This window comes from Chryseobacterium sp. WX (assembly GCF_029542485.1).
GTDB classification, from domain to species: Bacteria; Bacteroidota; Bacteroidia; order Flavobacteriales; family Weeksellaceae; genus Chryseobacterium; species Chryseobacterium cucumeris.
The window spans coordinates 5246352-5304022 of the sequence record NZ_CP120710.1; the positions used below are offsets into that span (position 1 = coordinate 5246352).

General features: G+C 36.3%; 59 protein-coding genes and 1 riboswitch (2 of these 60 cut by a window edge). Of the genes, 26 read left to right on the forward strand and 33 right to left on the reverse strand.

The annotated features are described in order from the left end of the window. The 12 genes from lipB to PZ898_RS24085 all read right to left on the reverse strand — a co-directional run. Window positions 1-645, reverse strand: partial view of a lipoyl(octanoyl) transferase LipB gene (gene lipB / locus PZ898_RS24030; RefSeq protein ID WP_277694437.1) — the 5' portion only. Its footprint begins 84 nt before the window's first position; only the first 645 of its 729 coding nucleotides appear in the window; the start codon lies at window positions 643-645; the stop codon falls past the left edge of the window. 31 nt (window positions 646-676) lie between these two features. Next, the gene (trpA, locus tag PZ898_RS24035; RefSeq protein WP_277694438.1) at window positions 677-1411 is read right to left on the reverse strand and encodes a tryptophan synthase subunit alpha; all 735 of its coding nucleotides are present in this window, start codon (window positions 1409-1411) and stop codon (window positions 677-679) included. Window positions 1412-1507: 96 nt separating this feature from the next. Beyond that, window positions 1508-2686, reverse strand: a complete 1179-nt coding sequence (gene trpB, locus PZ898_RS24040) for a tryptophan synthase subunit beta (RefSeq protein ID WP_216445000.1) — start codon at window positions 2684-2686, stop codon at window positions 1508-1510. 3 nt (window positions 2687-2689) lie between these two features. Continuing rightward, window positions 2690-3235, reverse strand: coding sequence for a GNAT family N-acetyltransferase (locus PZ898_RS24045; RefSeq protein ID WP_277694439.1), 546 nt, complete (start codon window positions 3233-3235; stop codon window positions 2690-2692). After that, entirely contained in the window at window positions 3232-3741 is a 510-nt protein-coding gene (locus PZ898_RS24050; protein ID WP_062670941.1) for a hypothetical protein, read from the reverse strand. The genes PZ898_RS24045 and PZ898_RS24050 overlap by 4 nt, the downstream gene beginning before the upstream one ends. A gap of 19 nt (window positions 3742-3760) precedes the next feature. Further along, entirely contained in the window at window positions 3761-4438 is a 678-nt protein-coding gene (locus PZ898_RS24055; RefSeq protein WP_277694440.1) for a phosphoribosylanthranilate isomerase, read from the reverse strand. Window positions 4439-4447: 9 nt separating this feature from the next. Beyond that, the gene (gene trpC / locus PZ898_RS24060) at window positions 4448-5230 is read right to left on the reverse strand and encodes an indole-3-glycerol phosphate synthase TrpC (protein ID WP_277694441.1); all 783 of its coding nucleotides are present in this window, start codon (window positions 5228-5230) and stop codon (window positions 4448-4450) included. Between the two features lie 55 nt (window positions 5231-5285). Beyond that, window positions 5286-6272 (reverse strand): anthranilate phosphoribosyltransferase, encoded by a 987-nt coding sequence (gene trpD / locus PZ898_RS24065; RefSeq protein WP_123278223.1) that lies wholly within the window; start codon window positions 6270-6272, stop codon window positions 5286-5288. A gap of 41 nt (window positions 6273-6313) precedes the next feature. Next, window positions 6314-6916 carry an aminodeoxychorismate/anthranilate synthase component II gene (locus PZ898_RS24070; protein ID WP_062670937.1) on the reverse strand — a complete coding sequence of 201 codons (603 nt, stop codon included), beginning with the start codon at window positions 6914-6916 and terminating at the stop codon, window positions 6314-6316. Between the two features lie 55 nt (window positions 6917-6971). Beyond that, window positions 6972-8396, reverse strand: a complete 1425-nt coding sequence (locus tag PZ898_RS24075; protein ID WP_277694442.1) for an anthranilate synthase component I family protein — start codon at window positions 8394-8396, stop codon at window positions 6972-6974. 246 nt (window positions 8397-8642) lie between these two features. Next, window positions 8643-9284 (reverse strand): hypothetical protein, encoded by a 642-nt coding sequence (locus PZ898_RS24080; RefSeq protein WP_123278008.1) that lies wholly within the window; start codon window positions 9282-9284, stop codon window positions 8643-8645. Window positions 9285-9475: 191 nt separating this feature from the next. Beyond that, window positions 9476-9928, reverse strand: coding sequence for a cupin domain-containing protein (locus tag PZ898_RS24085; protein WP_216444999.1), 453 nt, complete (start codon window positions 9926-9928; stop codon window positions 9476-9478). 201 nt (window positions 9929-10129) lie between these two features. On the opposite strand from PZ898_RS24085, the gene PZ898_RS24090 reads away from it, so the two are divergent. The 4 genes from PZ898_RS24090 (at window position 10130) to lysS (ending at window position 13524) form a co-directional block, all read left to right on the forward strand. Then, on the forward strand, window positions 10130-10345 hold the full coding sequence (locus tag PZ898_RS24090; RefSeq protein WP_034696013.1) for a hypothetical protein: 216 nt from the start codon (window positions 10130-10132) through the stop codon (window positions 10343-10345). Further along, window positions 10345-10719, forward strand: coding sequence for a c-type cytochrome (locus tag PZ898_RS24095; protein ID WP_120230523.1), 375 nt, complete (start codon window positions 10345-10347; stop codon window positions 10717-10719). Before PZ898_RS24090 ends, PZ898_RS24095 begins: the two co-directional genes overlap by 1 nt. A 3-nt stretch (window positions 10720-10722) precedes the next feature. After that, window positions 10723-11652 carry a 23S rRNA (adenine(1618)-N(6))-methyltransferase RlmF gene (gene rlmF / locus PZ898_RS24100; RefSeq protein ID WP_277694443.1) on the forward strand — a complete coding sequence of 310 codons (930 nt, stop codon included), beginning with the start codon at window positions 10723-10725 and terminating at the stop codon, window positions 11650-11652. A gap of 174 nt (window positions 11653-11826) precedes the next feature. Beyond that, the gene (gene lysS, locus PZ898_RS24105) at window positions 11827-13524 is read left to right on the forward strand and encodes a lysine--tRNA ligase (RefSeq protein ID WP_277694444.1); all 1698 of its coding nucleotides are present in this window, start codon (window positions 11827-11829) and stop codon (window positions 13522-13524) included. Window positions 13525-13560: 36 nt separating this feature from the next. On the opposite strand, the gene PZ898_RS24110 is transcribed toward lysS, so the two are convergent. The 3 genes from PZ898_RS24110 to PZ898_RS24120 are packed head-to-tail and all read right to left on the reverse strand — an operon-like array spanning window position 13561 to window position 16426. Beyond that, the gene (locus tag PZ898_RS24110) at window positions 13561-14076 is read right to left on the reverse strand and encodes a ClbS/DfsB family four-helix bundle protein (protein ID WP_277694445.1); all 516 of its coding nucleotides are present in this window, start codon (window positions 14074-14076) and stop codon (window positions 13561-13563) included. A gap of 5 nt (window positions 14077-14081) precedes the next feature. Beyond that, complete coding sequence (locus PZ898_RS24115) at window positions 14082-15086, reverse strand: cytochrome d ubiquinol oxidase subunit II (protein ID WP_277694446.1); 1005 nt, start codon at window positions 15084-15086, stop codon at window positions 14082-14084. Then, on the reverse strand, window positions 15083-16426 hold the full coding sequence (locus PZ898_RS24120) for a cytochrome ubiquinol oxidase subunit I (protein WP_062670923.1): 1344 nt from the start codon (window positions 16424-16426) through the stop codon (window positions 15083-15085). The genes PZ898_RS24115 and PZ898_RS24120 overlap by 4 nt, the downstream gene beginning before the upstream one ends. A 234-nt stretch (window positions 16427-16660) precedes the next feature. Here PZ898_RS24120 and gyrB point away from each other — a divergent pair, with 234 nt between their 5' ends. From gyrB to PZ898_RS24150, 6 genes are all read left to right on the forward strand, one after another. Continuing rightward, entirely contained in the window at window positions 16661-18595 is a 1935-nt protein-coding gene (gyrB, locus tag PZ898_RS24125; RefSeq protein WP_062670921.1) for a DNA topoisomerase (ATP-hydrolyzing) subunit B, read from the forward strand. Between the two features lie 82 nt (window positions 18596-18677). Next, window positions 18678-19100, forward strand: coding sequence for a DUF5684 domain-containing protein (locus tag PZ898_RS24130; protein WP_277694447.1), 423 nt, complete (start codon window positions 18678-18680; stop codon window positions 19098-19100). A gap of 399 nt (window positions 19101-19499) precedes the next feature. After that, window positions 19500-21392: a DUF3857 domain-containing protein gene (locus tag PZ898_RS24135; protein WP_277694448.1), complete on the forward strand. Its 1893-nt coding sequence runs from the start codon at window positions 19500-19502 to the stop codon at window positions 21390-21392. Window positions 21393-21394: 2 nt separating this feature from the next. Further along, complete coding sequence (locus tag PZ898_RS24140; RefSeq protein WP_062670917.1) at window positions 21395-23329, forward strand: transglutaminase-like domain-containing protein; 1935 nt, start codon at window positions 21395-21397, stop codon at window positions 23327-23329. Window positions 23330-23422: 93 nt separating this feature from the next. Continuing rightward, complete coding sequence (locus PZ898_RS24145) at window positions 23423-24247, forward strand: RsiV family protein (protein ID WP_123278004.1); 825 nt, start codon at window positions 23423-23425, stop codon at window positions 24245-24247. A gap of 43 nt (window positions 24248-24290) precedes the next feature. Beyond that, window positions 24291-25142, forward strand: coding sequence for a YegS/Rv2252/BmrU family lipid kinase (locus PZ898_RS24150; protein WP_062671591.1), 852 nt, complete (start codon window positions 24291-24293; stop codon window positions 25140-25142). 152 nt (window positions 25143-25294) lie between these two features. Here the strand turns inward: PZ898_RS24150 and PZ898_RS24155 are convergent, their stop codons facing one another. Both PZ898_RS24155 and ggt read right to left on the reverse strand, forming a co-directional pair. Next, window positions 25295-26575, reverse strand: coding sequence for a dicarboxylate/amino acid:cation symporter (locus tag PZ898_RS24155; RefSeq protein ID WP_277694449.1), 1281 nt, complete (start codon window positions 26573-26575; stop codon window positions 25295-25297). Between the two features lie 170 nt (window positions 26576-26745). After that, on the reverse strand, window positions 26746-28434 hold the full coding sequence (ggt, locus tag PZ898_RS24160; RefSeq protein ID WP_277694450.1) for a gamma-glutamyltransferase: 1689 nt from the start codon (window positions 28432-28434) through the stop codon (window positions 26746-26748). A 204-nt stretch (window positions 28435-28638) separates the two neighbouring features. Here ggt and PZ898_RS24165 point away from each other — a divergent pair, with 204 nt between their 5' ends. Together PZ898_RS24165 and PZ898_RS24170 are read left to right on the forward strand one after the other, a co-directional pair. Further along, a complete protein-coding gene (locus tag PZ898_RS24165; protein WP_062670908.1) occupies window positions 28639-29604 on the forward strand; it encodes an NAD-dependent epimerase/dehydratase family protein in 966 nt (321 codons plus the stop codon). 84 nt (window positions 29605-29688) lie between these two features. Further along, complete coding sequence (locus PZ898_RS24170) at window positions 29689-30441, forward strand: polysaccharide deacetylase (RefSeq protein WP_277694451.1); 753 nt, start codon at window positions 29689-29691, stop codon at window positions 30439-30441. 136 nt (window positions 30442-30577) lie between these two features. Here the strand turns inward: PZ898_RS24170 and PZ898_RS24175 are convergent, their stop codons facing one another. Continuing rightward, entirely contained in the window at window positions 30578-31783 is a 1206-nt protein-coding gene (locus PZ898_RS24175) for a metallophosphoesterase (protein WP_277694452.1), read from the reverse strand. A gap of 64 nt (window positions 31784-31847) precedes the next feature. Further along, a complete protein-coding gene (locus tag PZ898_RS24180; protein WP_062670902.1) occupies window positions 31848-32921 on the reverse strand; it encodes a ketoacyl-ACP synthase III in 1074 nt (357 codons plus the stop codon). Window positions 32922-33022: 101 nt separating this feature from the next. On the opposite strand from PZ898_RS24180, the gene PZ898_RS24185 reads away from it, so the two are divergent. The 8 genes from PZ898_RS24185 to PZ898_RS24220 all read left to right on the forward strand — a co-directional run bounded on the left by PZ898_RS24185 (window position 33023) and on the right by PZ898_RS24220 (window position 39306). Then, a complete protein-coding gene (locus PZ898_RS24185; RefSeq protein WP_062670900.1) occupies window positions 33023-33592 on the forward strand; it encodes a hypothetical protein in 570 nt (189 codons plus the stop codon). A 72-nt stretch (window positions 33593-33664) separates the two neighbouring features. After that, on the forward strand, window positions 33665-34327 hold the full coding sequence (gene ubiE / locus PZ898_RS24190; RefSeq protein ID WP_238590583.1) for a bifunctional demethylmenaquinone methyltransferase/2-methoxy-6-polyprenyl-1,4-benzoquinol methylase UbiE: 663 nt from the start codon (window positions 33665-33667) through the stop codon (window positions 34325-34327). Window positions 34328-34330: 3 nt separating this feature from the next. Next, the gene (locus PZ898_RS24195) at window positions 34331-35113 is read left to right on the forward strand and encodes a porin family protein (RefSeq protein ID WP_034695972.1); all 783 of its coding nucleotides are present in this window, start codon (window positions 34331-34333) and stop codon (window positions 35111-35113) included. A 138-nt stretch (window positions 35114-35251) separates the two neighbouring features. Further along, window positions 35252-35554, forward strand: a complete 303-nt coding sequence (locus PZ898_RS24200) for a hypothetical protein (protein WP_034695970.1) — start codon at window positions 35252-35254, stop codon at window positions 35552-35554. After that, window positions 35554-35841, forward strand: coding sequence for a cell division protein ZapA (locus PZ898_RS24205; protein WP_034695967.1), 288 nt, complete (start codon window positions 35554-35556; stop codon window positions 35839-35841). The genes PZ898_RS24200 and PZ898_RS24205 overlap by 1 nt, the downstream gene beginning before the upstream one ends. 233 nt (window positions 35842-36074) lie before the next feature. Then, window positions 36075-37640 (forward strand): ribonuclease Y, encoded by a 1566-nt coding sequence (gene rny, locus PZ898_RS24210; protein ID WP_062670898.1) that lies wholly within the window; start codon window positions 36075-36077, stop codon window positions 37638-37640. 73 nt (window positions 37641-37713) lie between these two features. After that, complete coding sequence (locus PZ898_RS24215; RefSeq protein WP_123278000.1) at window positions 37714-38955, forward strand: MFS transporter; 1242 nt, start codon at window positions 37714-37716, stop codon at window positions 38953-38955. A 168-nt stretch (window positions 38956-39123) separates the two neighbouring features. Beyond that, window positions 39124-39306 carry a hypothetical protein gene (locus tag PZ898_RS24220; protein ID WP_062670895.1) on the forward strand — a complete coding sequence of 61 codons (183 nt, stop codon included), beginning with the start codon at window positions 39124-39126 and terminating at the stop codon, window positions 39304-39306. A 79-nt stretch (window positions 39307-39385) separates the two neighbouring features. Here the strand turns inward: PZ898_RS24220 and PZ898_RS24225 are convergent, their stop codons facing one another. The 5 genes from PZ898_RS24225 to PZ898_RS24245 all read right to left on the reverse strand — a co-directional run bounded on the left by PZ898_RS24225 (window position 39386) and on the right by PZ898_RS24245 (window position 44654). Next, window positions 39386-40321, reverse strand: a complete 936-nt coding sequence (locus PZ898_RS24225; RefSeq protein ID WP_277694453.1) for a putative sulfate exporter family transporter — start codon at window positions 40319-40321, stop codon at window positions 39386-39388. Window positions 40322-40468: 147 nt separating this feature from the next. Next, entirely contained in the window at window positions 40469-41344 is an 876-nt protein-coding gene (locus tag PZ898_RS24230; protein WP_062670891.1) for a LysR family transcriptional regulator, read from the reverse strand. 311 nt (window positions 41345-41655) lie between these two features. Next, complete coding sequence (locus PZ898_RS24235) at window positions 41656-42963, reverse strand: voltage-gated chloride channel family protein (RefSeq protein ID WP_277694454.1); 1308 nt, start codon at window positions 42961-42963, stop codon at window positions 41656-41658. Between the two features lie 31 nt (window positions 42964-42994). After that, window positions 42995-43062: riboswitch (Fluoride riboswitch) on the reverse strand. A 200-nt stretch (window positions 43063-43262) separates the two neighbouring features. Further along, window positions 43263-44102 carry a GLPGLI family protein gene (locus tag PZ898_RS24240; RefSeq protein WP_277694455.1) on the reverse strand — a complete coding sequence of 280 codons (840 nt, stop codon included), beginning with the start codon at window positions 44100-44102 and terminating at the stop codon, window positions 43263-43265. Between the two features lie 84 nt (window positions 44103-44186). Continuing rightward, window positions 44187-44654, reverse strand: coding sequence for an acyl-CoA thioesterase (locus PZ898_RS24245; RefSeq protein WP_002980508.1), 468 nt, complete (start codon window positions 44652-44654; stop codon window positions 44187-44189). A gap of 121 nt (window positions 44655-44775) precedes the next feature. Between PZ898_RS24245 and PZ898_RS24250 the strand changes: the two genes are divergently transcribed. Both PZ898_RS24250 and PZ898_RS24255 read left to right on the forward strand, forming a co-directional pair. Beyond that, window positions 44776-45129, forward strand: coding sequence for an ArsC/Spx/MgsR family protein (locus tag PZ898_RS24250; RefSeq protein WP_062670889.1), 354 nt, complete (start codon window positions 44776-44778; stop codon window positions 45127-45129). A gap of 5 nt (window positions 45130-45134) precedes the next feature. After that, complete coding sequence (locus tag PZ898_RS24255) at window positions 45135-45584, forward strand: hypothetical protein (RefSeq protein ID WP_062670887.1); 450 nt, start codon at window positions 45135-45137, stop codon at window positions 45582-45584. 68 nt (window positions 45585-45652) lie between these two features. On the opposite strand, the gene gcvT is transcribed toward PZ898_RS24255, so the two are convergent. Genes gcvT through idi form a run of 3 tightly spaced genes read right to left on the reverse strand, consistent with a single transcriptional unit; the run spans window position 45653 to window position 47721 of the window. Next, entirely contained in the window at window positions 45653-46729 is a 1077-nt protein-coding gene (gcvT, locus tag PZ898_RS24260; protein WP_277694456.1) for a glycine cleavage system aminomethyltransferase GcvT, read from the reverse strand. Between the two features lie 9 nt (window positions 46730-46738). Beyond that, entirely contained in the window at window positions 46739-47212 is a 474-nt protein-coding gene (locus PZ898_RS24265) for a hypothetical protein (RefSeq protein ID WP_062670883.1), read from the reverse strand. After that, window positions 47212-47721, reverse strand: a complete 510-nt coding sequence (idi, locus tag PZ898_RS24270; RefSeq protein ID WP_062670881.1) for an isopentenyl-diphosphate Delta-isomerase — start codon at window positions 47719-47721, stop codon at window positions 47212-47214. Before idi ends, PZ898_RS24265 begins: the two co-directional genes overlap by 1 nt. Window positions 47722-48039: 318 nt before the next feature. On the opposite strand from idi, the gene PZ898_RS24275 reads away from it, so the two are divergent. Together PZ898_RS24275 and PZ898_RS24280 are read left to right on the forward strand one after the other, a co-directional pair. Further along, window positions 48040-48450 (forward strand): phosphoheptose isomerase, encoded by a 411-nt coding sequence (locus tag PZ898_RS24275; protein ID WP_277694457.1) that lies wholly within the window; start codon window positions 48040-48042, stop codon window positions 48448-48450. An 86-nt stretch (window positions 48451-48536) separates the two neighbouring features. Next, on the forward strand, window positions 48537-49496 hold the full coding sequence (locus tag PZ898_RS24280) for a D-2-hydroxyacid dehydrogenase (RefSeq protein ID WP_062670879.1): 960 nt from the start codon (window positions 48537-48539) through the stop codon (window positions 49494-49496). A 74-nt stretch (window positions 49497-49570) separates the two neighbouring features. Here PZ898_RS24280 and mscL read toward each other — a convergent pair whose 3' ends face one another. Continuing rightward, window positions 49571-49948: a large conductance mechanosensitive channel protein MscL gene (gene mscL / locus PZ898_RS24285; protein ID WP_034695945.1), complete on the reverse strand. Its 378-nt coding sequence runs from the start codon at window positions 49946-49948 to the stop codon at window positions 49571-49573. 245 nt (window positions 49949-50193) lie between these two features. Between mscL and PZ898_RS24290 the strand changes: the two genes are divergently transcribed. Beyond that, window positions 50194-51711 carry an NAD(P)H-hydrate dehydratase gene (locus PZ898_RS24290; protein WP_277694458.1) on the forward strand — a complete coding sequence of 506 codons (1518 nt, stop codon included), beginning with the start codon at window positions 50194-50196 and terminating at the stop codon, window positions 51709-51711. 72 nt (window positions 51712-51783) lie between these two features. Here the strand turns inward: PZ898_RS24290 and lgt are convergent, their stop codons facing one another. Together lgt and yidD are read right to left on the reverse strand one after the other, a co-directional pair. After that, window positions 51784-52572, reverse strand: coding sequence for a prolipoprotein diacylglyceryl transferase (gene lgt / locus PZ898_RS24295; protein WP_277695619.1), 789 nt, complete (start codon window positions 52570-52572; stop codon window positions 51784-51786). A 513-nt stretch (window positions 52573-53085) separates the two neighbouring features. Further along, window positions 53086-53334, reverse strand: a complete 249-nt coding sequence (gene yidD, locus PZ898_RS24300) for a membrane protein insertion efficiency factor YidD (RefSeq protein WP_062670874.1) — start codon at window positions 53332-53334, stop codon at window positions 53086-53088. Between the two features lie 100 nt (window positions 53335-53434). On the opposite strand from yidD, the gene PZ898_RS24305 reads away from it, so the two are divergent. After that, entirely contained in the window at window positions 53435-54712 is a 1278-nt protein-coding gene (locus PZ898_RS24305) for a replication-associated recombination protein A (RefSeq protein WP_277694459.1), read from the forward strand. 45 nt (window positions 54713-54757) lie between these two features. Here the strand turns inward: PZ898_RS24305 and PZ898_RS24310 are convergent, their stop codons facing one another. From PZ898_RS24310 to PZ898_RS24320, 3 genes are all read right to left on the reverse strand, one after another. Further along, a complete protein-coding gene (locus tag PZ898_RS24310; protein WP_062670870.1) occupies window positions 54758-55195 on the reverse strand; it encodes a hypothetical protein in 438 nt (145 codons plus the stop codon). 116 nt (window positions 55196-55311) lie between these two features. After that, a complete protein-coding gene (locus PZ898_RS24315) occupies window positions 55312-57546 on the reverse strand; it encodes a DUF2339 domain-containing protein (RefSeq protein ID WP_277694460.1) in 2235 nt (744 codons plus the stop codon). Window positions 57547-57658: 112 nt separating this feature from the next. Continuing rightward, window positions 57659-57671: the 3' portion of a hypothetical protein gene (locus PZ898_RS24320; RefSeq protein WP_120230552.1), read on the reverse strand. Its footprint extends 698 nt past the window's final position; 13 of the gene's 711 nt are visible here — the last part of the coding sequence; its start codon lies beyond the right edge, outside the window; its stop codon occupies window positions 57659-57661.

A 57671-nucleotide genomic window follows, 5' to 3' on the forward strand; every position in this document is an offset into this window, starting at 1 on the left:
CAGTTCTCTTTCAAGCTCTCTTTTTAAAGAAGTAACCTGCTTATCTTTGATCCCACATGGAATAATGTATTCAAAATAACGCATATCCGTATTCACATTCAGTGCAAAGCCGTGAAGAGTTACCCAACGGGAAGCTTTCACTCCCATGGCACACATTTTTCTGGCGTATGGTTTCCCCACATCCAGCCATACTCCGGTTTCTCCTGGTGAGCGTTCTCCTTTAATACCATATTCGGCAATGGTTCTGATGATCACTTCTTCCAGATTCCTCATATATAAATGAATATCTGTGAAAAAGTTTTCAAGATCCAGAATAGGGTAGCCCACAACCTGTCCGTAACCGTGATACGTAATATCTCCACCGCGGTTTACTTTCACGAAGGTAGCCTCAATTTCTTTCAGCTTATCAATACCGGCAAGCATATTTTCTTCATGTCCGCTTTTTCCTAACGTGTACACGTGAGGATGCTCTACGAAAAGAAGGTGGTTGGGAGTAATATTATGCTGTTCTGCAGGAAGATCTCTGTTTTTTATTTTGGTATCAATGATGTTTTTCATCAGCTGTTCCTGATAATCCCAGGCTGGCTGATATTCTTTGATTCCTAAATCTTCAAATTCTACTGCTTTATTTTGATTTGTATTCATTTCAATTTTTGATATACAAATTTAGTGAATTTTACCCTTTTATGGAATGGATAAAATCTATGGCATTCTTCTTCCAGTCTCTATCCTGAAGTAAAATATTTACGAAAGCAGTTCCGATGATACCGCCATCTGCTTTTTCCGTTACATTTTCGAAGTCTTCTTTCGATTTAATTCCAAACCCAATCATCACCGGATTTTTAAGTGGAAGAGCAGCGAGCCTGGAAAGATAGTCCTCATTCTTTAAAACCGCATTTTCATTTCCGGTAGTGGAAGAAGAGCTTACTGCGTACAGAAATCCTGAACTTAATGAATCCAGATAGATCATTCTTTCATCGGAGGTTTCCGGTGTTACAAGGAAAGTGAAATTAAGATTAAATTGTTTTAAGATATGCTGATAGTTTTTCTCAAACTCAATAGGAGGAAGATCAGGAAGGATCAGCCCTGAAACACCACTTTCCGAACATGCTGCACAGAGTTTCTCAAATCCGAAACTCAATACCGGATTGATATATCCCATCAGAATAATTGGAATGTTGATTTTGTCTTTGATGGCTTTTAGCTGAGATAACAGTTTTTCGATCGTCATTCCGTTTTGTAAAGCCAGTTCGTGAGCTTTCTGAATGACAGGGCCGTCTGCTACAGGATCAGAATAAGGCATTCCGATTTCAATCATATCTGCTCCGGAATCCTGAATCAGTTGTATAATATCAGCGGTATCTTCCAGTTGTGGAATTCCTGCTGTGAAGTATATATTTAGTTTTTTCATTTTTTATTGTATTAAAGTATAACGTACAAAGTACAATGTAGAAAATAGTATTAAACTCAGGTGAGAAAGTACATTGTACATTTTACATCCGACATTTTACAAATTCTTCAGATACGTTTCCATATCCTTATCTCCACGTCCGCTCAGGCAAATAACGACAACATCATCTTCATTAAATTTTTTCTTGTCTAAAACTGCCAGCGCATGAGAACTTTCCAATGCAGGAATAATTCCTTCAAGTTTGGTAAGTTCAAAAGCACATTGTAAAGCTTCGTCATCATTAATACTAAAGAATTCTGCTCTTTTTTCTTTAAATAAATGCGCATGGAAAGGGCCTATTCCAGGATAATCCAGCCCTGCAGAAATAGAGTGGGGTTCAATAACCTGTCCGTCTTCCGTCTGCATCACAAGGCTTTTGCTTCCGTGAAGGACTCCAAGGGTTCCTAAAAATGTAGTCGCAGCCGATTTTCCTGAATCTACACCCATCCCTCCGGCTTCAGCAGCAATGATTTTTACTTCTTTTTCCTCTACAAAATGATAGAAAGTTCCCGCAGCATTACTTCCTCCGCCCACACAGGCAATCACATAATCAGGATTTTCCCTTCCGATTTTCTCTTTCAGCTGTTCTTTAATTTCTTTTGAAATAATACTTTGAAATCTTGCCACAAGATCCGGAAAAGGATGAGGTCCTACCACACTTCCAATCACATAATGAGTCGTCACAGGATTGTTGATCCAGTCTCTTAACGCTTCATTTACGGCATCTTTAAGGGTTTTTGATCCTGAAGTTGCTGCTACAACTTCCGCCCCAAGCATTTTCATTCTTGCGACGTTTGGGGCTTGTCTCTGGATATCAATTTCTCCCATATAAACAATGCACTCAAGACCAAGCAAAGCACACGCTGTAGCTGTGGCAACACCATGTTGTCCTGCTCCGGTTTCAGCAATGATTCTGGTTTTTCCAAGACGTTTTGCCAACAGAACCTGCCCCAGAGCATTATTGATCTTGTGAGCTCCCGTATGGTTGAGGTCTTCCCGTTTCAAATAAATCTGTGTCTGGTATTTTTGACTTAAGTTTTTAGCAAAATAGAGGGGCGTAGCTCTTCCTACATAATTTTTCAGTAAATCCTGATATTCTGTCTGAAAATCTTCAGATTCTATGATTTCAAGATAGTTTTTTTGCAGTTCTTCTACATTAGGATAGAGCATTTCGGGGATAAAAGCACCTCCAAACTCTCCATAATATCCGTTTTCATCGGGGTTTTTATAATTCATTTTTTATTCTTTATTCATTAAATAAGCGTTGTTTTGTACACTCAGCTGGTTGAGCAGCTCTTTTCTTTTCTGTGAGGTATGAAAAATCAAGATATCATCATCTTCAGAATTTACCCACTCCGAGCCGATACTTTCTTTGATCATTTTGGCCTTGTCATGGAGGATTTCTATGTCACATTTTTCATAAAAGGAACGAAGATCAGCGTGGCAGAAACCAATTGTCTCAAGATTTCTCTGAGTAACATTTTCTTTGAAATGTTTCACCAAAGCGGTTCCATACCCTTTCTTTTTATGAGCAGAAACAAGCCCTACGGCTTCCGCAAAGGAATAACCGGTGTCTGCTATTTGTAAGGTGAAATCAAAATTCACTCTCATAATGGCCAATATGCTTTCATCCATATCCATCAGAAAATGAAATTCCGAGTCTTTAAAAAAAGAGCGGAAGTAGGATGATTTCATGGTGTTCCATGCAGAAATATCCCAAAGTTCCAGGATGTGTTTTATTTCGGCTTCTGTTAAATATTTTGTTTCTTTTACCTGATATTTCATGGGTTTAAACTATTAATAAATGTGAGATGGTAATCATTTTGCTGTTTGGTAATCAGTTTTTTATAGTACAGTAATTCTATTTTATGCATTAAATCAATTAAGGTTGCTTTATCTATTTTGGACTGATACATGGTAATGGCAATTTCCAGATTATCAATCATAAAATAAGGATCGGAATCCTCATATAACAGGAATATTTTGGCATAAATTAATCCTAAGTCATATTTTATACTTGATCTGACATGAGTTTCCAGAAATTTATCTGAAATAATCACCAGATAATAGCTGTTCCATAAGCTGATTCTTTCAAAAAAATACTGAATATCTGTTTCTTCAAAATCTTTAATAATACAAATGAAATCAGACAATAATCCACCCACTTCCCAATGTTCTGTATTACTGTCGTTCTGTGAAACAAAGTGATACAGATTCTGGATTTTTTCATTCCCGAATTTAGGGGGAAATAAGGTTTTGTAAAATGTCTTTTTGAGCAAATGTATATTCATCCTTGTGTGTTTTTATGTGTTATTTATTTTGCTGATATAAAGTTTTAAACTTTTTTATGCTGTCAATATTTTTATTTCCGGGCTCTGTTTCAAATTTCGAATTGATATCCAAAGCAAAAGGTTGTTGTTTCAATGTATCAATATTCCCTATATTTTCCTCAGAAATACCGCCGCTTAAAAAGTAGGGCAGAGGAATCTCAAATTCATTCAGAATATTCCAGTCGAATTGTTTTCCCGTTCCGCCAAATGCTTTGCTGTCAGTATCGAATAGGTAGTAGGTGATAGGTTTCAGATCAGGAATTTGTGTTATTTTATTTTGATTTTCTGCCGTATTACTCCCTATTCTGATTACTTTAATGATTCCAACCTCAGGATTTAGTTTTTGTCTTAGTTCAGCAATGAAATCATTACTTTCATCACCGTGAAGCTGTACAAAATTCAAATCTGCATGTTGAACGATCTTTACAATGATCTCTACTTTTTCATTGACAAAAACACCTACTTTTCCCTGATGATTAATAGTTGAGATCTCTTCCAGACTCAGATGGTTCAACACATATCTCGGTGATTTTTCGTAGAAGATAAAACCGAGAAAATCTGTTTTCATAGCAATCAATTCCTGAATCTGATCCGGTTTTGTAAGACCACAGACTTTCAGGCGAGATGGCAGGTTTGAGGTTGTAGGTTGCAGGTTCATTGTTGATTATTATTGAGTTAAAATTTGAGAAGCGAATTCTTCAAAAGCTTTGGCCGGATCTGTATTTTTCATGAAATATTCACCCATCAGGAAACCATCAAATCCTTTTTCTTTTAAAAACTGAAAATCTTTAAGATTGTAAATACCGCTTTCAGCAACAGATAAAACTTCTTTTGGAAGCTGGTTTTTCAGCTGAACGGAATGCTGAAGATTAACTTTAAAATCTTTAAGGTTTCTGTTATTAATTCCTACCAAATCAATTTCTGAATTGAAATGCTTCAGTTCATCTTCTGTATGAATTTCCAGTAAAACCTCCAATTTCAGTTGGTGAGCTAATTCGGTAAATTCCTGTACCTGAGCTGGTGAAAGACATGAAGCGATCAGTAATACTACATCAGCTCCAATACTTTTGGCTTCATAAAACTGATATTCATCAATCATAAAATCTTTTCGCAGAATCGGAATGGTAATCTCATTTCTTACATCCAGAACATCATTTAAATTTCCTCCGAAAAAATCATGATCAGTCAGGATTGAAATTCCGCTGGCTCCAAAATTTTCGTAAGCAGAAACTACCTCCAAAGGCTGTACACTATTGTTTATAATTCCTTTTGAAGGAGATTGTCTTTTAAACTCAGCGATAATTCCGCTTTTATTTTTGATGGATTCCTTCAGTGAATAGGTTGGTCTTCCAAAAAAGGCTGTATTTTTTAATCGGTCAAGAGAAATGCGCAATTTTGCAGCAGCAACTTCCTCTTTTTTTCGTTTAATAATTTGATCCAGTATAGTCATTTTTGTGTTTAAGTTTGGTCAATGGTGAATTTTGCTTCGCAAGTGAATAATGAATTTAATTAATCAGGAGATTAAAACTGTTTAATGCTTTTCCGCTTTGCAGGCTTTCCTGAGCAAGCAGAAGACAGTCATCGTACGTTCCGAATTTATGGGTGTTGTGCAGCGCTACTGAAGCATTGGCAAGAATTACTGAGTTCTGCTGCTCCGTACCGTTTCCTTCCAGAATATTCATAAATATTTTTGCGGTTTCCTGAATAGAACTTCCTGCTTTAATATCTTCCAGTGTTACCGGATTGAAACCCAAATCTTCTGCCGAATAGATTTCTTCACCATTTTTTGTAATGATTTTACTATCGTCAGTAAGGCTTATTTCATCATATCCGTCAAGACCATGGACCAGAGTAAAGTCACGTTCCTCCTTCTGAAGAAGATACTGATAAATTCTTGCAATTTCCAGATTATAAACTCCAATCATGGAAAATTTTGGTTTTGCCGGATTTACCAATGGACCCAAAAGGTTAAAGAATGTCCTCAATCCCAAAGATTTTCTCAGTAATCCAACTGATTGCAGAGCAGGATGAAAATAAGGAGCATGTAAAAAGCAAATGTTGGCTCTTTCAAGATCTTCATTCAATTGTTCTGAACTGTTTTTAAACTGATATCCCAGTTCTTCCAGTACATTCGATGAACCAGTAGTGGTGGAAGCTCCGTAATTTCCATGCTTTGTTACCTTTTGTCCGGCTCCGGCTACTACAAAGCTGGCCAGGGTTGAGATATTGATGGTGTCTTTTCCGTCACCTCCGGTTCCTACAATATCAATGGCATCATTGGTGTCGATCTTTACAGGAACAGCCATGTGTAATAGTGCTTCTCTGAAGCCTTCCAACTCTTTCAAGGTGATATTCCGCATCAGGAAGACACTTATAAAAGCAGTAATTTCTGCGGCATTAAACTTATTCTGTGCAATCTCAATCATCATCGCTTTTGCTTCTGATTTTGAGAGTGTGTTATGATTGAACAGATATTGCAGTATTTCTTTCATTTGTGGCGTTTTTATGTTTGTTGAAGGGATTTCTAAGATTTTCATGACAACAGAAAGTTTTTAATGATTACTTCTCCTTCCGGTGTTAAAATACTTTCAGGGTGAAACTGTACTCCGTGTACATCATATGTTTTGTGCTGCAAAGCCATGATCATTCCGTCTTTATCTACAGCTGTGATTTCCAGTTCTTCCGGAAAACCTTCCGGATTGACTGCCCAGCTGTGGTATCTTCCTACTTCCAATCCTGATTGCAGATCTTTGAAAACTTTAGTATTTTCTTTTACTATTTCAGTAGTGGTGGCTACTCCATGGAAAATTTCAGAAAGGTTAATAAGACTTCCTCCGAAAGCTTCAGCGATAGCCTGCTGACCCAGGCACACTCCAAGGATACTTTTTGTAGGAGCGTATTCTTTAATAAGGTCTAATAAAATACCGGCTTCTTCAGGAATTCCGGGACCTGGAGAAAGGATGATTTTGTCATATTTTCCAATCTCTTCAAGGGTAATTTTATCATTTCTTACCACATCCACTCTTTGATTCAGAATTCTTTCGATAATCTGGACAAGGTTATAGGTAAAGCTGTCATAGTTGTCGAAAACGAGAACTTTAAGCTGTGGTTGTTGAGTGTTTATATTGTTGTTCATTGCTTTTTTGTTAGAGAGTTGCTATTTTTTTGTTGCTGTTTGCTGGTTGACGGATTTATTTTTCAACTATTTTTTCAGCTTTTTCTACGGCTTTTTTAAGAGCATTCAGTTTGTTGTTGACTTCCTGCAGTTCACTTTCAGGAACAGATTTTGCCACAAGGCCGGCACCAGCCTGATAAAATAACGTGTTATTTTTGCTTAAGAAGGTTCTGATCATGATGGCCTGATTGCAGGTTCCGTTCAACCCGATAATTCCGATACAGCCGCCATAATATCCACGGGAATCTTTTTCGTATTGGTTGATCAGCTGAAGCGCTTTATGTTTTGGAGCACCGCTTAATGTTCCCTGAGGGAAAGTAGCGGAAACCATTTCCAGAGGATTGATGTCATCAGCAACATCTGCAGTCACCTCACTTACCATATGAATAACGTGAGAGAAAAGCTGGATTTCTTTAAGCTTAGTAACCGTTACATTTTTCCCAAGCTTTCCAAGATCATTTCTAGCGAGATCTACCAGCATGGTATGTTCTGCATTTTCTTTGGGATCAGCTTTTAGCACTTCTATAGCCTCAAGATCCGCTTCAAAGTTTCCGGTTCTTTTCGAAGTTCCGGCAATCGGGTGAATAATGGCTTTATTATTTTTAATGATTAACTGACTTTCAGGACTTGATCCAAATAGTTTGTAATTTCCGTAATCAAAATAGAATAGGTAAGGAGAAGGGTTGATATTTCTCAAAGCACGGTATACATTGAACTCATCTCCCTTGAATTTTTGTTCAAACCTTCTGCTTAAAACCAGTTGGAAAACATCTCCACGCATACAGTGTTTCTGTGCTGTTTTTACGAGTTCAAGATAATCTTCATCTGTAATATTAGAGGTTTCCTCACTGGTTTTCTCGAAAGGATAAACCGGAGTATTCTGATTTTTAATAAGATTTTCCAACAGATGAAGTTCAGATTTTACTCCATCGATAAAGTTTTCAATAATATGCATTTCATCATTGAAATGATTGATAGCAATTACATATTGGTACAATCTGTATCTCATCACAGGGATTTCTACTTCCTTGCTCTGTGGTTTAAGATTGATGTTTTCAAAGAACTGTACCGCTTCAAAACTTGTATATCCAAAAAGACTCTGAGCAGTTTGTTCAATCGGATCATTGGTCTCTTTGCAGTTAAAAATTTTTCGGAACTCTTCAAATATATCTGTGATATTTCGTTCCATAATAAATTGTTTTACGGGAGCAGAGGCAGGAAGTTTGATTTCATATTCGTTGAGGTTTTTCACTTCAATTCCGGCGATGGCATTCACTGCAATGAAGGAAAAATTATTATCAATACTTTTTGAGTCCGAACTTTCCAGAAGAATGGTGTCACGGAATTTATCCCTGATCTTAAGGTAAATATTCATGGGGGTATGAAGGTCTCCCAGTGTTTTTTTCGAAACAGTTTTTATTGTAATTGCGTTGGTCAACATCTTATTGTTTTTTGTGAGATTAAGGAATAAAAAAAGGCTTTAACGGTATCCGTCAAAGCCTATATATTGTTTTTTGATTATTTCTGCTGTAGTTAACAACATGACAATACCTCCAGACCCGACGAAGAGTTTGAAAGCCACCACCAAATATTGTTGTTCATTTTTAACATGGGACAAATGTAGAAATTTTTTTAATAAAAAAACTAAAAAATATCAGAAAATACTAAAATTTAATATAAAAATCCTTTATTTAAGCTGCTTGAGCTCTTGTTTTAATTCCTTGATTTTTTCTTTATAAGCTTCATCATTGTAGTATTTTACGTAGTTTTCCAATGTAGCAATATACTCCTCAATGAATTCCTTATTCGTTTTGTCTGCTTCATACTTGGTTTTTGCAGAATTCACAGGAGCCAGTTTTTCATTTTGTAATACAATTTTTCCTTCCCTGGATTGGTCATAAAGGATAACAATGTTTTTTTCATATCCCGGGATGTATTTTACGGGTATATCCTTGTCACCAGGTATTCTGATTGAATTTCGGATGGGATAAATCGCTGCAGTAGTAGTGGAGAAAAAAGTAGTGGTATATTTTCCGTCCTGTTTCTTCACAATAGCCTCATAATCGTGGATGTACATATCATTCAGGGTAGAATTGGTTTCTACATCAGACGTGATGATAGCTGTGCTTTCCACTCCATATTTATTTAAAAACCATGCGTTTAAAAACTGTCCGCCAAAACCATTTAATATAGCCAGTGGAATGATAGGTATTAAAAGCCAGGTTTTTTTGGTCATATACGAAAGCCCTACAAAGAATACCAGCAACAGAACCACAGTATAAAAACCATGATGACTGGTGAAAAACAGAATTTTTGAAATTAAAACCATGGATTAAAGATAACTATAATAATCTTTTATTTAAACGCTATGTTCGCAAAGATGTTATTAAAATAACTATAAAATGTTCGCAACTACCTTACAATTAGTAAAATACAATATCATTAGTTAAATGAAGTGCCCTTGTGAACCCAAAATAGAGTTTGATGATAATTACTTTGCGAACATAGCGTTTGAACTATTTATTGTACCGGTTCAGATAAAGGAATGTCAGGAGTTCCGCTGTAAAAAACAATCAGCGTTGCTCCGAGGTCTCCAGTTTTACCTCTGTGGCCGGTATTAACCATTTCAGGAAGCACCTGACCTTTTCTTATCCATTGCGTTTTTCCATCCTCTTTTCTTTCAATCTGAATTTCACCTTTTTCTACATAAGCTGCATTGATCACAGGATGTTTATGCCAACTCAATGCAGAATTGGGAGGTACGGCAATTTTAAGAACCGTGATTTCCGGCTGTGTGGTAGGATAGGCCGGATATACCGTTCCATCCCATGATTTGGTTGTTTTTAAAAGTGTCACCGATTCAATTTTATCAGAATATTCTGATTGTGGTTCGTTAGATGAATTGTCACACGAAAGGAAGAGGGATGAGGATACAACAAAGAAAGTTGTAGCCAACAATTTTTTTTTAGCCATAAGCTTCATATTTATATTTTGGTCTTGGCTCGGATTATCCGATATACAAAAATAATAACCTATTTTAAATATCCCTATGTATTGAATTATTTTTTTTATTGTTAAATTAAAACTCCGATCCCAAAAATATTTCTCAAAGAAAACATTTGTCATAAGTTTAAAAGGTTATTTTTTATATTTTTGCTTCCAAATTAGAAAAAAATGAAAAAAGTATTAGCAATCGCATTTATCGGAGGTTTATTATTAGCAAGCTGTTCTAAAAAAGTAGATCACTCTTTACAGGACACAAACACAATGCTTCCAGAGCCAGAAGTAGCTACTGTTGATTCTACGGCTAAAACTGCTGCTCCAGCTGCTGCAACTCCAGCTGCTCCTGCACCTGAAGCTGCTAAAACAGATTCTACAGCTAAGAAATAATGAAAAAAATACTTTTAGCAGGAACTTTAGGTCTTATGATCATTTCCTGTTCTAAAAAAGAAAATACAGCAGAAGCGGCATCTTCTTCTGAAACGGCAGTTGTTTCAGAACCAGTTCAATCTAAACTTTCAGGTGATCAGATCATCGAAACCTTGGACTGTTCAGGATGTCACTCTGTTAATGAGAGAATGATAGGACCTTCTTATAAGGAAATTGCAGGAAAGTATACTGAAAAGGATACGGAATTGCTGGCTTCCAAAATTATAGAGGGCGGAAGTGGAGTATGGGGAAGTGTGCCTATGGCTGCCCATCCACAGGTATCTAAAGAAGATGCAAAAAAAATGGTGGAATATATTTTAAGTCAGAAGAAATAAAATATGTCCGCTGAAAAATCCAGTCTGCACACAAGAAATCTGCATCGTAATCCCTATGATTTTGATCAGCTTATTTCTTGTGTGCCGGAACTGAAACACTATGTTTTCTTGAATGCTTATCAGACGGTAACCATTAATTTCAGCATTCCTCAAGCAGTTAAACTGCTCAATAAAGCCTTACTCTTACATTTCTACAACATTAAAGGTTGGGATATTCCCGATACCAATCTTTGTCCACCCATCCCGGGAAGAGCAGATTACGTCCATTATATTGCTGATTTATTAAGTGAACAACTTAATAAAATCCCGACAGGAAATTCTGTAAAAGGTCTGGATATAGGAGCAGGAGCTAATCTTGTGTATCCTTTAATCAGCCACAGATCTTACGGCTGGACAATGCTGGGAACGGATATCAATCAGGATTCTTTGAAAAATGCTCAACACATTCTGGATCAAAATGAGGATTTGTCCACTGTCATTCAGTTAAAAAGACAGCCTGATGCTGATCACATCTTTACCAATATCATTAGTCCTGACGACAGATTCACTTTTACCATGTGTAATCCTCCTTTTCATGATTCTGAAGAATCTGCCATGAAAGGGAATATCAGAAAAACAAAAAATCTTAGTAAATCAAAGAAAACGAAACCTCTTTTTAACTTCAGCGGACAGCAGTCTGAACTTTGGTGTGAAGGTGGTGAACTTGCTTTTATTACTAAAATGATCAATGAAAGCACATTGTTTTCATCACAGGTTCTTTGGTTCACGTGTCTGGTTTCCAAAAAAGACAATCTCAATAAACTCAACAATCTTTTAAAGAAAGTAAATGCTGTAGAGGTGAAAACCATCGATATGGCTCAGGGACAAAAAGTAAGCAGAATGCTGGCGTGGACGTTTATTCCTCGAAAAGACAGAAAAAGCTGGTTGATTTAAAATTCAAAGTTCAAAGTTTAATGTTATAGCACAATCATTCAAATCTTTGATCTCTAAACACGTATCCCGAACCCCAATACCCCGCATCTTTACCACTTTTTAAAATTTCTTAAAAAAGCCATTGACGGTCATGTCAAAAATGCCTAAATTTGTACGCTTTTAGAAAAATAAGAAATGCAATTATCAGAACAAGAAATCATTAGAAGAGAAAAGCTGAATAAGCTTACTGAAATGGGGATTAATGCGTTCCCTGCGGATGAGTATATAATTACAGATACTACAGAATCTATAAAACAGGACTTTTCTGAAAGTAAACAGGTGAAGATCGCTGGTAGATTGATGTCCCGCAGAATTCAAGGAAAAGCTTCTTTTGCAGAATTGCAGGATTCTAAAGGAAAAATCCAGGTTTATTTCAACAGAGACGAGATCTGTCCGGGTGAAGATAAAGAACTTTATAATGAAGTATACAAACACCTTCTGGATATCGGTGATATTATCGGTATTGAGGGTGAATTGTTTACCACTCAGGTAGGAGAGAAGACGGTTTTAGTGAAAAACTTTACGCTTCTTACAAAAGCTTTACGTCCGCTGCCTCAGGCTAAAACTGATGAAAACGGAGTAGTACACGATGGTTTTACAGATCCTGAATTAAGATACAGACAGCGTTATGTAGATTTAACGGTAAACCCACAGGTAAAAGAAATTTTCGTGAAGAGAACAAAATTGTTCAATGCCATGAGAACATTCTTTAATGATGCAGGATATTTTGAAGTGGAAACACCAATTCTACAGTCAATTCCTGGTGGAGCAGCAGCAAAACCGTTTATCACGCATCACAATGCATTAGATATTCCATTATATTTAAGAATTGCCAACGAATTATATCTGAAAAGACTGATCGTAGGTGGTTTTGACGGAGTATACGAGTTCTCTAAAAACTTCAGAAATGAAGGAATGGACAGAACTCACAACCCTGAGTTTACCGCTATGGAAATCTATGTAGCTTACAAAGATTACAACTGGATGATGGATTTCACTGAGAAATTACTGGAATTCTGTGCTATCCAGGTAAACGGAACTACAAAAGCTACCTTTGGGGAACATGAAGTAGATTTCAAAGCTCCTTATCCAAGAGTTTCCATGACAGAAGCAATCCTGAAATTTACAGGGTTCGATATCACTGGAAAAACTGAGAAGGAATTATACGATTTTGCCAAGTCTATCGGTATCGAAGTAAATGAGACGATGGGTAAAGGAAAATTAATCGATGAGATCTTTGGTGAGAAATGTGAAGGAAACTTCATTCAGCCGACTTTCATTACGGATTATCCGATCGAAATGTCTCCACTGACAAAGAAACACAGAAGCAAAGAAGGCTTAACAGAGCGTTTTGAATTAATGGTATGCGGTAAAGAAATCGCTAACGCTTACTCAGAGCTTAATGATCCGATCGATCAGAGAGAGCGTTTTGAAGCTCAGATGGCGTTATCTGAAAGAGGAGATGATGAAGCGATGTTTATCGATCAGGACTTCTTAAGAGCGCTGGAATACGGTATGCCGCCAACTTCAGGATTAGGAATCGGTATGGACAGATTAATCATGTTCTTAACGAATAATGCCTCTATCCAGGAAGTATTATTCTTCCCTCAGATGAGACCTGAAAAAGCAACACCGCAAATTGAACTGGGCGAGGATGAAAAAGTAATCCTTGAAATCCTTAATTCTCAGGAAGAGCCAATGGCTTTGGCTGAAGTAAAAGAAAGAAGCCAGTTATCCGGTAAAAAATGGGATAAAGCTTCCAAGACTTTGACAAAAAACAATATTGTGAAAGTAGAGAAAATTGACGAAAATCTTTTGATGAAATTGGCTTAAGATTTCTCAGAAAACATAAATAAAAAAGGTACAGTGCTATGCTGTACCTTTTTCTTTTTTCCATTTCCGGAGCTGTGCCCTGAAGTTTTTAAAGGGAGCTACGGTATTGATATGAATCCACTTCCAAACCGGCCACTGGGCGGGAGTAGTTGCCCATTTTCTCTGTTCCGGAGTGAATAGTGTTTCATCGTCAAGATTTTCTATCCAAGTGATAATTTTATCAACTTGATTTCTCAGCAAGTCTCTTTGCTGTTGTAAACTATAAGAACCGTATTCATGATAAAAAGACTGGTACAATCCTCCCAGGTTATTCCATTTATATTCAGGAGTGGGAGTTTTCACTTCAATTCCTTTGCTTTCATCAGATTCCCATTGTAAAAGGAGGTGAGTCCAACCCAATTGATAGGAAATATTTTGTGATGGAGTTTTATCAACTTCTGGCTGCAAAAGATCTTTGTCCTCTTCTTTGATATCATTAAATTCCTTATCATAGAGCAGATATCTTTTCTTTAGCTCTTCAATGAATTCTGTTTTATCTTTATAACCCTGCATACTTACTATTTTCTCAACTTACTGAAAGAAGCCATCAGATAAAATAAGAAAGGAAGAATAAACAATGAGCCCAGCATCAATGCCCATCCCAATGCGGCGATAGTTTTTTCAGGAGCCATATGTTCCAGTAATGAAAGATGCTGTCCGTTTCCTAATAAAATAATATCCGGATTATGCTGATACGTTGCCGCTACTAAAATCATCACCATCTGGAATCCTGCCAAAGCACGTACAGGAAGCAGCTTCTGACGGTTCATCGCTCTTAGAATAAGCAACAAGGCAATGGTGGCAAAAGCAATCGCCATAATCCCCAAAGGCTTTGAAAATACCCACGTCAAAAGGGGAATATCTGAAATATAAGCAGTTACGAATACCAATATTCCTGTAACCACAACAAAGATCATCGTCTGCTTGGATTTTCTGATCATTAACAAAAGATCGGCCTTATCACGTGTTTCTCTTAATGAAAATATAGAAGCAAGATAAGCACAAAGGGCTACAGTAAATAAGCCCACAGAAACCCCAAACCAGTTCAGCCAGCTGAATACATACAAATCCAGAAAACCTACAGCATCAGGATTGATAGAATGTGAAACCGTAGCAGCAGCAATTAATCCCAAAAAGAAAGGAGTTAAAAGACTCGCATAATAGAAAATCTGGGTATATAAAACCTGCCAGTTATCCTTTACAGCATCATAATGCCTGAACGTAAAAGCTGTTCCTCTTGCAATAATTCCTAAAAGCATTAAGACTAAAGGAATGTGAAGATAAGTAGACATAGTGGTATAAATCTCCGGAAAACCAACAAAAAGGATAACGATGGCAATAATCAGCCACATGTGATTGGCTTCCCAAACAGGAGCAATAGATTCATACATAATCTCATGGGTTTTATGACGGGCTTTTTTATTAGTGAACATTTCTACAATACCTGCTCCAAAGTCAGCTCCGCCCAGAATAATATAAAGACAGATGGATAGCCAGAGAAAACCTATTACAATGTAAATCATGATTTTTTGTTTTTATCGTTAAACTGAGCATCGGTAGGATCGTAAAGCTTCGGTACCATTTGAATCTGTCTCTTTAAAAGGAAAACAAGGATCAATGATAATGATACGAAAATAGCCGTGAAAAAATAGAATGAATACTGTATTCCCGGCATAGGAGTTACAGCGTCAACTGTTCTCATAATTCCATAAATAATCCAGGGCTGTCTTCCTACTTCCGTTACTGTCCATCCGGCTTCCAACGCAATATATCCAAAAGGTGTTGCTATTAAAAATGTTTTCAATAGCCAGTGTTTATTCAGCCATTCTTTTTTGAAGAAGAAAGCATATAAATAAATAGCTCCAATAACAATCATGATCACTCCGAAGAAAATCATGATTTGAAAAGCATAATGAACCACAGCAATCGGAGGCCATTCATCTCTAGGGAAATCCTTAAGACCTTTTACTTCAGAATTGAAGTCATTGCTCACCAGAAAACTTAAAACTTTCGGAATTTTCACTGCATATTTCACTTCTTCTTTTTCCTCATCAGGAATTCCTCCAATCACAAATGAAGCCCCTTTTTCCGTTTCAAAATGAGCTTCCATAGCTGCCAGTTTGATAGGTTGTCTTTCTGCCACCGACTTTGCAGCAACATCACCGCTTAGAGGTGCTCCGAATGCCCCAATCAAAGCAAATCCTACGGCAATTCTAAAAGCTTTGGTATGAAATTCAACATTTCTTTTTCGCATAATCATAAAGGCATGTACTCCAGCTACGGCAAATCCTGTTGCACAAAATGCCGCAACCGTCATGTGAAGAGCCTGCGGAAACCACGCATCATTGAACATTGCTTTTATAGGATCTATATTAAGGTACTGTCCGTTAATATAATCAAAACCGGTGGGAGAATTCATCCATGAGTTGGCTGCTACCACCAGAATTCCGGAAGCCAGCCCGCTTACTCCTACAAGAAATCCGCAGAACCAGTGAAACCATTTATTGAATCTTTCCCATCCATATAAAAAGAAACCGATAGCAATAGCCTCAATGAAAAAGGCTGTTCCTTCCAGAGAAAACGGCATCCCGAAAATCGGACCTGCATGTTTCATAAATCCAGGCCATAGAAGTCCAAGTTCAAAGGAAAGCATGGTTCCTGAAACTGCTCCGGTAGCAAAAAGGATAGCTACCCCTTTGCTCCATGCTTTTGTCAGTCCTTTATATACTTCATTATTGGTCTTTAGATATTTCCAATGGGCAAAAGCCATCAAAAAAGGCATCACCATACCCACACAAGAGAATATGATATGAAAGCCCAGAGAGAGTGCCATCTGAGCGCGTGCTGCTATAAAATCATCCATAATTTCAACTTTTCAGTTAATAAATTTAAGCATAAATTATTGATGTTGAATATGATTTACAACAGTTGCAATTTCAGCAATACCTTTTAATTTTGAATCTTTTATTGGCTTCCTTTTTCTTATGTTTTTAATAAGAAAACTCTACATTTTTTTGACACTTTTTAACTTTCATACCTCGAAAAAAATCACGATATTTGTGAGTCTTTGCATACAGCAGGATTTTTAATTTTTAATATGAGTCAAAAACAATATACAGCTAGTAGTATTCAGGCATTGGAAGGAATGGAGCACGTACGTATGCGTCCTTCAATGTACATTGGTGATGTAGGAGTCAGAGGACTTCACCACTTGGTTTATGAAGTAGTAGATAACTCTATTGACGAGGCATTGGCAGGGTACTGCGACACGATCTTCGTTAGCATCAAGGAAGGAAACGGAATTGAGGTAAGTGATAACGGTAGAGGTATCCCGGTTGATTTCCACGAAAAAGAGCAGAAATCTGCCCTTGAAGTGGTAATGACAAAAATTGGAGCCGGAGGTAAGTTTGACAAAGACTCTTATAAGGTTTCAGGAGGTCTTCACGGGGTTGGGGTTTCGTGTGTGAATGCACTTTCCAATGAGATGATCACTACTGTTTACAGAGATGGAAATGTTTACCAGCAGATCTATTCAAGAGGAAAAGCCCAGACAGGTGTTGAGGAGATTGGTCACAGCGAAAAAAGAGGAACCAAGCAGTTTTTCCAGCCGGATGATAGTATATTTACAGAGTTAATTTACAATTACGATACATTAGCAAGCCGTTTAAGAGAACTTTCTTACCTTAACAAAGGAATTACCATTACATTAACTGATGAAAGAGAGAAATTAGAAGACGGATCTTTCCGTTCGGAAGTTTTCCATTCAGAAGGTGGGTTAAAAGAATTCGTTGCTTACATTGATGGTAACCGTGAGTCTATCATGGAACATGTAATCTTCATGGAAGGAGAAAGAGATGATATTCCTGTAGAAGTAGCAATGCGTTACAATACATCTTTCAACGAAAATCTTCACTCTTATGTAAACAATATCAATACTCATGAAGGAGGAACTCACTTAGCAGGTTTCAGACGTGCTTTAACAAGAACGCTTAAGAAATATGCTGATGATCTGGGTATTCCACAGAAAGAGAAAGTAGAAGTTACAGGTGATGACTTCCGTGAGGGATTAACAGCTGTGATTTCTGTAAAAGTAATGGAGCCTCAGTTTGAAGGACAGACTAAAACAAAACTAGGAAACTCTGAAGTTTCCGGAGCTGTTGATAAAATTGTTGGGGAAATGCTTACCAATTTCCTTGAAGAAAACCCTTCTGAGGCAAAACTGATCGTGCAGAAAGTTGTTTTGGCAGCAAAGGCAAGACAGGCAGCGAAGAAAGCCCGTGAAATGGTTCAGAGAAAATCTCCCATGGGAGGTTCTGGTCTTCCAGGTAAATTATCTGATTGCTCTTCTAAAGACCCGGCAGAATCTGAAATCTTCCTTGTAGAGGGAGATTCCGCAGGGGGTACGGCTAAGCAGGGAAGAGACAGACACTTCCAGGCTATCCTTCCTTTAAGAGGTAAAATTCTGAACGTAGAGAAATCTATGCTTCATAAAGTATATGATAATGAAGAGATCAGAAATATCTATACAGCTCTTGGAGTTTCTGTAGGAACAGAAGAAGACAGCAAAGCATTGAATATGGCTAAGCTGAGATACCACAAGATCGTTATCATGACCGATGCCGATATTGATGGATCTCACATTTCTACATTGATCCTTACTTTCTTCTTCAGATATATGAAGGAACTTATTGAGAATGGATATATCTATATTGCTCAACCTCCTTTATACCTGTTAAAGAAAGGGAACAAAAAAGTATATGCATATAACGAAAAAGAACGTGAAGAGTTTACTCTAGACATGGCTCCGGATGGTAAAGGAGTAGAAGTACAACGTTACAAAGGTCTTGGAGAAATGAACCCTGAACAGCTTTGGGAAACTACATTGAATCCTGAACACAGAATTCTTAAACAGGTAACCATTGATAATGCAGTGGAAGCAGACAGTATTTTCTCTATGCTGATGGGGGATGAGGTTCCACCAAGAAGAGAGTTTATCGAGAAAAATGCGAAATATGCCAAAATTGATGCATAAACGTTTTTAAAAATATAACAAAAAAAGCTTCTAATTATTTAGAAGCTTTTTTTATATTTGGATAAACCAAAAAAACAATAATATGTTAACTCTTTTACAAACAGACCCTTACAACGGGGCAGATGCGGCTTCTGGAGCAGTAGCTGCAGGATTGGGGATCGGAACGATGTTCTTCGGCTTACTTTGCTATATTTTCTACGGATATTGCATGTACAAAATTTTTCAGAAAGCAGGAAGACAAGATGCCTGGGCTGCCTTTATTCCTATTTATAACACCATTGTATTGCTGGAAATTGTGAAAAAACCAATTTGGTGGATCATTCTTTTCTTTATTCCACTGGTAAACATTTATGCATGCTGGGTTGTATATGACAGACTAGCCAAAGGCTTTGCCAAAGAAACTCCTCTTTACACGATTCTCATTCTCCTTTTCGGATTTATTTTTATTCCTTTATTGGGACTCGGAAGTGATCAGTTTGATAGTAAACTGGTCCCGAATGATTAAAAAAGAAACAAAAAAATTAAAAGACTTCATTTTTGAGGTCTTTTTTATAAATAATTTTAAGCTGTAGAATTTATTGTACTTCTTCCTATTATTAATTCTACATTATTTAAATTGCATGAATTGTAATTTATTTTAAATTTGAAATGAAGATAATATGAAGTTTATCCCTTCATGCCACAGAATAGGTACACCCTTCTCCCAATATAGAATGAGTATAAATATTCTGTTTTTAACTTTTCAAAATTAATGATGAAAAGTTGATAATGTGTTCATTTTCTTATAGGTACATTTAATATAGTACTTTTTTAAGTAATAGGTTAAGGCTTCACATGTTGAAGCCTTTTATATTTTTTTTAACAGTTATTAAGATTTTATTATTTTTGTATCATCTTAATAACTATGATGAAAATATTAGTCTTGGGGGCTTTATCTACCGCCTCATTGTATTTCGCACAGAGCTATCCTGCCTCTGCCATTCCTGAGAATTTAAAGAAAAATGCTAACGTTGTTATACGAAAAAAATTTACAACGGTTCAGATCAACAAAGTTGATGAAATAAAATACCAATATAATACTGTGACTACAGTTTTAAATAAAGATGGTGATGAACGAGCTGTAGCGTATATACCTTATGATAAAGCAAAAAGTATTTCTAATATAAAAGTTACGATTTATGATGAAGCAGGAAAAAAGGTTAAGAGCTTTTCAAAGTCGGATTTTAAAGATTTTGCTAATAATCCTCAGGGAGTTTTCTATTCTGATAACAGAATTCTGGTATTTTCTTACACATCAGTTCAGTATCCTTATACTGTTGATTTTTCTTATGAAAGCGAAGATAAGAATACGATCTTTATTCAGGATTTTGTACCGTTTCACTCTATTAAAATGTCTTTGGAAGAGGCTCAGTTCAAAATCATTAATACATCAGGAATTGAACTGCGTACCAAGATATACCCTTCAAAGTATAACTATGCGTCTGTTGTAGAAAGCGGAAGTGAAAATGATAAGACCTATTCCTATAAAAATGTACCTGCCATTGATGATGCTTTTATGATTCCGGAGCCTGTTAAAATCTTACCTTCAGTAAATTTTGCTTTAACAAAATTTAACCTGGCAGGAAAACAAGGGACTTTAAATAACTGGACGGATTTTGGAACCTGGTATTATAAAGATCTGATAGAACCAGTTTCGGTATCTACTCCGGCTATTAAAGCTGAAGTAACATCCTTACAATTACAGGGATCTGTAGAAGATAAAGTAAAGAAAATTTATCAGTACATGCAGAACAAAACCCGATATATCGCTGTAGGATTAGGAATTGGGGGCTGGCTTCCTATGCAGCCGGATGAAGTCCACAAAAAAGGATATGGAGATTGTAAAGCATTAACGAATTATATGAGAATTCTATTGAATGAAGCAGGAATTCCATCTAAATACTGTGTGATCAATTCCAGTTCCTCACAGGTTTCTTTTGATCCCGAATTTCCTTCTATGGGAGGAAATCACGCTATTCTGATGATCCCGACTGAAAAAGGAAATATCTGGCTTGAAAATACTTCTCAACAAATAGCCTTTAATCATTTAAGCTATAATACCACTGACAGGAATGTGCTTGCTGTAACTCCGAAGGGAATAGAACTTATCAATACACCAGTTTATAAAGCTGAACAAAATAAAGAAAAACAAATATTGCGAGTTAACCTTAATGAGGACAACAGTATTATCGGGACTGGAAATTTTTCCTATACGGGAAATCAATATGATTATAATCTGAGGTTTGCCAGTCTTAATCCCACTGAAAAAAATGATGCGGTAAAAGAGAGGTTTAATGTTTTAAATTTTGAAAAGGTTGAGATGAAAAATTTTAACAATGACAGAGATAATGCTGTTATTACCTACGACCTTGATTTTAAGACCAATAATTTCTCCAAAAAAGCTGGAAACAGCCTTCTATTCAGATCTGTGCCTATTTTTAATGATGCTGTCTTTAAAACTGATGAAACCCGCGAGCTTCCTTTTGAAGTCGGTATGTCTTATGAGGACGAATATGAAATTGCTTATGTACTTCCTTTGGGGTATAAGGTGGATGAAACTCCTGATAATTCAAGCATCACTTCTGAATTTGGATCTTACAAACTAAGTTTTGTTAAAAGTGAAGGACAGGTAAAGGTGGTCAGAAAAGTACAGATCAATAAAGGATTATATCCAAAAGAAAAATACAACGATTATATAAGTTTCAGAAAAAAGATTCTGAATATGGATAATTCGAAAATTTTAATAACAAAAATATAACCATGAAAAAAATTATAGTATTGCTTTTTTGCTCTGCCAATACCATATTGATCAGTGCTCAGAAGAAATATGAATTTCTGAACCCTCCCAAATTTAATGAGGCAGATCTGTCAAAAGCAAAATCTTTATTAGATGAAAATGCTCCTGCCGAAATTTTATACAAATCTGCTTATTTTATGGTGGATTCCAATACAGGAAATCTCCACAAAAGATATTTTTACAGAGTGAAGATTTATAATAAAGATAAAGCCGAAGACTGGTTGAATCTTGAAATTCCTATTTATAATGTTGGAACCAACAGAGAATCACTGGGAAAGTTCAAAGCTTTTACCTATAATCTTGAAAATGGAGTTACAGTTCCAGTAAAAGTGGAAAAAAGTTCTCAATATAAGAGTAAAGAGAATAAATATGTTACTTTAACAAAATTTGCTTTTCCAAGTGTGAAAAATGGATCTGTCATAGAATATCAATATGAAATTATATCTCCGTTCCGCTTTATGATTCCAGAGGTATTGATAGAATCTGATACTCCTTCACTGAATACAGAATATGTTTTTGATACACCCATCAATATGTCTTATAATGTAAACTATACGGGAGGAATCAGTCCTAAGTATAGAGAAATGGAAGAAAGATATCTGTATGGTGCTCAATATAAAACCTATAGATTTGCTTATGAGAATTTGACTGGTTTTAAAACTGAAAAATTTGTAAGAAACGATAGAAATTTCAGAACAAAAATCAGTGCTGAGCTAAATTCTACTAATTTCGGCGAGCTTAAATTGTATTCATCTTCATGGGATCAGATTGCAAAGAGACTGTATGATAGTGATGATTTTGGAGGTGAAATAAAAAGAACAAAACTGGCAAGAGAAAATATTCCGGCAGGAGTTTCGGAAATGAAAACAGATCTTGAAAAAGCCAATGCAATATTTTCATACGTTCAGAAAACCTTTACATGGAATAAGGATAAAGGGGTTTATACAGAAGACGGTATCAAAAAACTTTTGGAAACTAAAACCGGCAACGCCGCAGAAATTAATCTTTTCCTTGTTATGATGCTTCGCGAAGCAGGTCTTAAAGCTGATCCGTTGATTATTTCTACGGTAGAGAACGGATTGATCAATATGGTGTCCCCTAATATTTCCAATATGAACTTTGTTTTGGCAGCAATTGATATAGATAAGCAGCTGCATATTTATGATGCTACCTCCAAACAATCTTCATTGGATGAAATACCTCTAAAAAACTGGAATCAATATGGAATCCTTGTGACTAAAGATAAGGCTTTGCAGATTCAGATGTCCAATGTAAAATCAAGCAATACTTATCTTACAGCGAATGCCAAAATCAATGATGACGGTAGTATTTCCGGTACCTATTCGGATAAAGATACAGGTGCATACGCGATGTATGCTAAAGACAACTACGATGATAACGCAGAAAAATACAAGAAGCAGTATAAAGAAAACTTCTCAATGGATTTCACGGATATCAATTCGAAAGTGTTGGAAAATGGCGACTTTGAAAGCACGATGAAATTCTCTTCGTCCAACCTTATTGACAGAGTAGGGAAGAAAATGATTATTAATCCGATGCTGTTTTTAAGTAAAAACTCTAATGAATTTGATCAAACCGAAGTAAGAAAATATCCAATTGATTTTGGATCACCCATAACCAGAACAAAAAAGGTCATTCTTGAAATTCCTGAAGGATACAAGATAGAGGAAATGCCTAAAGAAAAAAGGATCGTTACAGAAGATAAAGAAATAGCATATACTTATTCTGTAGAACAAAAAGGAAATATACTGGAGGTGACTACAACTACCAAAATTGGGAGTTCAGACTACCCGAAAGAATATTACCCTGCATTCAAACAAATCTGGGGCGTTGCTTCTAAATTTGAAAATCAGGTAATCAGTCTTGTAAAAAAGTAATAGTTAAAAGGATTTAAATAAAAAAATATTTTTTTTTCAAAAACCATTCATCTTTTGAATGGTTTTTGTATTTAATACCCCAAAAATAGAATTATGAAAAATACGATTGCTGTTATAGCATTATCTTCTTTCTTAGCTGTTACTGCCTGTAAAAAAAATGAAACAGCAGGATCAGCAGAAAAAATAGAAAACAAAGCCACTGAAGAATTTGTAGTAGACTCTGTGAAAGTCAATGACTCTACAAAAATTACGGATTCTTTAAAAGTGAGCTTTACTTCAAAGCTTTTGGTTTTTCCAACTTTAAAAGATAAAAAACTGTTAGACAGCATCTATTTCCAGAATGAAAAGATTAAAGATTTTTCCAAAGCTGGTCTTCAGGCTTATCTGGATAATGAAAAAACTAGTTATTTCAATTCTGTAAAAAATGATAATAAAGACTGGGTTTCAGATGTTACTTATGCTCAAAACTGGTATTCAAGCTCGCATATGAATCTTATTTCTAATTCTAACGGTTATATGCATATTCAGTATCTGGGAAGCGGGTATGAAGGAGGAGCACATGATAACTACGGATTTTCCGAAAGGGTTTTTGATCTTAAAAACAACAAAAAATTAGAACTGAAAGACATTACTTCAATGCCTAAAAATAAAATTGAAGCCATTCTGATGAAAAATATTGATAAAATAAATAGTGGTACAATGGATGGTGACGGAGAAGTGAAGAACTCAGAAATGCTTTTAGTGGATAAAATTCCGGCATCAGACAACTTTTATTTTGATGATAAAAACCTGTATTTTCACTACAGTCCGTATGAAATTGCTGCTTTTGCTGCCGGAGACATTACAATTCCGGTTTCATGGGAAGATCTGAAAGGTACATTAAATACAGAATTTAAAGAAAGAATGAAAATTAAGTAAATTAATGCTTCCAGTTTTGGAAGCATTTTTTAATTTTGTGGTAATGGACAAAGTAGCTTTTATTATCAATCCTTTTTCGGCCAAAAAAAATTATCAGCCGTTTTTAAACGAACTTAAAACAAAGGTTAATAACCCATTGTACTATGTGTCAGAATCTATTCCAGGAACAGATGAATTTATTCAGTCCCATTTTGAAGAGGTTGATATTTTTGTGGCCATCGGAGGGGATGGTACTATTTCTACAGTAGCCAAAAATCTTATTTACACAGATAAAATTCTGGCAATTTTTCCCGCAGGTTCAGGAAATGGATTTTCCAATGAAACACAATTCAGTAAAAATCTGGATGAACTTTTAGAAAAAATAAAAGCTAAAAACTCCCGAAAGATTGATACTTTTACGGTAAACGACAGGCTATCCATCAATGTTTCGGGAACAGGATTTGACGGTAAAGTGGTTAAGGAATTTGAAAAAACAAGCCGTGGATTCAAAAATTATATCAAAGTTTCCCTGAAAACCTTTTTCAATTATAAACCTATCAAGGTGAAATTTTTTGATGAAGAATATCAACAGTACAATGGAAGGTATCTGATGATGAACATTGCCAATACCCGTCAGTTTGGTAACAATGCCTATATTGCTCCGAAAGCCAGTAAAAGTGATGGACTGGTTGACATGGTTTTGGTAAAAAAGTTTCCACTTACTTATTCAGCACTTTTTGCTTTCCGAATGTTTACTAAAAGACTGAAAGATGATGAATATGTAACCTATCTTCCAGTCTCTGAAATATCATTTAAGGTGAATACCAAAAACTGGCATCTGGACGGTGAATTCAATAAGATCAAATCACCAATCCATGTTAAAGTTCAACCTGCGAGTTTAAGTATTTTGATTTAAAGCTTTATGGTACTGGATGCAGGTTAATTTGGTTTCGGATTTACTCGTTGCTGTTTGTTGGGTTTCAGGTTAGGTGTTACACACAACCTTGAACTTTGAACCTTGATTCTTTCCCCAATTCCTGCGACCTAAACCTGCCATCTGCAATCTCTTTATACTTCCAGTTTCTTTTCCACTTCAGCCGGATGATCCAGGCAGTATTGAAGTTGCTTTTTATCAAGCTGTTTTTCCCAGTTGGCAACTACTACGGTAGCTACAGAATTCCCAATTACGTTGGTCAGAGCTCTGCATTCGCTCATGAACTTATCAATTCCAAGAATCAAAGTCATTCCTGCAATCGGAATCTCAGGAACTACTGCCAATGTTGCGGCAAGGGTAACGAATCCGGCGCCTGTAACGCCAGCTGCCCCTTTTGAACTTAGCATAGCCACCAAAAGAAGCATCAGTTGTTTTTCGATAGGAAGATGAATATTTAAGGCCTGCGCGATAAAGAGAGAGGCCAGGGTCATATAAATATTAGTTCCGTCTAGATTGAAAGAATATCCGGTAGGAACCACAAGGCCTACAATGGCGCGTGAACAACCTGCCTTTTCAAGTTTTTCCATAATTCCGGGCAAAGCAGATTCTGATGAGCTTGTACCCAAAACGAGAAGTAGTTCTTCTTTAAGATAGAAAAGGAGTTTGAAAATATTAAATCCGTTATACCATGCTACCGCTCCCAATACCAGAATCACAAACAGGATTGATGTAATATAAAATGTACCTACCAGGAATATAAGATTCAGAACAGAATGTAGTCCATATTTACCGATCGTAAAAGCCATTGCTCCGAAAGCACCTATCGGGGCCAGTTTCATCAACATATGAACGATCTTAAATACCGGAGTTGATAGATCCTGTAAAAAATCGGTTACTTTCTGGCTCTTTTCTTTTGTTAAAACCAAAGCAACTCCCATTAAAATTGCTACCAAAAGTACCTGAAGAATATTTTCACCCACCAACGGACTAAATAATGTCTCCGGAATAATATTCATAATGAATCCCGTAAGTGTTGATTCATGAGCTTTTGCCTGATACTGTGAAACATCACCCGAAAGAGTAGAAGGATCAATATTTAAACCATGACCCGGTTGAAGAATATTTCCTACTAATAACCCTATGATAAGAGCCAGAGTTGAAAAGGTAAAAAAATAGATCATTGCTTTGATTGCAATTCTGCCAACTTTTTTCAAATCGGTCATGTGGGCGATTCCTAACGTAAGCGTAATGAAAATTACCGGAGCGATAATCATTTTTACCAATTTGATGAATCCATCTCCCAAAGGTTTCATCTTTTCTCCTAACTCAGGATAAAATTTTCCAAGAAGAATACCTGCAATGATGGCGATAATCACCTGGAAATAAATCTGATTGTGTATTTTTTTTGCTTTCAAAGAACAGTCGTTTTGTTTTTTTAAGGGCGAAAATTAAGAAAATTTATCTAAAAACATGACAAAAGTCATTGAAAAGAATCTGTAGCGCGGGTTTTCTAAAATGCTTAAAAAAGCCTGGACTTCATTCGGAGAATGAAGCCCAGGCTGTATTTGTTATTTTTGTATAAGTATTATTCTACTGCTACAGAATCATCTCCACGGCCATCAGCGACAGCATGAATATTTCCGTTTTCATCAAGGACAATCATTTCTGTTTTACCAATATATTTTGTCTTTTCAATGATGTAATTCTTGCTTTTCAGTTCAGAAATAGTGCTTTCCGGGAAATTGTTTTCCACGGTGATAGTTTCTGGTAACCATTGATGGTGGAATTTGGGTGCATTCACCGCAATATTCGCATTCAGTGTAAAATCCACTACATTCACAATGGATTGATACACTGAAGTCGGTATTGTAGTACCTCCGGGAGTTCCCACAACCATATAAGGTTTTCCGTTTTTAAGGATGATGGTTGGGGTCATCGAAGAAAGCATTCTCTTGTTGGGCTGTATTGAATTGGCCTCTCCACCCACAGCTCCGAACATATTCGGTACACCGGGTTTGATAGAGAAATCATCCATTTCATTATTTAAAAAGAATCCGGCTCCTGAAACAAGAACTTTACTTCCATAGTATCCATTAAGTGTGGTGGTTACAGAAGCGGCATTTCCATCTTTATCCAATACGGAAATATGAGTAGTCTGCATAGATTCTTTAGGTTGTTCTATAATCTTACCGACTTCTGCACTTGGAGTTGCCTTATCAAAACTGAAGCTTTTCCATCTTCCTTTCAGATATTCATCCGAGATCAGATAAGAGGTTTTATCCTGAATAAAATCCGGATCACCCATATATTCTGCTCTGTCGGCGTAAGCCCTTCTTTCTGCTTCAGTCATGATCTGAACTGCTTTTGTAGAGTTTTGCTGATACTTTTCAAGGTTTTCAAAACTAGCCATTCTGAGCATCTGGGCAAGAAGAACTCCGCCGCTTGAAGGCAGAGGCATCGTGACAACATTGCTTCCTTTATAATCAAATTCCAGCGCTTTTCTTTCAGCAACTTTATAATTTTTAAGATCTTCAAGAGTGATGATTCCGTTTCCTCTTTTCATTTCGGCAACTAAAAGATCAGCCGTTTTTCCTTCATAAAAACCTTTAGCACCTTGTTTCTGGATCAGTTTCAATGTCTCAGCTAAGTCTTTCTGAACCAAAAGATCTCCGGCTTTCCACGGAGTATCTTTTACAAAAATGATCGAAGATTTATTATGCTTCTGGAATTTTTCTCTTTGATTATTCAGCATTTCCGCTTCCTTGTCGGTAATGGCAAATCCTTTTTCGGCAAGATCAATAGCAGGCTGGATGATTTTTTCCATAGGAAGCTTACAGTACTTCAGAGTAGCAAAGAATCCTGCTACACTTCCGGGAATACCTACGGCCAGTCTTCCGTTCTGGGAAAGATCAGTATCTGCTTTTCCTTTTTTATCAATATACATGTCTCTGGAGGCTTTTTTAGGAGCAGTTTCCCTGTAATCCAGCGTAAATTTTTCACCGTTATTTTTTACACCTACCAAAAATCCGCCACCTCCGATATTTCCTGCCTGAGGATAAACTACAGCAAGGGCGTATTGTGTTGCAGTAACGGCATCATAGGCATTTCCTCCCATTTTTAAGATTTTAGCTCCCGCTTCACTGGCTAACGGGTGTGCAGAGACGACAACACCTTTCTTCTTTACCTGTACTTCTTTGATAATATTGATATCGGTGAACTGAGCCCAGCTTAGCTGAGCTGCCAAAAGCATCGAAGCAATTAAAATCTTCTTCATATGATTGTTTTTTGTTTACAACAAAATTATTGAATTTTCAGTTAATCACAGCCTGATGATCATTGCATTTGATTTTTTCTTTCATTGAGATTATCTAATTGAAATATCTGTAGTTTGTCAGGGCTATGTTTTTTAAATACACCTTTTTTATTATGGTTGGCATGTTTTTTTTACTTTTGTACAATTCTAAAAAAAATCTGAAAAATGGAATCCTATACGGAAAGAATACTGATTACAGGTGCCTTGGGACAAATTGGTACCGAACTTACGAACAGACTTGTTGAAATTCACGGAGCGGAAAACGTTGTTGCTTCAGGATTGGACAGATGGCAGGAAGGAATTACTTCTGCCGGACACTACGAAAGAATGGACGTTACCAATACTCAATTGGTAAGACAGGTGATTCATGATTATGAGATAACGACAGTGTATCACCTTGCTTCACTTTTATCCGGAACTTCGGAAAAGCAGCCTGTTTTTGCGTGGAAGCTGAATCTTGAACCACTGCTTCATTTTTGTGAAATGGCTAAAGAAGGACTTCTTAAAAAGATCTTCTGGCCAAGTTCTATCGCGGTATTTGGAAAAGGAATTCCAAAGCATGAGGTAGGACAGGATGTGGTATTGAATCCAACAACTGTTTATGGGATCTCTAAAATGGCAGGGGAGAAGTGGTGTGAATACTATTTCGACAAATATGGTGTGGATGTAAGAAGTATCAGATATCCTGGATTGATCTCATGGAAGACTCCTGCGGGAGGTGGAACTACCGACTATGCTGTTGAGATTTTCTACAAAGCGATTGAAGACGGAAAGTATACAAGTTTCATTTCCGAAAATACAGGAATGCCGATGTTGTATATGGATGATGCCATTAATGCAACCTTGAAATTAATGGATGCTCCAAAAGAAAGTTTGACAGTTCGTTCTTCTTATAATTTAGGTGGAATGTCATTTACTCCAAAAGAATTGGCAGAAGAAATCACAAAAGAAATTCCGGATTTTACGATTGATTATAACCCGGATTTCAGACAGGCAATTGCAGATTCATGGCCGGCATCTATTGACGATTCAGTAGCGAAAAAAGACTGGGGTCTGACTTATGATTTCGGAATTTCGGAAATGACAAAAGATATGATTAAAAATCTGAAAGTAAAATTAGGAAAGGATTAATAATATAAAGTAATACTTTAATTATTCTTGATTTTAACATCTGATTTTTAATATATTATAGAATTTATATAAACTTTAATTTAAATGGTATTATTAACTTTTAACATCACTTGTATTGAGGCTGAAGTAAAAAACGGCTCTCAAATTACTGATGAAGAGCGATTGAAAATCACCGAAGATAATACCAAAGCGATTCTTAGAGTTTTAGATATTCATGATATCAAATCAAGTTTTTTTGTAGAGGTTTCTCTTACCGAAAAACTTCAGAATTTAATAAAAGCAATTTCATCCAAAGGGCATGAAATTGCTTTTTATAATAAAGGATCAAATCCTGAAGAAATAGAAAATGCCAAGAAGAATATTCAGGATCTTTTGGAAAAACAGATCAGAGGAATTCGTCAGAAAGATGTAAAAGTTGCTCAGGAAACTTTAAAGCTGATGGAATTTAATTACGTCTCCAATATCGATAATGCCAATATTCTTTTTCCTTTTAAAAGACTCAAAAGAGATACCGAAATTACAGAAGAGGATGGTTTAAGTATTGTCCCTGAAAGTATTTCTCCGTACAGTCAGCTTCCTTATAATGATTTCGTGTTTCAGATCCTGCCGATGAAATATTACCAGAACATGGTGCTGGAAACTTTGCAGAATGAAGAATTTGTACTGATCTATCTGAACACATGGCAGTTTACAGATTTCAAAAAATACCGTTTTGATATTCCTTTTTACCGGAGCTTATTTTCGGGCAAAAAAATGGAGGACAAGTTAGATGCCCTCCTTACTTTTCTCAATGACAGGGAAATGGCTACTTCCCGTATGAAAGATTATATTTTTTAGTGATAGGTAGCAGATATTAGGTTGTAGGGATTAGGGAGAGAATTCAAGGTTTAATTTTGTGTAGTTGTAACTCGCAACCAAACAATTTGCAAATAATAACTCGAACCCCGAATCTCGCATCCCGAAACCCGCACCTCTAGCTCAACTCAAAAAGCGTAATTTCCGGCAGTACACCCACTCTTCCTGGGTATCCTAATACACCAAACCCTCTGTTTACATATAATAGTTTCCCTTCACTTTCGTATAAATCAGCCCATTTTGGATACTTGTATTGTACGGGTGACCATTTTACGTTTTTAAGATCTAAACCAAACTGCATTCCGTGGGTATGCCCTGAAAGAGTTAAGTGGATATTTGAAGGGTGCTTTTTAACCACATAATCAAAATGAGTAGGGTCGTGGCTCATCAGAATCTTCGTAGCGGATTCTGGCACTCCTTTTAAAGCATCATCTATTCTTCCGAATTGAGGAAATGGTTTTAATCCCCAGTTTTCTACTCCCAGAATGTATAGTTTTTCTCCGTTTTTTTCAATGACTCTGTGTTCGTTTCTCAGCATGTCGAAACCAGCTTGTTTTTCATAGCCGATTAAGGTGTCAAGGTTTTGTTTTTTAGCTGCAGGTGATTCCCAGGTCACGTAATCTCCGTAATCATGGTTTCCTAGCACGGCTAATTTTCCGTCTTTGGCCTTAATTTTTGAAAACAAGGGAATAAAAGGTTTGAACTCGTCTGCAACATTGTTCACCATGTCTCCGGTAAATAATACCAGATCAGGTTTCTGTTCGTTGATCAGGTTAATCGCATGCTGTAATTTGTCCGGATCTGAGAAGCTCCCGCTGTGAACGTCTGAAATCTGAATGATTTTATATCCTTTAAAGCTTTTCGGAAGGTTAGCAAAATTTACTCTTACTCTTCTTACTTTATGTCTGTACTTTCCAAACGTAATTCCGTCTATGAAAAGAGCAGAAAGTACTCCGCTCATTCCTAATCCAACCAGACTCAGGAACTTTCTTCTTTCCGGGAAGAAATTCTCGGAGGGTTTGGCGAAGCCGATTAAATAACCTCCGGTTCTGATGATATCATCAATTAATAAAAACAGAACTACGAAAATTTTAGGAAGGATAAAGATCAAAAATAAGGAAATCATGATCTGGGTTCTTGCCATACTTCTATCTGATCTCTGATAGTGAGTGACTTCGTAAGCGAAAATCCCGTACACAACCAAAGAAATTATCCAATATCCGATTCTGATCCAGAAATTATCGGTAAGTGTTCTGATGGCCTGATAAATATACACTTCCAAAAAAAGGAAGATTCCGGCGATGATTAAAAAATTCTTTTGCATGTCTGATCAAAAAAAGCACAAAGAATAAACTTCCCTGTGCTTTTATATTTTAATGGTTTAAATATTACTTTTTAGGAAATCTATAAACGATAGCATTGATGTTCATTCCGGCACCTACCGAAGTCATTACAATGTTACCATTATCTTTAAACGATTGACCTTCCATTTTTCCTTTAATTATTAAATCATACATAGTAGGAATTGTTGCTACAGAAGTATTTCCAAGATCCTGGATCGTCATAGGAGAGATGGCATGATCGTATTCTTTTACATCATAAAGTCTGTGAAGTCTTTCAATCATAGCATAATCCATTTTAGCGTTTGCCTGGTGAATTAAGATTTTGTCTATATCTTCAATAGAAAGACCGGCATCAGTAATGGTATCCTTGATCGCAACCGGTACATTTTTTAGAGCGTATTCATAGATTTTTCTTCCTAACATTCTTACATATAGGCGTTTTTGATCTACTTCTTTATTGATGGAAGGTTGGTTTTCAAGATAATTTAATTCAGGTCCGTTGTCACAAATCGTGTTGTGGGCAATAATCCCTACATTCTCTTCATCTGTTGCTTTTACTACTACAGCTCCTGCACCGTCTGCAAAGATCATTCTGTTTCTGTCATGTGGATCTGTTACTCTGCTTAAAGTTTCCCCTCCTATAACAAGAATTGTTTTAGCTACTTTAGCTTTAATAAGGTTATCCGCCAAAATCATAGCTTCCACCCATCCCGGACATCCGAAAAGCATATCATATGTTACGCATTTTCTGTTTTTGATTCCCAGTTTATTCTTTACTCTCGCTGCCATTGTAGGCATAAAATCAGCATATCCGTGTTCTGTAACTTCCCCGAAATTGCTTGCATAGATGATATAATCCAGTTGTTCGCCGTCTACTTTTGCATCCTCAAGGGCGATTTTTGCAGCTTCATAACCGATTTGTGAATTGGAAAGATCATCCTCAATGAATCTCCTGTTTTCGATTTCTGTAATCTCTACAAATTTCGCAATGGTCTCTTCCACAGGCTTTTCAATCTTTACTCCGTCTTCAGTATAAAACTCGGAATTCATGAAGTAATCTCTACCAATAACTCTGTTCGGAATATAAGATCCAGAGCCAATAATGATCGTATTCGGCATTCGTTTATATGATTTTTTTAAAGATGCAAAGTTAATAATTAATATTAATAACGGAGAATTAAAAATATTATTAAATTTGCAAAAATTGTACTTTACAATCTATGAAAAACAACTCGTCCTTAAAAGGCTTACTTATTGCAGCTGTGGCGTTTATCGTTGCCTTTGGGATCTACTTCCTTTTTTTAGCCAAGAAGAATTATTATGTGGTAGATAATCCTACCCCGAATACGTATTACTTTAAGATCAATAACGGATCTGAAGGAATTATTTCAGCGGGGCAGTATGTGCATGTGGATTTGAATAAAGGGAAAAACTCTATTCAGGTTTTTGATCAGAACAAGAAAATGCTTTACGATTCAGCATTTGAAGTCAATAAACTTCGTGGTCTGATTAATATTACCCACCAGGATTACTACGTAAATGATCAGTATTACGGATATAATCTTAAAAAAGATTCGTTGCTGACAGCACTTGATAAAACGGTTATCGACGGAAAGGATTATTACGGAGGAGCAAGACGCTTCAATAAGCTTTACACAGAAGATTTTTATTACAATGTAGATGAAGACTATGACAAAGTGATCAAAAATATCCAGAAAGTGGAATCACGATCCAAAATCTTCAGAAAGCAGGATTACCTAAATTATTACAAAGAATATTACAAGTTTTAAGTTTTGACAAAAGATATCACCAAAGTTACTCCCTACAATTCAGAGGCTACCAAAAAAAGCCAGGTAGAGGATATGTTCGACAACATTGCACCGAAGTATGACCTTCTGAACCATGTTTTATCCATGAAAATTGATGTTTTATGGAGAAATAAACTGGTAAGATGGATGAAAAATGATAATCCGCAGGAAGTGCTGGATGTGGCTACAGGAACGGGAGATCTGGCAATTACTATTGAAAAAGGAACCGGTTCTAAAGTAGTTGGATTAGATTTATCACAACAAATGCTGAATGTTGGCGTTATTAAAATAAAAAAACTTAAATTAGACGGCAAAATTTCCATGCAAAAAGGAGATGCAGAAAATTTACCTTTCGAGGACAATAGATTTGATGCTGTTTCCGTTGCATTTGGAGTAAGGAATTTTGAAAACCTTACCAAAGGTTTGGCAGAGTTAAGAAGAGTAGTTAAAGATAACAAAAGTGTTTATATACTGGAGTTTTCAAAGGTTGAGGGTTTCATGGGGCCATTTTATATGTTTTATTTCAAAAATATATTGCCTGCCATCGGCAGATTGGTTTCTAAGGATAATAGGGCGTATACATACCTTCCGGATTCTGTAAATGCTTTTCCTTTCGGGGAGAAGATGAAGCAAATTCTTTTAGATACGGGATTTAAGAAAGTTGAATATAAAAAATTAAGTTTAGGTATAGCCACAATTTATAAAGCAACAAAGTAACCTATGAATAAATTTCTATTAAAAGCACTGGTTTTAACCTCAGTAAATGTTGCCGTTTTTGCAAACGCGCAATTCAGAACCCGAAACAGAATGGACAAGTTGGAAGATTTCGACGAACAGAAATTCAGTTGGGGGTTTTATTTGAACGGGAACAGACTGGATTACCGCATTGTTTTGCATCCGAAATATGGGATGAATGATAATGAAAACCTTGTTACCTCAAAGGAAAGTTATAGTTTCGGTGCCGGGCTTATTGCAAAATGGAGACTGAATGACTATCTTGATGTAAGAGTAGAACCAGGGTTACAGTTTGCACAAAGACAGTTGACTTTTAATACTCAATCCAATGACATTTATGCGGGTGGATCTTTAACCAATCCTCCTTTTATGCCATTCCCTTTACAGGAAAAGGATAAAGTAAGAGAAATTAAATCTACCTTGATTGATATTCCGGTACTTCTGGAACTTCATGGTCAAAGATGGTACAACTCAAGGCCTTACGTTGCTGCAGGGGTGAACTATGTTGTAAACCTTCAGTCTAACTCAAGTTCCACAGATGACAACATGCAGGGAATCTACAGATCTACAACGCACAACTTTGCATGGTCTGCAGAAATGGGAATTCAGTTTTATTTCAACAAGTTTAAACTGACTCCTGCCGTAAGAGGAACATTCTTCATGAACAATGAGAAAGTGGCGGACAATGCTACTACACCTCCTTACTGGTCATCTGCGATCTCTACACTGCAGACAAGAGCGGTAATGTTCGTTCTGAAATTTGAATAAAAATATGGTGTCAAAAAATACACAGGAGGTGCACTGGCGCCTCCTTTTTTATTGTTATATCAAAATATAGAGTGTTTTATTTTTGTTAGTGTTATTATTTTTTTATTTTTGCTTTTAGTTAGAATATACAAACCTGAAATGCTTCAAGATTTAGAAAACAATTTTTCAGAATTAGAGAGAAAGATTTCGACTCTGCAAAAGAACTATAAAAATCTTACGGAAAATTTAAAAGAATTAAATTTTGAGCATGAAGAGTTGAAGAAGAAATATGATGAGGAAAGAAGAAAGAATCAGGTATTAGCAGAAGAACAAAAAAATATAAAACTTTATTCAGCAATATCAGGAAATCCTGAACACAATAGGTTAATGAAAAACCATATCAACAGATTGGTGAAAGAAATTGATTTCTGTATTGCTCAGCTTCAAAACAGTGGATTATAATGGAGGTAAGGAGAATAACCGTCAACATTGCAGGAAGAGTGTATCCGCTGAACGTACCGGCAGCAGAGGAAGAAACTTTGCGTAAAGTAGGGAAGCAGATCGAGAATATGATTAAAGATTTTGAACAGAATTTCGATGTAAGAGATAAACAGGATGCTTTGGCAATGTGTGCCCTTAAACTGGGAACCAATGCAGAAGTAGTTTCTCTGAACTACGAAAAAAATATTAATTCAACCAACGAAAGATTAACGCAGATTAATCAGTCGTTGAATGAAATCGGGAAATAGATTTTTTTTCCTGAAAAGTACTGCCTACAATAATTCTAACACATTAAAGGTAAACTCAACGCTAAACAATTACCGAACAAATGTCCATCGAATGGCGTGCCGGACTTCCGGATTACAGACAGTGGAAATCAGTTCAAATCGTGTTGATTAGGAGTTTACTCTCAATCTCTGGATTATTGTGGGCTTTTTTTATTGAACAAGGATATGAATACAATTAAAACTCAATATAAATTATGATAGAAGTTATAGTCGGTGTTGTTTGTTTAGTAATCGGAGCTGTAGTGGGAATATTTTTTTCCAGAAGTTCTCTGAATACTAAAGCAAAATTCATCATAGATGATGCCAAGAAAAATGCCGAAAACCTTATAGAAAAAGCCAATGTTCAGGCTGAATCCATAAAGAAAGAAAAGAATCTTCAGGCTAAAGAAAAATTCCTGGAATTGAAATCACAGCATGACGCTGACATTCAATCCCGTGAAAAGAAAATGCAGGAAGTTGAAAAGAGAACAAAAGACAAAGAGCATAAGCTGAATGATGAACTTAGCAAGACTGGAAAGCTTGAAAAAGACTTAGACAAGCAGATTGCAGATTATGCTAAGAAGAACGAAATTCTGGACAGAAAACAGCAGGAATTAGATATAGCTACTGCCAAAAAAGTAGAAATACTAGAAAAAATCTCTAATTATACTGCAGAGGAAGCTAAAGCAGAATTGGTGGAAACTATGAGAGCTGAGGCAAAAACAAGAGCGCAGGCACATGTTCAGAGCATCATGGAAGAAGCTCAGCTGAATGCCAAGAATGAAGCAAGAAAAATTGTTATTCAAACGATCCAGAGAATTGGAACCGAGCAGGCAATCGAAAATTCAGTATCCGTTTTCAACATCGAGTCTGATGAAGTAAAAGGTAGAATTATCGGTAGAGAAGGTAGAAATATCCGTGCTTTAGAAGCAGTAACCGGAGTAGAAATTATCGTTGATGATACTCCTGAAGCTATCCTTCTTTCATGTTTCGATCCTGTAAGAAGAGAGATTGCAAGACTATCCCTTCACAGATTGGTAACCGATGGTAGAATTCACCCGGCAAGAATCGAAGAAGTAGTAGAAAAAACTAGAAAACAGATCGAAGAGGAAATCATTGAAGTAGGGAAGAGAACCATCATTGATTTAGGAATCCACGGATTACACCCTGAACTGATCAAAATTGTAGGTAGAATGAAATACCGTTCTTCTTACGGACAAAACTTACTGCAGCACTCAAGAGAAGTAGCCAACATTGCTGCAACCATGGCTGCTGAATTAGGATTAAACGTTAAATTAGCCAAAAGAGCAGGTCTTTTACACGATATCGGTAAAGTTCCTGAGCAGGAATCAGAATTACCACACGCATTATTAGGAATGCAATGGGCTGAGAAATACGGTGAAAATCCTGAAGTAGTAAATGCTATTGGAGCTCACCACGACGAAATTGAAATGAAATCGTTATTATCTCCGATCATTCAGGTTGCCGATGCGATCTCTGGAGCTAGACCGGGAGCAAGAAGACAGGTATTGGAATCTTATATTCAAAGATTAAAAGATCTTGAATCTGCAGCATTAAGCTTCGATGGAGTATCCAGTGCTTATGCAATTCAGGCAGGTAGAGAACTGAGAGTAATGGTAGAGAGTGGAAAAGTAAATGACGAAGTAGCTTCTCAGCTTTCTTACGATATCTCTGAGAAAATCCAGAATGAACTGACTTATCCGGGACAGGTAAAAGTAACAGTAATCAGAGAAACAAGAGCTGTGAATATTGCCAGATAATAATCAGAAAAAGATATTTGATAAAAACCTTTCAAGAAATTGAAAGGTTTTTTATTTTTATCAAAACTTAAAAATGCAAGAACTGTCCCTGTCTTCAAAACTGAAGTACATTTTCTCTATTCCCGTTATTATTTCTGCCTTAGGCTATTTTGTAGATATCTATGACCTTCTTTTATTCGGTATCGTTAGAATTCCAAGTTTAAAAGCATTAGGGCTTAATCCGGATGCAGACGGAACCTTCATACTGAACTGCCAGATGGTAGGACTTCTCATAGGAGGGGTATTCTGGGGAATTTTTGGAGACAAAAAGGGAAGACTTTCTGTACTGTTTGGATCTATTTTGGTTTATTCATTAGCCAATATTGCCTGTGGTTTTCTTCCTTATTTTCCGAAAGAGCATTTAGTGTACCAATATGCCGGGTTAAGATTTATTGCGGGTATTGGACTTGCCGGAGAGCTCGGAGCCGGAATTACGCTGGTTTCTGAAAGTCTGCCGAAGAATTTAAGAGCTATCGGAACCTCAGTAGTTGCAGGTTTTGGATTAATGGGTGCTGTTGTAGCTCAGCTTACCGTAGAGCTGGCCGGAGGATGGAATATTTCTTACATTATCGGTGGGATCATGGGAATTATGTTATTGATACTGAGAATAAGCGTATCGGAATCCGGAATTTATAAGAATCTTGAGCATAAAAACATCTCAAAAGGAAACTTTCTCTCCTTTTTTACCAATAAAGACAGATTGATAAGGTATTTAAAATGCATTGCAGTGGGATTACCTACCTGGTATTGCATAGGGATTCTGGCTGTTTTAGCCAATCAGTTTGCCCCTGAATTGGGCATAAAAGATATCAACCCCGGAAAAGCAATTATGTGGGCTTATGTAGGTATTTCTGTCGGCGACCTGTTGAGCGGGTTTATTTCTCATGCTTTAAAATCACGAAAAATGGCCATCTTTTATATGCTGGTCTTTACTCTGGTTGGGGTGGCAATCATGTTATTTGGTAATACAAATACGGAAACAAAATATTACATGTTTTGTGTATGGCTGGGATTTGGAACAGGATATTGGGCCATGTTTGTGACACTGGCAGCAGAACAGTTTGGAACGAATATAAGAAATACTGCAACCACAACTGTTCCCAATATGGTAAGAGGGTTGGTGCCGGTAATGATATTCGCTTTTGATTCCCTTAAAGGGCATTTCCCTGTTGTAGAAAGTGCTGCCATAGTAGGAGTAGTGGTATTCGGGCTTGCATTTTACTCTTCACTTACCATTTCTGAAACCCACGACAGAGATCTAGAATTTACAGAATAATTTAACTTGTTTAATAAATAAGATGCTGGTAATCCTTGTTTTGAATATAACAATGAAGTTATAATCAATAAATTATTAAATTTTATTCTGATTTTTGTTGCGAGTGTTTAATATTTGTTTAACTTTGAGAAGTAACTAAAACTATATTTTTAATCAAAACTAAACTACATGAACATTATGAAAAATGCTAAAAAACTGAGAAAACAAGATTTAAAAAATATTACTGGAGGAGTAAGCGGTAAGCCGGATTTATCTCTTTGCGGATGTAGCTGCTCTGGTGCTGTAACTGGTCCTGACTATTGCTCAATATATATGGGCTGTCCACAGGTTTATACTTGTGGGGAGATCTAAGAAATTATTTCAATTAGAAATAAACATTTCCACATTTAATATGCAGAACCCTTTTGATTCCAAAAGGGTTCTGCTCTTTTTAATAGATAATGTAAAGAAGACTGCCAACACTTATGATGATCCATAGGATAATTGCCATAACCAAAGGTTTTAATCCGATTGATTTCAGCGTTTGAATAGAAAGGGTAGAACCAATCAAAAATAAGGTCAGATTCAGACAGGATTTTGCCAGAACAGTAATTGAAGTGCTGAAGCGCTCAAGATATGGGAAATAAGTATTCAAAAGGATCGCCACAATGAAATACCCGATAAACCACGGAATCTTTATTTTGGAATCTTTACTTTTAAAAATAAACATGGTAATCAGTGAAACAGGTATAATCCATAAAGCACGAGCCAATTTCACAGTAGTTGCTATTTTCAAGGCTTCATCTCCATATTTGCTGGCAGCACCTACTACAGAACTCGTATCGTGAATTCCCACAGCACACCAAAGTCCAAACTGCTCCTGTGAAAGATTCAGCAGGTGTCCTATTGCAGGGTATACAAACAAGGCAACCGAATTTAAGGTAAAAACAATAGCCAGTGCAAGAGAAATTTGTTTTGTATTAGGTTTAATGATGGGGGAAACAGCAGCAATAGCACTCCCGCCACAAATAGCAGTTCCTGCGGAGAGAAGATAAGATAAAGGTCTTTCCAGTTTAAATAATTTTCCCAGAAAATATCCTAAAACCATAACGGTGACAATACTTACAACAGTCAGCATCAAGCCTGTTTTTCCGGCATGAAGCGCTTCATCAAGTTTCAGCCCGAATCCAAGACCTACTATTGAAATCTGCAGCAGTAAATGAATATATTGATGAAGGTGTTTTTCAAAAGGGTTTCCGATAAAAACAGCTAGGGCAAATCCCAAAGCAAGAGCAATTGGAGAAGATATAAAAGGTGTAAGGCATAATACAGCCAAAACAATAAAAAATACTTTCCTTGTTATTTCATTTTGAATGAAATCTTTCATAATGCGAACTTTTAAAATAAGTATCAAAAGTCCGGAAAATAGTATTACAAAGTAAATCGTATTTTGTTATATTGGATAACTAAAAGTTATATCTTTGCTTATTGCTTATTGCTTATTGCTTATTGCTTATTGCTTATTGCTTATTGCTTATTCTGCAAACCTCAAAAAAAGTTTGATCAGTTCAGATTGTTCGCCTTTAGGCAGGATAAAATGAAAATCTCTTTCAATACTGAAATTTTTAATGTCAATGACCGTAAGTACATTGTTTTTCAGTTCATTTAAGATAGTACTGATAGAAAGAAACGCCATACATTCCGAATGAAGAAGATAATTTTTGATACTTTCACTGCTTCCCAATTGCATAACAGTATTCAATTCATGGATATTGATTTCCTTTTCTTTAAGCCTGTTTTGGATGAATTCAAGTGTCCCGGAACCTTGTTCTCTGAAGACCAGATCCAGTTGGTAAAGATCTTTTAAGTTTAAAGTTTTATGAGTAAGAGGATGATCTGACTTTGCCGCCAGAACAATTTCATCGGGCTTAAACGTTTTATACTCGAAATAAGAAGACTGTGATTCTCCTTCAATGATACCGAGATCAATTTTTTCTTCTTTTAAAAGCGTTGAGATTGTTTCTGTATTTCCTGTCAGCAATTCAATCTTAATATCTTTATAATACGAATTGAATTTGGCTAAAATCTCCGGTAAAATATACTGTGCTATAGTTGTACTCGCCCCGATAATCAGTTTTCCTTTATGCTGCTGGCTGATCTGGCTGATCTCAAACTCCATATCACGATAGATGTTTCTGATCTTTTCTGCATGTTCAAACAGAATTTTTCCGCTTTGGGTCAGCTGGATAGAAGTTCCTTTACGGTCAAATAGCTTAGCACCTATCTGAGTTTCAATTTCTTTAATATGTTTAGTGACAGCAGGTTGTGAGATGTGTAGCTCCTCTGAAGCCTTGGTGAAGCTTAATCGGGTAGCCACCGTATGGAAAACTTTTAATCTGTAATCGAACATGGGGTAAAATTACGAATTATAGTTGGAAATGATGAAGGGAGTTTGAGAGTGGGAGGGTTTGAGGGTAATGAGATGCGTGTTGCGAGTTTCGGAGTCTTAGTATTTGAGAGATCGGGGATTCGGGATTCGGGTTTCGTGGTGTGGGATTCGTGGTGCGAGTTTCGGGATTTCAGGTTTAAGATGTTATAAATGAAGAACTGAGAACTAATAAAAACCAGCATACCGCATCCAGCAACAAAATAAACAAATAATTGTGACCCCGCTCCTCGCACTTCGCATCCCACATCCCGCACCCTGCATCTCGAAATCCCTTATAAAAAATCCGAAACAGACTTGTCCTGCTGACTTTCAAATCTTCTGTTTTTTGCCTCTCCAATCTTTTGTTTTGTATAAATACTGTTATGACCGGAAAGAAGATAAGAAACGACACACGCAATAGCTACATATACACCGCATTCTGCTCCGAATAATTCAATTCCCATCAGCATACAGGCCAAAGGAGTATTGGTAGCTCCGGCAAATACGGCTACAAATCCCATTCCTGCCAATAATCCGAACGGTAATGGGATGAAAAGTGATAAAGCACTGCCTAAGGTAGCACCAATGAAGAACAAGGGTGTCACTTCTCCACCTTTAAATCCGGCTGAAAGGGTAACAATGGTAAAAATCATTTTTAAAGCAAAATCATACAGTGGAAGCTGCTTTTCAAAAGATTCCATAATTATAGGAACGCCCAGTCCGATATAACGGGTTGTTCCCATCGCAAAAACGGCAAGTGCTATAATAATTCCTCCCACTACAGGACGAAGCGGAGGGTATTTGATATTTGATTTAAAGACAGAGCCCATCCAGTGGATGATTTTACTGAAAGCAGCCGCGCAGATTCCAAAAGCTATTCCTGCCAGAATGCTGTATAGAATTGGTAAAAATTCAAGTTTCGGAATAAAATCAATATGGTAATGGGTATGTTTTACATTCCATAGATTGGTAGCCCAGTCTGCCAGAATTGCGGAAGCAAATGCCGGAAAGATTGCATTGTAACGAATCCTTCCGATCAGAAAAACTTCAAGACCAAAAACGGCTCCTGCCAGTGGTGTTCCGAAAACGGAGCCAAATCCGGCAGCAATAGCAGCAATAATTAATATTTTTCTTTCATTTCTGTCAAGTTTAAAAGGCCTGGTGAGCTGATCCGCGATGGCACCCGCCATCTGAAGAGCTGTTCCTTCACGGCCCGCAGAACCTCCGAAAAAATGCGTTGCAATTGTTCCCAGATAGACAAAAGGAGCCATTTTAAAAGGAATAATTCCCTTGGGTTCATGGATGGTATCAATCAACAGGTTATTTCCAGCCTCCACATCTTTTCCGAAATAATAATAAAGAAGCCCTATCAGAAATCCTGCAGCAGGAAGTAAAGCAATCAGCCAGAGATGATTTTCTCTGAAACGGGTGGCCCATTCCAATGACTGAAGAAATCCCGCAGAAGCGGTTCCTACCAATATACCAATGATGATACTGATACACAGCCATTTTAAAATATAAGGAACTGCCGGAAATTTTCTGAAGAAAAAACGAGTATGAAAAATTGCTTTTTTACTTGGTGTTCTTTGACTTTTTGACATAGTAATCCTGATTAGTTATTTGTTAATAATCTTTTAATCAGGCGTCATCAGCTTTTGTAAAGCGGTTGGGTAAGGAAGAACACCATTTCCTTTTGATGATGCAAATATATGAATTATGGTAAAAAGATAAAAGATAAAAGATAAAAGATAAAAGATAAAAGATAAAAGATAAAAGATAAAAGATAAAAGATAAAAGATAAAAGATCTTATTGTTAAAATTCAATAGGGGTGGGCTTTAGCCCAGCCAAATAAATTTTAAATCCCATTGGCTTTAGCCCAAACTTAAAATAACCATAGCTTTAATATACCGGATAATGCATCGCCTTATTGATTTCAATCGGATTATTATATTTTCTGATAACCTCCTGCATGCTTTTGGTTTGCGTATTCAGTTCATCAACATTATGAATTTCCTTTCCGTTGATATTAATTCTAAGGTCATTATTGGATTTGCTGATATTATTTCTTTCAAAAGCAAAAGGATCATTATAAAACTCCATAAGCAGCTTATGTTTTTGCTTTTCGTTAATAGGAATTGCTTTATTACCAAAGCTGGATTCCAGGAAATCTGAAGTAGGGGAAACTTCCGGAAGTTCTCTGCTTTTAACGAGCGTATAAAGGAAATTTTTCTTAGCATCTGATAGCTCAAAGATTAAACCGGGCAATCCACGCAGTTTAAATGGCCCTTCATTAAATGGAATATCTTTACAGAACCAGGCCGTCCAGCTTCTCCCTCCAAATTTTGTAGTTGCTTTTTGTAAAGTATAGTTTTCTACCTTTTTTATCTCATCAGCAATCGTCCAATTGATCTTATCTATAGTTTTAAATGTATAATATCCGTTTTTAATATTGATGAAATTTTCATTATCAAAAGAATTGATCTTTCTTTTAACTACCTGTCCGGTCATATCAGTATAGCTGAAGTTCGTTCCGAATTTTTTATTCAGTGAGTCTCTGATGGCGAGATCTTTCCCATAGAATTTTACTTCCTTCGGAGTGATATCGAGGATCATATTCACTTTTTCATATCCAGCCTCGGTAGAATCCATTTTATACTGAAGATCATAAATAAACCGGTGTGTCTGAGACTGCACCAAAGCTGTTACAAGCAATGCTGTTAAAGTAAAAAAACTTTTCATATCATATGATTGGTTGTTTTTTGTTACTGGTTTCCCAAAACCTTAAACCTCAAATCCTGCAATCTCGCATCCCGAAACCCGCTCTTACAAAAAAGGTTTCATTTCATCTTCAATCTGCGTTCTCAGCTCCATCAGGCGTTTGGCATACATTTCAAGCTGTTTTTCTTCCTCTGTTTCCGGTGTCCATTTTGGAACAGGGAGTTTTTTTCCATTTTCATCCACAGCTACAAATACAATAATACAATGTGTTTTCTTCTCAAAGTTGGGCTGTTTTAAATTTCTTGAAAAAACATTGATGGCAATATGCATGCTTGAAGTTCCGGTATAGATCACCTGAGCGTCTACTTTTACTACTTCCCCGATTTTAATAGGATCATAAAAACGAATTCCGCCTACATAAACAGTGACAGAATAATTACCACTCCAGGTTGTCGCGCATGCATAACCGGCCTGGTCAATCCATTTCATAACACTTCCTCCGTGTACATTTCCTCCGTAATTAACATCTGAAGGCTCCGAAATAAACTGAAAAGTAATAGGCTTGTTCTGCATCTTTATAAAATTTGAATAAAGTTATTTAATAATTTCCAAAGTTTTAGATTAAATCCTACTTTTGAAAGACGAAACTTTCAATGAAAGAGAATTTTAACCCATAACAGATTTAGAACCCGTAATGAAGAAAGTATTTTATCTCAACACTTGTGATACATGTAGAAAAATTTTAGCCCAATTTGACCTTACAGGCTGGGAACTTCGCGAAATTAAAAAAGAGCCCATCACAAAAGAGGAATTGGCGGAAATGCATAAGAAAACAAAATCATACGAAGCATTATTCAGTAAAAAATCCACTCAGATTAAATTGAGAGGGCTGGATGTAAAGTCTTTGACAGAGAAAGATTTTAAAGAGTTACTGCTGGATCATTATACTTTCCTTAAAAGACCTGTTTTTGTGACAGACAAGGAGATTTTCGTAGGAAATGATAAGAAGAACGTTGAAGAATTGCAGAAGTTCTTTGGTGTGATATAGCGTATATGGGATTTGGATTAGAGATCTATCTCATTTTTGATGTGAAAGAACCATTTGAAAAGTATTTGGAGCTTAGAGACCGTTACCATTTTGATCATAGAAACGGCTTAAACTTAATAATGACAGGAGATGGAGATGTGGATGCAGGTGATGAAGATCGACTGTTAAGGCAAGTCGAAAGAGTTTTAAATGTTGATCTTACTTTGTTGGATTTCTGGGATTATACTGAAGAATACGAAGGTTTTACAAGTATAGAACCTTTACGTGTGAAACTGATTGAACTGGAACATGCATTAGCAGAAAATCCTGAATTTTATAAAAGAATCAGCTGGGGGCACGATATAGAAGAAGAATATCTGAAAGACAACTTTATAAAAGATGTCCGCTTTTTCATTGAAAGGCTCAATTTGAATCTTGAAAATGGAGCTTCCCTGGTAAAATATATTTCACACTAAAATTTTATAAAATCAGCCCCGCAAAAATTGCGGGGCTGATTTATTATTTCTTATATCTTTTGAACAGATTATACAAAAGGAGCTTTTACCACTTTTGCAGGAATGTTCTTGTTTCTTACCTGAATGAAGATTTCAGAACCTAATTTGAAGTGAGGTTTGTCTACATAAGCAAGACCTAAACCTACTTTTTTCATTGGAGACTGTGTTCCGGAAGTTACTTTCCCGATTACATTTCCTTCAGCATCCACTACAGGATAATCATGTCTTGGAACTCCTTTGTCTGTCAATTCGAAACCTACTAGTTTTTTTGTAACCCCTTCTTCTTTTTGTTTTGCGAAAACATCTTTAGAAACGAAGTCTTTGTCAAACTTAGTGATCCATCCTAAACCGGCTTCAATCGGAGACGTTGTATCATCTATATCATTTCCGTACAGGCAGAATCCTTTTTCTAATCTTAAAGTATCTCTGGCAGCCAATCCGCAAGGAATGATTCCTTCTTCTTTACCTGCTTCCATTACGGCATCCCAAAGTTTTTCAGCACTTCCGTTATTGAAATAAATCTCAAAACCACCGCTTCCTGTGTATCCTGTGTTTGAAATAATCACATCATTTTCTCCGGCAACAGTTCCTACTGTAAAATGATAGTAAGGAATTTCTGAAAGATTTACGTCCGTAAGCTTTTGAAGAATTTCAGTAGCTTTAGGCCCCTGAACTGCCAGTAATGACATTTCATCAGAAGCATTGGTCATTTTAGCCCCGAAAGTATTGTATTTTGAAATATGATTCCAGTCTTTGTCGATGTTGGATGCGTTGACTACTACAAAATATTTGTCATCTTCCATCTTGTAAACGATAAGGTCATCTACAATTCCGCCGTTTTCGTTCGGAAGGCAAGAATATTGAGCTTTTCCGTTTTCAAGTGCATCTACATTATTAGTAGTTACATACTGCAAAAGGTCTTTTGAACCCGGCCCTTCGATGAAAAACTGTCCCATGTGGGAAACATCAAATAATCCTGCTTTTTCTCTTACGGCAAAGTGCTCTTCTGTAACCCCTGAATATTGAACAGGCATTTCAAAACCTGCGAAAGGTACGATCTTAGCTCCCAAAGAAACATGTTTGTCGTACAAGGCTGTTTTCTTCATATTTAATTTTTATTTCTTTATTTTAAAACTGTTAAAAGTCTCATTGAATAGGGTCATATAGTTTCCGTTCCAGAACTTCTGGCCACAGTTGATGGAAACCAAATATAAGTTTTTATCTTTTTGAAAAGCTTTGGTTACCCAGAACAGCTTCTCTTTTTCATCGAAATGCTCATAGAAGTATTCCGTATACCCTTTCTGGCTCTTTTTTTCTTTTACTTTTTTCTCTTCGTCATGTGATTGATAAAGGGCAAGGATAAATTTTTTCACTTCTTCTTTCGGAAGGGGAAGATCATGATATTCCGAGATGGTAATAGCACCTATCTGGCTGGTAGGGAAAATATTGATGATCTCACTGTCGTTTGTGGATTTCCAGCCTTCAGGAACATTGATAGAGTAATTCGGAGTGTCAAATACACCTGCCTTTTGGGCAAAAAACAGGCTTCCTGTCAAAAAAGCAGAAAAAAGCAATATTTTTTTCATCATTAAAAATGGTGTTTATATTCTTCGAGGATGATTTTGAACCATTCTGTAAAGTTTTCAGGATGTTCGGAAATTTCCTTATCAAGATCTTCCATAGAAATGAATCTTACTTCTTCCACTTCATCTTTATTCAAATTGAAATCAGTTTCATGATTTCCCACAAACACATGATCCAGCTCGTGCTCCCAAAGACCACCGCCTACATCTGCTTTGTAAATAAAATGGAATTTTTCAGAAAGATCAGCTTCAATTCCCAATTCTTCTTTCAGTCTGCGTACTGCTCCTTCCAGATAAGTTTCTCCTTCTCGGGGGTGTGAGCATACCGCATTGGTCCATTGATTGGGAGAATGGTATTTTCCTGACGCTCTTTTCTGCAATAGCATTTCTCCTTTATTATTGAAAAGAAATACAGAAAAAGCACGGTGTAACAAGCCATTGATGTGAGCCTGCTGTTTCTCCATCAGCCCTAAAACCTCATCTTCAGGATTTACTAAAACGACAAATTCTTCCATTCCTACAAATGTAAGAGTAATAAATGTATTTTGGAAATTTTTAGATAAACATCATGCTTTTTGTAATAAGACTAATAAAATGATGAAAGTTTACAGATAATACATCCATTCACAGACTGATTTTCTTTAAAACCTCCACTTTCTTATTTAAAAAAAGAAATGCAAAACGAAAATTATTAACTATTTCAGGGTAAATAATGAATAAAATATTGATATTATTCTTTAAATAATAGTTTTTGTAGTAAAATATTAACATAAACTAAGATTAATATGCCTGATAGTTGTAAAAACGCTAACTTTGTTTTTTAATATTTAGTAATGGAATTAGAATACATTGAACACATTAGTCCTATTCTAAAGGATGGAATAAAAAATTACTTAATAGATATCGACGGAACCATTACCGATGACGTTCCCAATGAAGAGCCGGAAAGAATGGTTACCTGCGAACCCTACCCTGATGCTCTGGAAACGATCAACAGATGGTATGACGAAGGACATCAGATCTGCTTTTTTACTTCAAGAACCGAAAATCTGAAACAAATTACGATCGACTGGCTGGATAAGCATGGCTTCAAATACCACAGCGTGCTTTACGGAAAACCAAGAGGAGGAAATTATCACTGGATAGACAACCACCTGGTAAGAGCTACAAGATACAAAGGAAGATTTACGGATTTGGTAGAAAAACAAGTGACCATTGAGGTATTCAAAGAAGACGGCGAATAAAAATATAATTCAAAGATTTAAAGATTAAATGTGAACCAGTACCTTTAATTTTTAAATCTTTCATTTTTTAATATACTTGATATTTTATGAAAGTTTTAGCAAACGACGGCCTGGATCAATCTGGAATAGATGCATTGACAGAAAAAGGCTTTGAGGTGATTACTACAAAAGTTCCCCAGGAATTTTTAGTAGATTATATTAATGAGCACAAAATCCGCACCTTATTGGTGAGAAGTGCCACACAGGTAAGAAAAGATATTATTGATGGATGTCCGTCTATCGACATTATTGGAAGAGGGGGTGTTGGTATGGATAATATTGACGTAGATTATGCAAGAGAAAAAGGAATTCATGTGATCAACACTCCTTCAGCATCATCGGAATCTGTGGCTGAGCTTGTTTTCGCCCATTTGTTTTCCGGGGCGAGATTTCTTCAGGATTCTAACAGAAAAATGCCAGTTGTAGGAGATACTGAATTTGCAGGTCTTAAAAAAGCATACGCTGCAGGTATAGAACTGAGAGGAAAAACCATCGGTATTGTGGGAATGGGAAGAATCGGCCAGGAAGTGGCAAGAATTGCTTTAGGACTTGGGATGAGAGTGATTGCAGCTGATAATAACGTCGGAAGAGCAAGTATCAAAGTGAAATTTTACAACAACCAGTTCATCAATGTTGATATTGAAACAGAGCCGTTACAGGATGTTTTAAAACATTCAGACTTCATTACTCTGCACGTTCCTGCACAGAAGGACGGTTATATGATCGGAAAGAATGAGTTTGAAATAATGAAAGACGGAGTGGCTGTTGTCAACTGCTCAAGAGGAGGAGTTATTGATGAAGCAGCTTTAATTCAAGCTTTGGACTCAGGTAAAGTAAGATTTGCCGGATTAGATGTTTTCATTAATGAGCCAACACCTTCTAAAGAAATCCTTACTCATTCTAAAATCTCCCTCACCCCTCATACGGGAGCTTCTACGCTTGAAGCGCAGGATAGAATCGGTCTTTCTCTGGCAGAGCAGATTTCAAGCATCTTACAGATTCAGTAATTTGGAAATGATATTATAAATAAAGCACCTTGGTTAGACCGAGGTGCTTTTTATATTAAAATGTAGTTTACAAATTAGATATTTTTGCTTTTCAACAAATCTCTGATCTCAGTAAGTAATTTTTGATCTTCTGTAGGTCCGGCAGGAGCTGGAGCCTCTTTTTTGTTCACTTTATTAGCCAGTTTGATGATCCAGAAAAGAACCATCGCAATACAAAGGAAACTGATTACTGCTGAAAGGAAGTTTCCATAAGCAACACCATTCCATGTAAGTTTTGCAATATTTTCTGCACCGGCTGCTTTCAATGCCGGGTTTAAGATCAGAGGCGTGATAACATCTTCTACCAAAGACGAAACAATTTTACCAAATGCTGCCCCAATGATCACACCGACAGCCAGATCGAGAACATTGCCCTTAAAGGCAAACTCTTTAAATTCTTTAACAAATCCCATAATTTATATTTTTTTAATTAGTATATACACAAAAATATAATTTAAAAATGTAAAAAACACTACTTTTTATGGTTTTTTATTCCCAAAATATTGAATTTTATGAGAAATTTATAGAATTTGATTTAATGAATATTTCAGCTTTTTTAAGATATATTATCTCATTAGTGAGGTCTCTTTATTTTTGTTATTGACGTGGCATCATAATGAAAAATCTTTTGTAATTTGCTTAAAAGTTTGATTTGCCTATGAAAGTTTTTACAGCAGAACAGATACGCAGCTGGGATCAGTTCACGATTTCTCAAGAGCCGGTTTCCTCCATTCAACTGATGGAAAGAGCTTCAATGGCTGTTGCACATTGGATTTCGGAACATTGTAAAAATCATAAGAAACTGGCTGTATTTTGTGGTAACGGAAATAACGGAGGAGACGGCCTGGCTGTCGCAAGAATACTTTATCTGAAAGGTTTTGATGTAGATGTATTTGTAAGCGATTCCAAAAAGAAATTTTCAGAAGATGCTTCTGTTAACCTGAAAAGACTTCGTGATTTATCCGGAATTTCAGTCAGGAAATTTGATCCTAAAGAACAATATAATTTTGATGATAAAACAATCATTATCGATGCTCTTTTCGGAACAGGATTATCCAGGCCGCTGGAAGGAGAATATAAAATGCTTGTTGAGCAATTGAATACTAAAAAGAATATTAAGATATCCATTGATGTTCCTTCCGGATTGTCTGCTGATGAAATGTTTGACCATGATCCTGTTATTCTGAAAGCTGATTATACCCTTACTTTCCAATGCTGGAAAAAGACCTTCCTTCATCCTGAAACCGGAAAATATACTGGAAAAATAATAGTACTGGATATTGATTTAAATAAAATATATGCAGACACAACCGATTCTGATTACTCTGTAATTGATGATCAGCTGATCAGTTCGATATTCGTTCCGAGACAGGAATTTTCTCATAAAGGCAGCTATGGTAAGGCAGCCATCATAGGAGGGAGCTATGGAAAAATAGGAGCGGCAGTACTGGCTACAAAATCAGTTTTAAAAACCGGTGCTGGGCTTACCTTTACCCTGGCTCCGGAATGTGGATATGATATTCTGCAGACCTCATGTCCTGAAGCAATGTTTATAAAAGGAGGGGAGCAGTTTATTACAAATTTTGAAATTGATAAAGACATTACCTGTGGTGCGGGTCCTGGTTTGGGAACTCATTCAGGAACCGAAAAAGACTTTCTGAATTTTCTGAAAGACTATTCAAAGCCATTGATTCTGGATGCAGATGCATTGAACATCATTTCAAAAGATAAGAAAAATTTGAAATTAATTCCTGAAAAATCAATCATTACGCCTCACCCGAAAGAGTTTGAAAGACTTTTCGGAAGTACAGATAATTCTTTTGAAAGACTTGAACTGGCAAGGAAAAAGGCAAAAGATCTTGGTCTTTATATTGTTCTTAAAGACCACCATGCCCAGGTTGTTACTCCGGAGGGAAAAGTATTCTATAATATAACGGGAAATGCAGGATTGGCGAAAGGAGGAAGCGGAGATATTCTTACCGGAATCCTGACTTCGCTTCTGGCCCAGAAATATTCTGAAGAAGAGACTTGTATTCTTGGTGTATGGTTACATGGCAGAGCTGCCGATATTGCTTCAGAAAAACATTCAAAAGAATCGATGCTGCCTACTGATGTCATTGATGCATTGGGGTCTGTTTTTGAAGAACTGAACAGGAAAGCGGAGAGAAATCTGTAAGTAAACAGCTAATAAAAAAGGCAAATCTGTATTTCTACAAATTTGCCTTTTTTATTTTTTAGTTTAAATGGTTTATTCCGGTTTCTCGTTTTCTGCTTCAGTAATCTTAAATTTCTTGGAAACGATCATGATGACAACCCCTGCAATCATAAAAGGAATCGAAAGAACCTGACCTGTATTCAGACCACCGATCTGGATGAATTCATCTCCCTGTGGCTCCTTAAGGAACTCAACAAAGAATCTGATCGCCCAAAGAATGATGAAAAACAGACCGAATAACCATCCCTGCTGGTATTTTTTATCTGTTTTTCTGTACAATATCCATAATAGAATGAACAACAGAACATATCCTACGGCTTCAAATAACTGGCTCGGATAACGGGGTACAGTAAGACCATACTCACTGCTTTGTTGTGGGAAAAGCAAAGCAAACGGAGAATTCGGGTCCGCTGGTTTACCAACAATTTCAGAATTGAAAAAATTCCCCATTCTTACAAACGCTCCTCCTAAAGCTACGACAATACCAAGTCTGTCATATACCCAAAAAGGGTTTTTCCTAATGATTTTAAATGAATAATAAAGCGTGGTAAAGATCAGGGCAATCGTAGCACCGTGGCTCGCCAGTCCTGAAAAACCTGTGAATTTTAAACCGTTTTTTGTGCTTATCGGTAAAAATACACTCCAGAAATCTTCTTTAAATAATTCCGGCTGATAAAAGATAACATGTCCTAATCTTGCTCCCAGAATAGTCCCGATCAATGTCCATGTGAACAGAGGTTCAAGATATTTCTGGTTCACATTATCAATCTTAAAGATTCTCGTCATTAAAACATATCCGAATCCAAAGGCAAAAACAAACATCAAACTATAAAAGTGAAGCGTAAATGATCCGATGTGAATACCTTTTGAAGGATCCCAGATTTTAAATGAAGTCTTAAGTTCTACTTTATCAGAATCTGTAATTGGCTTTACAGACTTTACTGCATATTTAAAAGTGGTGATATTTTCTTTGGTAACACCAGTATCAATCAACTTAAAGTTTTTATCAAAAAACTGATACCTGGAATCCTTATACTTTGCTAAAGTGGAAGCCCCATAATTGTAATAAGCAGGTTCAAAATTGGATTCATTAAGAATCACAACGAAAGACTGGTTCTTGTCTGATTCTCTGTCCGGAAAAGCTGTAAGGTCTCCCATCTCTGTGGTAGAATAGATTTTTACAGGAACATTACTTCCATTGATATCTAAAGTTCCGTCAGATAAACCTCCAGGGTATTCCTGTGCAAAAAGAAGCTGCGTGATGAACGCAAACAGCACAAGATAAATTCTGAAAAAGATAGTATTCATTTTTCTATTGATTTAATAGTTTGATTATTAACATTTATGTTTGGGGGGAACAGGATCATAACCGCTTCCTCCCCAGGGATGGCATCTTAAAATTCTTTTAAATCCCAGCCAGAAACCTTTAAAAACACCATGTACCTGAAGCGACTCAATCATATAGTGAGAGCAGGTAGGTTCGTAACGGCAGTTTTTGGGAAGTAAGGGCGAGATGAACCATTGGTAAAATTTGATCAAAATTACCAGCGGAAATGTAATGATTTTATTGAATGTAAGTTTCAAAACAATGCAAAAATAGGGTAAAAAAATGAAAATTAGTTTAATTTTGTTATAAGTTTCGGAGATCGGAAATCCGGGACATTGATCTTAAAAAAGAAGTACTTTGAATCAAAATATTCCATTAGCTGAAAAATTAAGACCTAAAACCCTGAAAGATGTATTAGGACAGGAGCACCTTACCGGCGATAAAGGAACAATCAGAAAAATGATTGAAAATAATACCTTGAATTCGTTGATTTTATGGGGGCCTCCGGGAACAGGAAAAACAACGCTGGCTGAAATTATCTCAGAACAGTCGGGGAGAAAATTTTATAAGCTTTCTGCTGTTTCTTCCGGTGTGAAAGATGTACGTGATGTGATTGAAGATGCAAAAAAGCAGAATCTGTTCTCCGGAAAATCACCTATCTTGTTTATTGATGAGATTCACAGGTTTAATAAATCGCAGCAGGATTCATTATTGCATGCGGTAGAAAAAGGCTGGATTGTATTGATTGGTGCGACTACCGAAAATCCGAGTTTTGAAGTAGTATCGGCATTACTTTCAAGAAGTCAGGTTTATATTTTAAAAGCATTAAGTTATGAAAAGCTGGAGGAATTAATAGACATTGCTTCGGAAAGATACAATAAAGATGAAGGAACATATTTTAAAATCCTTGAAAAAGAAGCTTTTATTCAATACTCAGGTGGTGATGCCAGAAAACTGATCAATTCTGTAGAATTGATTTTGAATCAATATAAAAATTCGGGTACAACTGAAATTATTAATTCTGATGTACTGGAAGTTCTTCAGGAGACGATGGCTCTTTATGATAAGAACGGAGAGCAACATTATGACATTATCTCAGCCTTTATCAAATCCATGCGTGGAGGTGATCCTAATGGAGCAGTGTATTGGCTGGCGAGAATGATTGCCGGGGGAGAAGATATCAAGTTTATCGCAAGGAGAATGCTTATTCTTGCTGCTGAAGATGTAGGGTTGGCGAATCCTAACGCTTTGGTGGTCGCCAATAATTGCTTCCAGGCAATCAATGTTATCGGAAACCCTGAGGCAAGGATTATACTAAGTGAAACAGCCGTATATCTTGCGGTTTCACCCAAAAGTAATTCTGCCTATATGGCTATCAATGATGCGTTGGCTCTGGTAAAACAGACGGGCAACCTGCCGGTACCTCTTCATTTGAGGAATGCACCTACTAAATTGATGAAAGACCTTGATTACGGAAAAGAATACAAATATGCCCATTCTTATGAAGGAAACTTTGTGGCACAGGATTTTCTTCCGGAAGAAATCAGGAATGTGAAACTATATGAGCCGGGAAATAATTCTACGGAAAAGAAGATTTACGAAGAGCTCAAGAAAAAGTGGAACAATAAATACTAATAAAAAAGGATGTTGTAAAAACGGCATCCTTTTTTATGTTATTAATTATTCGGTAGTGTAAATAAATAATGTTTTCTTACCGTTGTAATCTTTAGTTTCTGTTCTTTTCTTGATTTCAGGATATATCAAAGTATTGGTGTCTGCAAATTCATATCCTTCAATAAATACAGGATTATCTGCTGGGATATTATATTGAACATTCATATTGGATAATGCCATTCTGTCAAGTACATTTTCTCCGTTTTTAAACTTATATTCAGTTACGCCTTTTGTAAAAACAGAACTGTATTTTTTTAAGCTTTGGGGAAGACTAGCTGGAGTATTGTATACCTTTGAAACCTGCAATACGTTCTTTTTGGTATTGAACAATTCTACTGTCCCAATGGCATTATCGGCCACTGCAAACTTTACTGCAGGATTTTTTTGCTGTGCCAATAAAGTAGCAGAAGATAGTAGTAAAAAAGAATAGAATAGTTTTTTCATAATCAGAATATGTAACTGTTAAAAACGTGATAAATATAGTTATTTTTTATAAAATCTGAATAAAATCTCGAATTGTTTTACATTCTATTTAGAAATAAAAACTTTTTTCCTGATTGTCAGTCGGTGTTTTCTTCTGTTTTGTCTTTTTTATCCACCATATTTCTGATCATATTTTTCAGGCGTTGAAAAGCAAATGAGCTTAATAATAAAATGATTCCGAGAGCAATAAAGGCACTTATTCTTGAAATATTATCCATTTGCCATACATCATACCCATAAAGTTTTAATACCATCAGACCTATCAATGCAAAGCCAATCTTGTTGTATTCCTGGATATTCTTTTTCAAGCCCTTATAAATAAATATACTGGCAAGAATTGTCCATATTATAGGAAGATAAAGAATATTGAAATGTTCACTCGCTTTATAAGAATGAGGAAGATTATTGGAAACCATTAAAATATAAGAATGATGCAGCTCGCAGCTTACAGAAATGATTAGTGCCAGAGCCTGTATCCAGTAAGAAATCTTTTGCTTGTGAAACGCTGAAGTAGGAATAATTCTGTATCCTATATATATAAAAGGAATCCATTGCAGAAGATGAAGAAAATAAAAACTTAAATTGAGCTTTTTTGTTAAGGCAGCGGTCACAACTGAAAGAGTTGAAACCGATGTATTTATTACGAACAGGAAGAAAAACAGATAAATTAGTAGGTTTTGAACATCATTTCTGATGCTGAGCAGTTTTCTGAAAAGCAATAAAATGAAAATATAATAAATACTGAATAAAAGTCCTGTGCTGGTAATGGCTGACCAGGGCATTTCCGAAATATGATAAGTGATTTCAAGAAGAAAAGTAATATAGATAACCCCATAACTGATCGCGGTAATAAGATCTTCAAAAATGTTATTGCTTTTTTCCTGTGTTTCTTTCACGGTGTTTCTTAGTAAATACAGATTAATCATGATGGAAACAATAGTAAAGGAACTGGTGATGAATGGAGGATTGAATATGATATTGAAATCTTTTGTTCCAAAATATTCAGTCCAGGTTATAAGTTGGGCGATCATCACCAATGGAAACAGGATATAAAAGAAGGTTTTGAAAATCTTATGACCTGTTTTTTTCCAGATAAAAAGAAGCAGGGTGGTTTCTATGGCCCAGATACTGGTGATGAGATGCGTTTTAAACTGAATAGCAACTGCAATGGTTATAAGGCTGGTAACAAGCCCTGCAAATACAGAATAAGCTACTCCAAAGCTTTTGCGGGTGTATTCTCTGAAAAGTAAAATAGCGTTTACAGCAGCAAAAATAAGTGGGAAAACAATCGGAGGGTCATATTTTAATGTATCAAAAATGTAAAGAAGCCCCAGGATACTTGAAAAATTAGCGAGAGCAAGTATTAAAATATCAGGGGTTGAAAGTATATTTCTTCTGAAGTAATCATGCAGGGCAAAAATGTAGAAAATCAGATAACTGATCAAATAAAAAGTAATGCTTAAAAGTTCAGGACTTTCATTAGTCCAAAAGAAGAGATATCCTGTTGTAAAAATATAAGCTGTCCATCCCACGCTTTTCCAGTGCTGCAGAAAAGAGGCTGCCAGCATTCCTGTATTTAAAAGGGTAATATAAATAAAAAGGAAAAGGTAGTTACTTTGTCCTGTGCTGATCATCAAAGGAGCTGCAAAACCTCCAATCAGTGAAAAAATTATCAGTACTTCACTTTTATAATAATAGGATAAGATAATAGAGGCCGCAGTAATCAGTGCGGTTATGGTAAAAGCAGTATTTTGGGTAAACAGATGGTATTCACGAAAGGCAATGGTGGCCGTGAAATATAAAACGGCAACTCCACCTCCTGTAATAATGGAAGAAAAAGCCTGGTAATTTTTTCTGAGAAAATGTCCGGTTATAATGATTCCTGCTCCGATACAAAAACCGATTCCCGCTCTTGCTGCTTCTCCAATCCAGTTTTTATCAATAGCGTATTTTACAAAATAACCAATTCCGAGAACAAGGGTAAAAATACCGATAATGGTAAGTGCGTTTTGTTTTAAAAAATCAGAAACAGGAGCAAGCCAGTCTTTTTGAACTGGTGTTGAAATGTTTTCATTTACTTCACTGGGTTGTATATTTTGATAATGAACCAGCGGAGATTGCTCTTGCTGAGGGAAGGATGTCTCTTCTGTTGAGTTTTTCTTATGAATTACTTCAGTCTGAGCCGGAGGAGTATTATTGATTTTATAATTAAGATCTGAAATCTCCTTTTCCAACTTTCTGATTTTGGTATTCAGATTATTGAAAATGATGAAGATAATGATAAAGATGATAGCCGCAACAAATTCATTCATTTCATTAGTTTTTATCAAATATAAAGAAATGTTTAATATGCTATTAAAAAATTAACCCATCGCGGTATAAGCGATGGGTTAAATGGTATAGATAACTAACAATATGTTTTTACTAGTTTGATACT

Bases quoted from the DNA above. Each gene is read 5' to 3' on its own strand.
- gcvT (WP_277694456.1), bottom strand. From the start codon at position 46,729: ATGAAGAAAACAGCCTTGTACGACAAACATGTTTCTTTGGGAGCTAAG.
- PZ898_RS24085 (WP_216444999.1), bottom strand. From the start codon at position 9,928: ATGGCTAAAAAAAAATTGTTGGCTACAACTTTCTTTGTTGTATCCTCA.
- PZ898_RS24250 (WP_062670889.1), top strand. From the start codon at position 44,776: ATGAAGAAAGTATTTTATCTCAACACTTGTGATACATGTAGAAAAATT.
- PZ898_RS24280 (WP_062670879.1), top strand. From the start codon at position 48,537: ATGAAAGTTTTAGCAAACGACGGCCTGGATCAATCTGGAATAGATGCA.
- PZ898_RS24045 (WP_277694439.1), bottom strand. From the start codon at position 3,235: ATGAAATATCAGGTAAAAGAAACAAAATATTTAACAGAAGCCGAAATA.
- PZ898_RS24135 (WP_277694448.1), top strand. From the start codon at position 19,500: ATGATGAAAATATTAGTCTTGGGGGCTTTATCTACCGCCTCATTGTAT.
- lysS (WP_277694444.1), top strand. From the start codon at position 11,827: ATGCAATTATCAGAACAAGAAATCATTAGAAGAGAAAAGCTGAATAAG.
- PZ898_RS24095 (WP_120230523.1), top strand. From the start codon at position 10,345: ATGAAAAAAATACTTTTAGCAGGAACTTTAGGTCTTATGATCATTTCC.
- PZ898_RS24165 (WP_062670908.1), top strand. From the start codon at position 28,639: ATGGAATCCTATACGGAAAGAATACTGATTACAGGTGCCTTGGGACAA.
- PZ898_RS24215 (WP_123278000.1), top strand. From the start codon at position 37,714: ATGCAAGAACTGTCCCTGTCTTCAAAACTGAAGTACATTTTCTCTATT.
- PZ898_RS24130 (WP_277694447.1), top strand. From the start codon at position 18,678: ATGTTAACTCTTTTACAAACAGACCCTTACAACGGGGCAGATGCGGCT.
- PZ898_RS24200 (WP_034695970.1), top strand. From the start codon at position 35,252: ATGCTTCAAGATTTAGAAAACAATTTTTCAGAATTAGAGAGAAAGATT.
- PZ898_RS24255 (WP_062670887.1), top strand. From the start codon at position 45,135: ATGGGATTTGGATTAGAGATCTATCTCATTTTTGATGTGAAAGAACCA.
- PZ898_RS24140 (WP_062670917.1), top strand. From the start codon at position 21,395: ATGAAAAAAATTATAGTATTGCTTTTTTGCTCTGCCAATACCATATTG.
- PZ898_RS24050 (WP_062670941.1), bottom strand. From the start codon at position 3,741: ATGAATATACATTTGCTCAAAAAGACATTTTACAAAACCTTATTTCCC.
- ggt (WP_277694450.1), bottom strand. From the start codon at position 28,434: ATGAAGAAGATTTTAATTGCTTCGATGCTTTTGGCAGCTCAGCTAAGC.
- PZ898_RS24245 (WP_002980508.1), bottom strand. From the start codon at position 44,654: ATGCAGAACAAGCCTATTACTTTTCAGTTTATTTCGGAGCCTTCAGAT.
- PZ898_RS24220 (WP_062670895.1), top strand. From the start codon at position 39,124: ATGAACATTATGAAAAATGCTAAAAAACTGAGAAAACAAGATTTAAAA.
- PZ898_RS24075 (WP_277694442.1), bottom strand. From the start codon at position 8,396: ATGTTGACCAACGCAATTACAATAAAAACTGTTTCGAAAAAAACACTG.
- PZ898_RS24195 (WP_034695972.1), top strand. From the start codon at position 34,331: ATGAATAAATTTCTATTAAAAGCACTGGTTTTAACCTCAGTAAATGTT.
- PZ898_RS24290 (WP_277694458.1), top strand. From the start codon at position 50,194: ATGAAAGTTTTTACAGCAGAACAGATACGCAGCTGGGATCAGTTCACG.
- PZ898_RS24310 (WP_062670870.1), bottom strand. From the start codon at position 55,195: ATGAAAAAACTATTCTATTCTTTTTTACTACTATCTTCTGCTACTTTA.
- PZ898_RS24175 (WP_277694452.1), bottom strand. From the start codon at position 31,783: ATGCAAAAGAATTTTTTAATCATCGCCGGAATCTTCCTTTTTTTGGAA.
- PZ898_RS24240 (WP_277694455.1), bottom strand. From the start codon at position 44,102: ATGAAAAGTTTTTTTACTTTAACAGCATTGCTTGTAACAGCTTTGGTG.
- trpA (WP_277694438.1), bottom strand. From the start codon at position 1,411: ATGAAAAAACTAAATATATACTTCACAGCAGGAATTCCACAACTGGAA.
- rlmF (WP_277694443.1), top strand. From the start codon at position 10,723: ATGTCCGCTGAAAAATCCAGTCTGCACACAAGAAATCTGCATCGTAAT.
- trpD (WP_123278223.1), bottom strand. From the start codon at position 6,272: ATGAAAGAAATACTGCAATATCTGTTCAATCATAACACACTCTCAAAA.
- trpB (WP_216445000.1), bottom strand. From the start codon at position 2,686: ATGAATTATAAAAACCCCGATGAAAACGGATATTATGGAGAGTTTGGA.
- PZ898_RS24115 (WP_277694446.1), bottom strand. From the start codon at position 15,086: ATGATTTACATTGTAATAGGTTTTCTCTGGCTATCCATCTGTCTTTAT.
- gyrB (WP_062670921.1), top strand. From the start codon at position 16,661: ATGAGTCAAAAACAATATACAGCTAGTAGTATTCAGGCATTGGAAGGA.
- PZ898_RS24110 (WP_277694445.1), bottom strand. From the start codon at position 14,076: ATGCAGGGTTATAAAGATAAAACAGAATTCATTGAAGAGCTAAAGAAA.
- trpC (WP_277694441.1), bottom strand. From the start codon at position 5,230: ATGACTATACTGGATCAAATTATTAAACGAAAAAAAGAGGAAGTTGCT.
- PZ898_RS24275 (WP_277694457.1), top strand. From the start codon at position 48,040: ATGGAATTAGAATACATTGAACACATTAGTCCTATTCTAAAGGATGGA.
- PZ898_RS24265 (WP_062670883.1), bottom strand. From the start codon at position 47,212: ATGATGAAAAAAATATTGCTTTTTTCTGCTTTTTTGACAGGAAGCCTG.
- lgt (WP_277695619.1), bottom strand. From the start codon at position 52,572: ATGTTTGTTTTTGCCTTTGGATTCGGATATGTTTTAATGACGAGAATC.
- PZ898_RS24315 (WP_277694460.1), bottom strand. From the start codon at position 57,546: ATGAATGAATTTGTTGCGGCTATCATCTTTATCATTATCTTCATCATT.
- PZ898_RS24070 (WP_062670937.1), bottom strand. From the start codon at position 6,916: ATGAACAACAATATAAACACTCAACAACCACAGCTTAAAGTTCTCGTT.
- PZ898_RS24170 (WP_277694451.1), top strand. From the start codon at position 29,689: ATGGTATTATTAACTTTTAACATCACTTGTATTGAGGCTGAAGTAAAA.
- PZ898_RS24185 (WP_062670900.1), top strand. From the start codon at position 33,023: ATGAAAAACAACTCGTCCTTAAAAGGCTTACTTATTGCAGCTGTGGCG.
- ubiE (WP_238590583.1), top strand. From the start codon at position 33,665: ATGTTCGACAACATTGCACCGAAGTATGACCTTCTGAACCATGTTTTA.
- rny (WP_062670898.1), top strand. From the start codon at position 36,075: ATGATAGAAGTTATAGTCGGTGTTGTTTGTTTAGTAATCGGAGCTGTA.
- PZ898_RS24150 (WP_062671591.1), top strand. From the start codon at position 24,291: ATGGACAAAGTAGCTTTTATTATCAATCCTTTTTCGGCCAAAAAAAAT.
- idi (WP_062670881.1), bottom strand. From the start codon at position 47,721: ATGGAAGAATTTGTCGTTTTAGTAAATCCTGAAGATGAGGTTTTAGGG.
- PZ898_RS24205 (WP_034695967.1), top strand. From the start codon at position 35,554: ATGGAGGTAAGGAGAATAACCGTCAACATTGCAGGAAGAGTGTATCCG.
- PZ898_RS24230 (WP_062670891.1), bottom strand. From the start codon at position 41,344: ATGTTCGATTACAGATTAAAAGTTTTCCATACGGTGGCTACCCGATTA.
- mscL (WP_034695945.1), bottom strand. From the start codon at position 49,948: ATGGGATTTGTTAAAGAATTTAAAGAGTTTGCCTTTAAGGGCAATGTT.
- PZ898_RS24235 (WP_277694454.1), bottom strand. From the start codon at position 42,963: ATGTCAAAAAGTCAAAGAACACCAAGTAAAAAAGCAATTTTTCATACT.
- PZ898_RS24180 (WP_062670902.1), bottom strand. From the start codon at position 32,921: ATGCCGAATACGATCATTATTGGCTCTGGATCTTATATTCCGAACAGA.
- PZ898_RS24090 (WP_034696013.1), top strand. From the start codon at position 10,130: ATGAAAAAAGTATTAGCAATCGCATTTATCGGAGGTTTATTATTAGCA.
- PZ898_RS24145 (WP_123278004.1), top strand. From the start codon at position 23,423: ATGAAAAATACGATTGCTGTTATAGCATTATCTTCTTTCTTAGCTGTT.
- PZ898_RS24225 (WP_277694453.1), bottom strand. From the start codon at position 40,321: ATGAAAGATTTCATTCAAAATGAAATAACAAGGAAAGTATTTTTTATT.
- PZ898_RS24055 (WP_277694440.1), bottom strand. From the start codon at position 4,438: ATGAACCTGCAACCTACAACCTCAAACCTGCCATCTCGCCTGAAAGTC.
- PZ898_RS24120 (WP_062670923.1), bottom strand. From the start codon at position 16,426: ATGGATGATTTTATAGCAGCACGCGCTCAGATGGCACTCTCTCTGGGC.
- PZ898_RS24080 (WP_123278008.1), bottom strand. From the start codon at position 9,284: ATGGTTTTAATTTCAAAAATTCTGTTTTTCACCAGTCATCATGGTTTT.